The organism is Cedecea neteri, from assembly GCF_000758305.1.
Lineage (GTDB): Bacteria > Pseudomonadota > Gammaproteobacteria > Enterobacterales > Enterobacteriaceae > Cedecea > Cedecea neteri_C.
In genome coordinates, this window is the sequence record NZ_CP009458.1 from 1,775,667 (window position 1) to 1,833,337 (window position 57,671).

At 54.8% G+C, this 57,671-nt stretch carries 52 protein-coding genes and 1 other annotated feature (2 of these 53 cut by a window edge); of the genes, 41 read left to right on the plus strand and 11 right to left on the minus strand.

From position 1 onward, the window contains the following. The 6 genes from LH23_RS08375 to deoD all read left to right on the plus strand — a co-directional run. Nucleotides 1-507: the 3' portion of a TatD family hydrolase gene (locus LH23_RS08375; protein WP_039290063.1), read on the plus strand. The gene continues 270 nt to the left of window position 1, outside the view; the window shows 507 of its 777 coding nt (coding positions 271-777); its start codon lies beyond the left edge, outside the window; its stop codon occupies nucleotides 505-507. Between the two features lie 171 nt (nucleotides 508-678). After that, on the plus strand, nucleotides 679-1,956 hold the full coding sequence (locus LH23_RS08380; RefSeq protein ID WP_039290077.1) for a NupC/NupG family nucleoside CNT transporter: 1,278 nt from the start codon (nucleotides 679-681) through the stop codon (nucleotides 1,954-1,956). 345 nt (nucleotides 1,957-2,301) lie between these two features. Further along, entirely contained in the window at nucleotides 2,302-3,081 is a 780-nt protein-coding gene (gene deoC, locus LH23_RS08385) for a deoxyribose-phosphate aldolase (protein WP_039290078.1), read from the plus strand. Between the two features lie 250 nt (nucleotides 3,082-3,331). Continuing rightward, on the plus strand, nucleotides 3,332-4,654 hold the full coding sequence (deoA, locus tag LH23_RS08390) for a thymidine phosphorylase (RefSeq protein ID WP_039290082.1): 1,323 nt from the start codon (nucleotides 3,332-3,334) through the stop codon (nucleotides 4,652-4,654). A gap of 52 nt (nucleotides 4,655-4,706) precedes the next feature. Further along, nucleotides 4,707-5,930 (plus strand): phosphopentomutase, encoded by a 1,224-nt coding sequence (gene deoB / locus LH23_RS08395; RefSeq protein ID WP_039290084.1) that lies wholly within the window; start codon nucleotides 4,707-4,709, stop codon nucleotides 5,928-5,930. 59 nt (nucleotides 5,931-5,989) lie between these two features. Continuing rightward, nucleotides 5,990-6,709: a purine-nucleoside phosphorylase gene (deoD, locus tag LH23_RS08400; RefSeq protein ID WP_008460099.1), complete on the plus strand. Its 720-nt coding sequence runs from the start codon at nucleotides 5,990-5,992 to the stop codon at nucleotides 6,707-6,709. Between the two features lie 87 nt (nucleotides 6,710-6,796). On the opposite strand, the gene lplA is transcribed toward deoD, so the two are convergent. Then, on the minus strand, nucleotides 6,797-7,813 hold the full coding sequence (gene lplA, locus LH23_RS08405) for a lipoate--protein ligase LplA (RefSeq protein WP_039290086.1): 1,017 nt from the start codon (nucleotides 7,811-7,813) through the stop codon (nucleotides 6,797-6,799). Nucleotides 7,814-7,887: 74 nt separating this feature from the next. Further along, nucleotides 7,888-8,523, minus strand: coding sequence for a YtjB family periplasmic protein (locus LH23_RS08410; protein ID WP_039290089.1), 636 nt, complete (start codon nucleotides 8,521-8,523; stop codon nucleotides 7,888-7,890). A 149-nt stretch (nucleotides 8,524-8,672) separates the two neighbouring features. Between LH23_RS08410 and serB the strand changes: the two genes are divergently transcribed. Genes serB through nadR form a run of 3 tightly spaced genes read left to right on the plus strand, consistent with a single transcriptional unit; the run spans nucleotide 8,673 to nucleotide 12,326 of the window. Beyond that, nucleotides 8,673-9,650, plus strand: coding sequence for a phosphoserine phosphatase (gene serB / locus LH23_RS08415; RefSeq protein WP_039290090.1), 978 nt, complete (start codon nucleotides 8,673-8,675; stop codon nucleotides 9,648-9,650). Between the two features lie 14 nt (nucleotides 9,651-9,664). Then, a complete protein-coding gene (radA, locus tag LH23_RS08420) occupies nucleotides 9,665-11,047 on the plus strand; it encodes a DNA repair protein RadA (protein ID WP_039290093.1) in 1,383 nt (460 codons plus the stop codon). A gap of 46 nt (nucleotides 11,048-11,093) precedes the next feature. Next, complete coding sequence (gene nadR, locus LH23_RS08425; RefSeq protein ID WP_039290095.1) at nucleotides 11,094-12,326, plus strand: multifunctional transcriptional regulator/nicotinamide-nucleotide adenylyltransferase/ribosylnicotinamide kinase NadR; 1,233 nt, start codon at nucleotides 11,094-11,096, stop codon at nucleotides 12,324-12,326. A gap of 156 nt (nucleotides 12,327-12,482) precedes the next feature. On the opposite strand, the gene ettA is transcribed toward nadR, so the two are convergent. Further along, nucleotides 12,483-14,150 carry an energy-dependent translational throttle protein EttA gene (gene ettA / locus LH23_RS08430; RefSeq protein ID WP_008460109.1) on the minus strand — a complete coding sequence of 556 codons (1,668 nt, stop codon included), beginning with the start codon at nucleotides 14,148-14,150 and terminating at the stop codon, nucleotides 12,483-12,485. A 242-nt stretch (nucleotides 14,151-14,392) separates the two neighbouring features. Here ettA and sltY point away from each other — a divergent pair, with 242 nt between their 5' ends. After that, the gene (sltY, locus tag LH23_RS08435) at nucleotides 14,393-16,327 is read left to right on the plus strand and encodes a murein transglycosylase (protein WP_039290099.1); all 1,935 of its coding nucleotides are present in this window, start codon (nucleotides 14,393-14,395) and stop codon (nucleotides 16,325-16,327) included. A gap of 55 nt (nucleotides 16,328-16,382) precedes the next feature. Then, on the plus strand, nucleotides 16,383-16,721 hold the full coding sequence (gene trpR / locus LH23_RS08440) for a trp operon repressor (RefSeq protein WP_008460111.1): 339 nt from the start codon (nucleotides 16,383-16,385) through the stop codon (nucleotides 16,719-16,721). Here the strand turns inward: trpR and yjjX are convergent. Continuing rightward, nucleotides 16,718-17,245, minus strand: a complete 528-nt coding sequence (gene yjjX, locus LH23_RS08445) for an inosine/xanthosine triphosphatase (protein WP_039290103.1) — start codon at nucleotides 17,243-17,245, stop codon at nucleotides 16,718-16,720. The genes trpR and yjjX overlap by 4 nt on opposite strands. A gap of 52 nt (nucleotides 17,246-17,297) precedes the next feature. Between yjjX and gpmB the strand changes: the two genes are divergently transcribed. Continuing rightward, on the plus strand, nucleotides 17,298-17,945 hold the full coding sequence (gene gpmB, locus LH23_RS08450; protein WP_039290109.1) for a 2,3-diphosphoglycerate-dependent phosphoglycerate mutase GpmB: 648 nt from the start codon (nucleotides 17,298-17,300) through the stop codon (nucleotides 17,943-17,945). Here the strand turns inward: gpmB and robA are convergent. Continuing rightward, nucleotides 17,942-18,811, minus strand: coding sequence for an MDR efflux pump AcrAB transcriptional activator RobA (gene robA, locus LH23_RS08455; RefSeq protein WP_039290112.1), 870 nt, complete (start codon nucleotides 18,809-18,811; stop codon nucleotides 17,942-17,944). The two genes, gpmB and robA, sit on opposite strands and share 4 nt — an antisense overlap. Nucleotides 18,812-19,022: 211 nt before the next feature. Between robA and creA the strand changes: the two genes are divergently transcribed. Continuing rightward, a complete protein-coding gene (creA, locus tag LH23_RS08460; protein ID WP_008460116.1) occupies nucleotides 19,023-19,496 on the plus strand; it encodes a protein CreA in 474 nt (157 codons plus the stop codon). 142 nt (nucleotides 19,497-19,638) lie between these two features. Then, a complete protein-coding gene (locus tag LH23_RS08465) occupies nucleotides 19,639-20,541 on the plus strand; it encodes a LysR substrate-binding domain-containing protein (protein ID WP_039296467.1) in 903 nt (300 codons plus the stop codon). A 129-nt stretch (nucleotides 20,542-20,670) separates the two neighbouring features. Here LH23_RS08465 and LH23_RS23375 read toward each other — a convergent pair whose 3' ends face one another. Beyond that, nucleotides 20,671-20,970, minus strand: a complete 300-nt coding sequence (locus tag LH23_RS23375) for a CBU_0592 family membrane protein (protein WP_071842770.1) — start codon at nucleotides 20,968-20,970, stop codon at nucleotides 20,671-20,673. A gap of 192 nt (nucleotides 20,971-21,162) precedes the next feature. Between LH23_RS23375 and LH23_RS08470 the strand changes: the two genes are divergently transcribed. Genes LH23_RS08470 through LH23_RS08490 form a run of 5 tightly spaced genes read left to right on the plus strand, consistent with a single transcriptional unit; the run spans nucleotide 21,163 to nucleotide 28,170 of the window. Continuing rightward, the gene (locus LH23_RS08470) at nucleotides 21,163-22,752 is read left to right on the plus strand and encodes an ABC transporter substrate-binding protein (protein WP_039290117.1); all 1,590 of its coding nucleotides are present in this window, start codon (nucleotides 21,163-21,165) and stop codon (nucleotides 22,750-22,752) included. Next, entirely contained in the window at nucleotides 22,752-23,699 is a 948-nt protein-coding gene (locus LH23_RS08475; protein ID WP_039290121.1) for an ABC transporter permease, read from the plus strand. The genes LH23_RS08470 and LH23_RS08475 overlap by 1 nt, the downstream gene beginning before the upstream one ends. Before the next feature lie 3 nt (nucleotides 23,700-23,702). After that, nucleotides 23,703-24,533 carry an ABC transporter permease gene (locus LH23_RS08480; RefSeq protein ID WP_039290124.1) on the plus strand — a complete coding sequence of 277 codons (831 nt, stop codon included), beginning with the start codon at nucleotides 23,703-23,705 and terminating at the stop codon, nucleotides 24,531-24,533. Continuing rightward, nucleotides 24,530-26,152, plus strand: a complete 1,623-nt coding sequence (locus LH23_RS08485) for an ABC transporter ATP-binding protein (protein ID WP_039290127.1) — start codon at nucleotides 24,530-24,532, stop codon at nucleotides 26,150-26,152. Before LH23_RS08480 ends, LH23_RS08485 begins: the two co-directional genes overlap by 4 nt. Beyond that, nucleotides 26,149-28,170 carry a CocE/NonD family hydrolase gene (locus tag LH23_RS08490; protein ID WP_039290131.1) on the plus strand — a complete coding sequence of 674 codons (2,022 nt, stop codon included), beginning with the start codon at nucleotides 26,149-26,151 and terminating at the stop codon, nucleotides 28,168-28,170. The genes LH23_RS08485 and LH23_RS08490 overlap by 4 nt, the downstream gene beginning before the upstream one ends. Nucleotides 28,171-28,228: 58 nt before the next feature. On the opposite strand, the gene arcA is transcribed toward LH23_RS08490, so the two are convergent. Beyond that, nucleotides 28,229-28,945 carry a two-component system response regulator ArcA gene (gene arcA, locus LH23_RS08495; RefSeq protein ID WP_008461663.1) on the minus strand — a complete coding sequence of 239 codons (717 nt, stop codon included), beginning with the start codon at nucleotides 28,943-28,945 and terminating at the stop codon, nucleotides 28,229-28,231. 96 nt (nucleotides 28,946-29,041) lie between these two features. Here arcA and yjjY point away from each other — a divergent pair, with 96 nt between their 5' ends. The 7 genes from yjjY to LH23_RS08520 all read left to right on the plus strand — a co-directional run bounded on the left by yjjY (nucleotide 29,042) and on the right by LH23_RS08520 (nucleotide 35,773). Continuing rightward, on the plus strand, nucleotides 29,042-29,182 hold the full coding sequence (gene yjjY / locus LH23_RS23930) for a protein YjjY (protein ID WP_001541509.1): 141 nt from the start codon (nucleotides 29,042-29,044) through the stop codon (nucleotides 29,180-29,182). Nucleotides 29,183-29,582: 400 nt separating this feature from the next. Continuing rightward, complete coding sequence (locus LH23_RS08500) at nucleotides 29,583-30,269, plus strand: tRNA/rRNA methyltransferase (protein ID WP_039290136.1); 687 nt, start codon at nucleotides 29,583-29,585, stop codon at nucleotides 30,267-30,269. A 197-nt stretch (nucleotides 30,270-30,466) separates the two neighbouring features. Next, entirely contained in the window at nucleotides 30,467-30,535 is a 69-nt protein-coding gene (gene thrL, locus LH23_RS23380; RefSeq protein WP_071530522.1) for a thr operon leader peptide, read from the plus strand. Further along, nucleotides 30,474-30,591 (plus strand) — a sequence feature (Thr leader region). (Overlaps the previous gene by 62 nt.) Nucleotides 30,592-30,616: 25 nt before the next feature. Beyond that, nucleotides 30,617-33,079 carry a bifunctional aspartate kinase/homoserine dehydrogenase I gene (thrA, locus tag LH23_RS08505; protein WP_039290138.1) on the plus strand — a complete coding sequence of 821 codons (2,463 nt, stop codon included), beginning with the start codon at nucleotides 30,617-30,619 and terminating at the stop codon, nucleotides 33,077-33,079. Nucleotide 33,080: 1 nt separating this feature from the next. Beyond that, nucleotides 33,081-34,010 carry a homoserine kinase gene (thrB, locus tag LH23_RS08510; RefSeq protein ID WP_008461668.1) on the plus strand — a complete coding sequence of 310 codons (930 nt, stop codon included), beginning with the start codon at nucleotides 33,081-33,083 and terminating at the stop codon, nucleotides 34,008-34,010. Nucleotides 34,011-34,013: 3 nt separating this feature from the next. Further along, nucleotides 34,014-35,300 carry a threonine synthase gene (thrC, locus tag LH23_RS08515; protein ID WP_008461670.1) on the plus strand — a complete coding sequence of 429 codons (1,287 nt, stop codon included), beginning with the start codon at nucleotides 34,014-34,016 and terminating at the stop codon, nucleotides 35,298-35,300. Between the two features lie 212 nt (nucleotides 35,301-35,512). Continuing rightward, nucleotides 35,513-35,773: a DUF2502 domain-containing protein gene (locus LH23_RS08520; protein WP_039290140.1), complete on the plus strand. Its 261-nt coding sequence runs from the start codon at nucleotides 35,513-35,515 to the stop codon at nucleotides 35,771-35,773. A 46-nt stretch (nucleotides 35,774-35,819) separates the two neighbouring features. On the opposite strand, the gene yaaA is transcribed toward LH23_RS08520, so the two are convergent. Next, on the minus strand, nucleotides 35,820-36,593 hold the full coding sequence (yaaA, locus tag LH23_RS08525; RefSeq protein WP_039290144.1) for a peroxide stress protein YaaA: 774 nt from the start codon (nucleotides 36,591-36,593) through the stop codon (nucleotides 35,820-35,822). Nucleotides 36,594-36,665: 72 nt separating this feature from the next. Beyond that, nucleotides 36,666-38,105, minus strand: coding sequence for an alanine/glycine:cation symporter family protein (locus LH23_RS08530; RefSeq protein WP_039290151.1), 1,440 nt, complete (start codon nucleotides 38,103-38,105; stop codon nucleotides 36,666-36,668). A gap of 217 nt (nucleotides 38,106-38,322) precedes the next feature. Between LH23_RS08530 and tal the strand changes: the two genes are divergently transcribed. The 3 genes from tal (at nucleotide 38,323) to LH23_RS08545 (ending at nucleotide 41,409) form a co-directional block, all read left to right on the plus strand. Then, nucleotides 38,323-39,276: a transaldolase gene (tal, locus tag LH23_RS08535; RefSeq protein ID WP_039290154.1), complete on the plus strand. Its 954-nt coding sequence runs from the start codon at nucleotides 38,323-38,325 to the stop codon at nucleotides 39,274-39,276. Between the two features lie 109 nt (nucleotides 39,277-39,385). After that, entirely contained in the window at nucleotides 39,386-39,973 is a 588-nt protein-coding gene (mog, locus tag LH23_RS08540; RefSeq protein ID WP_039290163.1) for a molybdopterin adenylyltransferase, read from the plus strand. Between the two features lie 125 nt (nucleotides 39,974-40,098). Beyond that, complete coding sequence (locus LH23_RS08545) at nucleotides 40,099-41,409, plus strand: MFS transporter (protein WP_039290166.1); 1,311 nt, start codon at nucleotides 40,099-40,101, stop codon at nucleotides 41,407-41,409. Between the two features lie 51 nt (nucleotides 41,410-41,460). On the opposite strand, the gene satP is transcribed toward LH23_RS08545, so the two are convergent. Next, on the minus strand, nucleotides 41,461-42,027 hold the full coding sequence (satP, locus tag LH23_RS08550) for an acetate uptake transporter (RefSeq protein WP_039290168.1): 567 nt from the start codon (nucleotides 42,025-42,027) through the stop codon (nucleotides 41,461-41,463). A 297-nt stretch (nucleotides 42,028-42,324) separates the two neighbouring features. Between satP and dnaK the strand changes: the two genes are divergently transcribed. The 4 genes from dnaK (at nucleotide 42,325) to nhaR (ending at nucleotide 47,796) form a co-directional block, all read left to right on the plus strand. Then, complete coding sequence (gene dnaK, locus LH23_RS08555; protein WP_039290171.1) at nucleotides 42,325-44,247, plus strand: molecular chaperone DnaK; 1,923 nt, start codon at nucleotides 42,325-42,327, stop codon at nucleotides 44,245-44,247. A gap of 84 nt (nucleotides 44,248-44,331) precedes the next feature. Then, nucleotides 44,332-45,465 carry a molecular chaperone DnaJ gene (gene dnaJ, locus LH23_RS08560; protein ID WP_039290173.1) on the plus strand — a complete coding sequence of 378 codons (1,134 nt, stop codon included), beginning with the start codon at nucleotides 44,332-44,334 and terminating at the stop codon, nucleotides 45,463-45,465. 198 nt (nucleotides 45,466-45,663) lie between these two features. After that, nucleotides 45,664-46,836, plus strand: coding sequence for a Na+/H+ antiporter NhaA (nhaA, locus tag LH23_RS08565; protein WP_039290175.1), 1,173 nt, complete (start codon nucleotides 45,664-45,666; stop codon nucleotides 46,834-46,836). Nucleotides 46,837-46,902: 66 nt separating this feature from the next. After that, nucleotides 46,903-47,796, plus strand: coding sequence for a transcriptional activator NhaR (gene nhaR / locus LH23_RS08570; protein ID WP_039290176.1), 894 nt, complete (start codon nucleotides 46,903-46,905; stop codon nucleotides 47,794-47,796). Between the two features lie 64 nt (nucleotides 47,797-47,860). On the opposite strand, the gene rpsT is transcribed toward nhaR, so the two are convergent. Beyond that, on the minus strand, nucleotides 47,861-48,124 hold the full coding sequence (gene rpsT / locus LH23_RS08575) for a 30S ribosomal protein S20 (protein ID WP_008461694.1): 264 nt from the start codon (nucleotides 48,122-48,124) through the stop codon (nucleotides 47,861-47,863). Nucleotides 48,125-48,450: 326 nt separating this feature from the next. On the opposite strand from rpsT, the gene ribF reads away from it, so the two are divergent. The 8 genes from ribF to carA form a co-directional block, all read left to right on the plus strand. Then, nucleotides 48,451-49,383, plus strand: coding sequence for a bifunctional riboflavin kinase/FAD synthetase (gene ribF, locus LH23_RS08580; RefSeq protein WP_039290180.1), 933 nt, complete (start codon nucleotides 48,451-48,453; stop codon nucleotides 49,381-49,383). Nucleotides 49,384-49,415: 32 nt separating this feature from the next. Next, nucleotides 49,416-52,232: an isoleucine--tRNA ligase gene (gene ileS, locus LH23_RS08585; protein ID WP_039290183.1), complete on the plus strand. Its 2,817-nt coding sequence runs from the start codon at nucleotides 49,416-49,418 to the stop codon at nucleotides 52,230-52,232. After that, nucleotides 52,229-52,735: a signal peptidase II gene (gene lspA / locus LH23_RS08590; protein ID WP_039290186.1), complete on the plus strand. Its 507-nt coding sequence runs from the start codon at nucleotides 52,229-52,231 to the stop codon at nucleotides 52,733-52,735. The genes ileS and lspA overlap by 4 nt, the downstream gene beginning before the upstream one ends. Nucleotides 52,736-52,738: 3 nt before the next feature. Beyond that, the gene (gene fkpB / locus LH23_RS08595) at nucleotides 52,739-53,209 is read left to right on the plus strand and encodes an FKBP-type peptidyl-prolyl cis-trans isomerase (protein WP_038475687.1); all 471 of its coding nucleotides are present in this window, start codon (nucleotides 52,739-52,741) and stop codon (nucleotides 53,207-53,209) included. Next, entirely contained in the window at nucleotides 53,190-54,140 is a 951-nt protein-coding gene (ispH, locus tag LH23_RS08600; protein ID WP_039290194.1) for a 4-hydroxy-3-methylbut-2-enyl diphosphate reductase, read from the plus strand. Before fkpB ends, ispH begins: the two co-directional genes overlap by 20 nt. A 71-nt stretch (nucleotides 54,141-54,211) precedes the next feature. Continuing rightward, nucleotides 54,212-55,129, plus strand: a complete 918-nt coding sequence (gene rihC, locus LH23_RS08605; protein ID WP_039296470.1) for a ribonucleoside hydrolase RihC — start codon at nucleotides 54,212-54,214, stop codon at nucleotides 55,127-55,129. Between the two features lie 159 nt (nucleotides 55,130-55,288). Next, entirely contained in the window at nucleotides 55,289-56,110 is an 822-nt protein-coding gene (dapB, locus tag LH23_RS08610; RefSeq protein ID WP_039290197.1) for a 4-hydroxy-tetrahydrodipicolinate reductase, read from the plus strand. Between the two features lie 457 nt (nucleotides 56,111-56,567). After that, nucleotides 56,568-57,671, plus strand: the 5' portion of a protein-coding gene (gene carA / locus LH23_RS08615; RefSeq protein ID WP_039290200.1) for a glutamine-hydrolyzing carbamoyl-phosphate synthase small subunit. 45 nt of this gene lie beyond the right edge of the window; the window shows 1,104 of its 1,149 coding nt (coding positions 1-1,104); the start codon lies at nucleotides 56,568-56,570; its stop codon lies beyond the right edge, outside the window.

Genomic DNA, 57,671 nt, shown 5'->3' on the forward strand with positions numbered 1-57,671 from the left:
AAGCTGATCGCGATCGGTGAGATTGGGCTGGATCTTTATCGTGAAGATCCGCAGCTCGACAGGCAGGAGTTTATCCTAGGTGAGCAGTTGAAGCTGGCAAAGCGTTACGACCTGCCGGTGCTGCTTCACTCCCGCCGTACTCACGACAAGCTGGCGCTGCACCTGAAGCGCCACAATTTGCCCAGAACCGGCGTGGTGCACGGTTTTGCCGGGAGCTTGCAGCAGGCGGAACGGTTTATTGCGATGGGCTATCGCATTGGTGTCGGCGGTACCATCACCTATCCGCGTGCCAGCAAAACCCGGGATGTGATGGCCCGGCTACCGCTTTCATCGCTGTTACTGGAAACCGATGCACCGGATATGCCGCTGAACGGCTGGCAGGGGCAGCCCAACCGCCCGGAACGTGCCGCAAAGGTCTTCGATACGCTGTGTGAATTACGCCCGGAGCCCGCAGAAATCATTGCTAATGCCTTGAAAAACAACGCAGACGAATTATTCGCCTTTTAATGAGTCACGCTTAAAGTGTGACGCTCATCACCATGCTATGTAAATGTTTCTATACATTTCGTCCTACACGTGATTGCTCCGGCACTTTTCTCGTCCCTGTGGTTATAATCCGCGCGCTAAAAAGGGGCTGCTAAAGCCCGAATCTTTCCAGTTGATACACAGGGATACTGTATGCAAATACTCATGGGATTGGTCGGCATGGTGGCATTGCTGCTGATCGCCGTTTTACTGTCCAGCAACCGCAAGGCGATCAACCTGCGCACCGTCATTGGCGCGTGGCTTATCCAGATCGGTATCGGGGCGTTGATCCTTTACGTTCCGGTCGGGCGTAAGGTGCTGCTCGCGATGTCTGAAGGGGTGGCTAACGTCATCGCCTACGGCAACTCAGGGATTTCCTTCCTGTTTGGCGGGCTGGTTTCTGACAAAATGTTTGAGGTTTTTGGCGGCGGCGGCTTTATTTTCGCGCTGCGCGTTCTGCCGATTATCGTCTTCTTCTCCTCGCTTATCGCCGTGCTTTACTACCTCGGCGTGATGCAGTTAGTGATCCGGATTCTTGGCGGTGGCCTGCGTAAGGTACTGAAAACCTCGCGCACTGAATCCTTGTCGGCGACGGCGAATATTTTCGTTGGCCAAACCGAAGCGCCGCTGGTTGTGCGCCCTTATATCGCCACGATGACCCGATCTGAGCTGTTTGCCGTCATGTGCGGCGGTCTTGCTTCCGTGGCGGGTTCCGTGCTGGCGGGCTATGCGCAGATGGGCGTGCCGCTGGAATACCTGATTGCCGCGTCCTTTATGGCCGCGCCGGGCGGGCTACTGTTTGCCAAGATCATGCTGCCTGAAACGGAAACCCCGAACGACACGCCGGAACTGGAGTCGATGAAAAACGACCCGGACCGCCCGGCTAACGTGCTGGATGCGGCGGCCTCTGGTGCAGCTTCGGGGATGCAGCTGGCGCTGAACGTCGGGGCGATGCTGCTGGCGTTTGTGGCGCTGATTGCGCTGCTGAACGGAATGCTGTCCGGTATCGGCGGCTGGTTCAACTATCCGCAGCTTTCGCTGGAGCTGATGCTCGGCTGGGTGTTTTCCCCGGTCGCCTGGCTGATAGGCGTGCCGTGGAGCGAGGCGACTGTCGCGGGCTCGTTTATCGGCCAGAAGCTGATCATCAACGAGTTCGTCGCTTACCTGAACTTTGGCGCTTACCTGAAGGATGATGCTGAAGTGGCTGCGGCGGGTCTGCAGGTGCTGTCCGGCCATACCAAAGCAATTATCTCCTTCGCGCTGTGCGGATTTGCTAACCTTTCTTCTATCGCCATTCTGATCGGTGGCCTGGGCAGCATGGCGCCAAACCGTCGGCATGATGTGGCTCAGCTGGGCATGAAGGCAGTGGCGGCGGGGACGCTGTCTAACCTGATGAGTGCCACCATCGCCGGGCTTTTCCTGGCGCTGTAGCCTGCAATAAAAATGTTATAATAATAACATTCAGCGGTAACTGATGGCTGGCGCTCTGTCAGCCATTTTCTTGCTTCCTGGCGCAATTTAGCGCGTTATTTTGTTCCTTTAATCACATATACTCTATGAAAACTTGCAATTCATGCTTTGGCTTTTGTGAGGCGAGACACAAAATTGCATCGGTGGTGGGTGTTAGAATTCTAACATTGCAACCGGCAATGTGCGGTGAGAAGGATCTCAACGTGAGGGTGACCCAGGTGACCACTCTTCTTCAAGGAACCAAGTCCGCTCCAACGTGTTGAGTTTCCAGGCCGGAGACTTATTTCCCTTTTGTTGGAGAGCGTTATGACCGATTTAACCCAAAGCAGCCTGCGTGCGCTGAAACTGATGGATCTGACTACCCTGAACGACGATGACACTAACGAGAAAGTCATCGCTCTGTGCCATCAGGCGAAAACCCCAGTCGGTAACACCGCTGCGATTTGTATCTACCCGCGTTTTATCCCAATTGCCCGTAAAACCCTGAAAGAGCAGGGCACCCCGGACATCCGTATTGCGACCGTGACCAACTTCCCACATGGTAACGACGATATCGACATCGCGCTGGCAGAAACTCGTGCCGCTATCGCTTACGGCGCGGACGAAGTGGACGTGGTATTCCCATACCGGGCGCTGATTGCCGGTAACGAGCAGGTAGGCTTCGATCTGGTGAAAGCGTGTAAAGACGCCTGTGCCAGCGCTAACGTCCTGCTGAAAGTGATCATCGAAACCGGCGAGCTGAAGACCGAAGAACTGATCCGCAAAGCGTCTGCTATTGCGATTAAAGCCGGGGCCGATTTTATCAAAACCTCGACTGGTAAAGTGCCGGTTAACGCTACTCCAGAAAGCGCTCGCATCATGATGGAAGTGATCCGCGATATGGGCGTGGAAAAAACCGTAGGCTTCAAACCAGCCGGTGGTGTTCGCTCTGCTGAAGATGCTGCGCAGTTCCTGGCTATCGCAGACGATCTGTTCGGTGCCGATTGGGCCGACTCCCGTCATTACCGCTTCGGGGCATCCAGCCTGTTAGCCAGCCTGCTGAAAGCGCTGGGCCATGGGGACGGTAAAAGCGCCAGCAGCTATTAATTACTCGTCATACTTCAAGCCGCAGGTGCGTTAGCTGCACTCCCTCACCCCAGTCACTTACTTCAGTAAGCTCCTGGGGATGAGCTCTTTTGCCGTGTGATTCGGTCCATTTGGACCTCACCCCAGGGGGCCAGTGCAAGCACTGTTCAAAACGCTAATCGTTTTGTCCTGCGACTCGAATTATCCAGAGTAATCTTTAATTGCGGCGGGTTTTCCGCCGCCTTTCACCCGCATTTCCCAGGGGGTTGCCGTGTTTCTCGCACAAGAAATTATTCGTAAAAAACGTGATGGCCTGGTACTGAGTGACGAAGAGATTCGCTTCTTTATCAATGGTATTCGCGACAACACCGTCTCTGAAGGGCAAATTGCTGCTCTGGCGATGACCATTTTCTTCCACGACATGACTATGCCGGAAAGGGTGTCGCTGACGATGGCGATGCGGGATTCCGGCACCGTACTGGACTGGAAAAGCCTTAACCTTAACGGCCCGATTGTAGATAAACATTCCACCGGCGGTGTGGGCGACGTGACATCGCTGATGCTTGGCCCTATGGTGGCGGCCTGCGGTGGCTATGTGCCGATGATTTCAGGCCGTGGCCTGGGGCACACCGGCGGGACGCTGGACAAGCTGGAGGCGATTCCGGGCTTCGATATCTTCCCGGACGATAACCGCTTCCGCGACATTATTAAGGACGTCGGCGTGGCCATCATCGGCCAGACCAGCTCGCTGGCACCGGCAGACAAACGTTTTTATGCCACCCGCGACATTACCGCGACGGTGGATTCCATCCCGCTTATCACCGCTTCCATTCTGGCAAAAAAACTGGCCGAAGGATTGGACGCGCTGGTGATGGACGTGAAAGTTGGCAGCGGTGCATTTATGCCGACTTATGAGCTGTCAGCCCAACTGGCAGAGGCTATTGTTGGCGTTTCTAACGGCGCAGGCGTGAAGACCACCGCACTGCTGACGGACATGAACCAGGTGCTGGCTTCCAGCGCGGGTAATGCCGTAGAAGTCCGTGAAGCGGTACAGTTCCTGACGGGTGAATATCGTAACCCGCGTCTGTTCGACGTCACGATGGCGCTGTGCGTGGAAATGCTGATTTCCGGCAAGCTCGCCAAAGACGATACGGAAGCTCGTGCGAAACTGCAGGCAGTGCTGGACAACGGCAAAGCGGCCGAAGTGTTTGGCCGAATGGTTGCCGCGCAGAAAGGCCCGAGCGACTTCGTTGAAAATTATGCGAAGTACTTGCCAACGGCGATGCTGAGCAAGGCGGTGTATGCCGAAACGTCCGGATTTGTCTCGGCGATGGACACTCGCGCGCTGGGCATGGCGGTAGTGTCGATGGGCGGCGGTCGTCGCCAGGCTTCCGACACCATTGATTACAGCGTCGGCTTTACCGACATGGCGCGTCTGGGAGAATCTATCGACGGTGAACGTCCGCTGGCGGTGATCCACGCGAAAGACGAAGCCAGCTGGCAGGAAGCTGCGAAGGCAGTGAAAGCGGCAATCAGCATTGACGAAAAAGCACCGCAGGAAACACCAACGGTCTATCGCCGAATCACTGAATAACGGTATACTGATCTGATCCCTATTTTATAGAGCACAAGGTACGGAGAATAATATGAAACGTGCGTTTATTATGGTGCTGGACTCGTTCGGCATCGGTGCTACCGAAGACGCAGAGCGCTTCGGAGATGTCGGCTCTGATACCCTCGGTCACATCGCGGAGGCTTGCGCCAAAGGCGAAGCTGACAAAGGCCGTAAAGGCCCCCTGAACCTGCCTAACCTGACTAGTCTTGGGCTGGTCAAAGCTCATGAAGGCTCCACCGGCAAAGTGGCCGCAGGCATGGACGGTAACGCAGAAGTTATCGGCGCTTACGGCTGGGCACACGAGCTTTCTTCCGGCAAAGACACCCCGTCTGGCCACTGGGAAATCGCTGGCGTGCCGGTTCTGTTTGACTGGGGCTATTTCAGCGATCACGAAAACAGCTTCCCGCAGGAGCTGCTGGACAAACTGGTCAAGCGTGCCAATCTGCCGGGCTACCTCGGCAACTGCCACTCTTCCGGGACCGTGATCCTGGACCAGCTGGGCGAAGAGCACATGAAAACCGGGAAACCGATTTTCTACACCTCTGCTGACTCCGTGTTCCAGATTGCCTGCCACGAAGAAACCTACGGTCTGGATAAGCTTTATGAGCTGTGCGAAATCGCGCGTGAAGAGCTGACCGAAGGCGGCTACAACATTGGCCGCGTTATCGCGCGTCCGTTTGTTGGCGATAAAGCTGGCAACTTCCAGCGTACCGGTAACCGTCACGACTTAGCGGTCGAGCCACCTGCCGCCACCGTGCTGCAGAAGCTGGTTGATGAGAAAAACGGCCAGGTGGTTTCCGTGGGTAAAATTGCGGACATCTACGCCAACTGCGGTATCACTAAAAAAGTGAAGGCAACCGGTCTGGATGCGCTGTTCGACGCGACCATCAAAGAGATGAAAGAAGCCGGCGACGACACCATTGTGTTCACCAACTTCGTAGACTTTGACTCTTCCTGGGGCCACCGTCGCGACGTCGCTGGCTACGCGGGCGGCCTTGAGCTGTTCGACCGTCGCCTGCCGGAGCTGATGGCGCTGCTGAAAGAGGACGATATTCTGATCCTCACCGCGGATCACGGCTGTGACCCGACCTGGCAAGGCACCGACCATACTCGCGAGCACATTCCGGTGCTGATCTACGGCCCGAAAGTGAAAGCCGGTTCCCTCGGCCACCGCGAAACCTTCGCGGATATCGGCCAGACGGTAGCGAAGTACTTCGGTCTTTCCGACATGGACTACGGCAAAAACATGCTGTGATCCCTTTGGGCGGGCGGTTGCCCGCCTGATTGCTAACTTTTTAAATCAAGGAATACACAATGGCTACGCCACACATTAACGCAGAAATGGGCGATTTCGCTGACGTAGTACTGATGCCGGGTGACCCGCTGCGCGCCAAGCACATCGCGGAAACTTTCCTGGAAGACGTGCGTGAAGTGAACAACGTGCGCGGCATGCTCGGTTTCACCGGAACTTACAAAGGCCGTAAGATCTCCGTTATGGGTCACGGCATGGGTATCCCATCCTGCTCCATCTACGCGAAAGAGCTGATCACCGACTTCGGCGTGAAGAAAATCATTCGCGTGGGTTCCTGCGGTGCGGTTCGTGCGGACGTTAAGCTGCGCGACGTGGTTATCGGTATGGGCGCGTGTACTGACTCTAAAGTTAACCGCCTGCGCTTCAAGGATCACGACTTCGCGGCTATCGCGGACTTCGATATGGTTCGCAACGCGGTTGATGCGGCAAAAGCGCTGGGCGTTGACGCTCGCGTGGGCAACATCTTCTCTGCAGACCTGTTCTATACGCCAGATCCGTCCATGTTCGACGTGATGGAAAAATACGGCATTCTGGGTGTGGAAATGGAAGCTGCCGGGATCTACGGCGTAGCGGCTGAGTTCGGTGCGAAAGCGCTGACCATCTGCACCGTGTCTGACCACATCCGTACTCACGAGCAGACCACCGCCGCTGAGCGTCAGACCACCTTCAACGACATGATCAAAATTGCTCTGGAATCCGTCCTGCTGGGCGACAAAGAGTAAATTTTTGTTCTCGTTTAAAAGGCGCCTTAGGGCGCCTTTTTTATGCCAGATATCTATTCATATGAGCGAGAGACTTCGGTGGCTCGCTTAACGAACGGCCTGAGCAATCCAGGCGGAAAGTTCCCGGAGTTCGGCTTCCTGTTCAGGGAAGCTGTAAATCAGCGTTTCACACTCCTGCTGCAGCAGAATGCTGCGGTACAGGCAGCCTTTTAGTCGTGTAGCCAACGCTTCAAGCGGTGCCGGATTCAGGCTATCGGTGAAGACCTGCGCCCGGGTGATATGGCCTTTCTCGACGTCAAAATGCAGCTCAACGCCACCCCAGCTAAAGCGGTTGTCCAGCAGATGCGTAAAAGCTGGCGCCTGGCCAAAATTCCACTCCCAGCTGCTCTGGCGGGCAAAGGTTTCGGTAAAGCCTGGTAGATCGGGGAGCGCTTCCGGGGAGATATGCTCGGCTTCTACACGCTCGCCGTAGTGAGTGAAAAACGCTGCCGTAATCGCGTCGGCTATCTGCTCGTGGGTCAGTCCTGGCTTGATGTCGCTGAGGTTGGCGACCCGGCTTCTTACGGAGGTAATGCCTTTGGCCTGGAGCTTTTTCGGATCGGGATTAAGGTAGTTTGCCAGGCGGCTCAGATCGGCATTCAGCAGCAGGGTGCCGTGATGAAACCCGCGATCCAGGGTTTCCCGGTAGGCGGAACCGGAAATCTTGCGCGTACCTTCGGCGGTCTCGACCTCAAGATCGTTGCGCCCCGATGCGGTGGCTTTCAGGCCAAGGCTCGCCAGCGCGTTCAGTACGATAGCCGTGGAAATACTCTTGTCATATTCCGGCTTGCCGGCCATAAACGTGAAGCAGGTGTTACCGAGGTCGTGGAACACTGCGCCACCGCCGCTGCTACGCCTTGCCAGCCGAACGTTGTCCTGCTCCATGCGCCCGGTATTGCACTCTTTCCACGGGTTCTGGGCGCGGCCAATGACTACCGTGTCCGCATTACGCCATAGAAACAGAACCCGCTGGGTGGCGGGCATCTGCCGAAAAATAGTCTCTTCAACGGCGAGGTTAAACCACGGGTCGTAAGAGTCAGAGATAAGCAAACGCAAAGTCGACATAACAAAGATCCTTGTCCCAGAATAAAGGCGTTATCTTACCATGCAGATGGCGCGGCAAATTTACCGCGGGAGCTTTACTTCGTTTCGTCTTCTTCCGTGACCTTGGTATTGGCGGTCAGCAGGAACGGCGATTGCTGCCAGCGGGTACGTTTGCCGTGCAGCAGCGTGCGGGTCAGCACAATACCGATCGCGACTGCAAGCAGCAGCATCAGGCGCAGAATATTGGTGGTGTTGTCCACCTGCTTGGCTTCGGTGGCAAGGGTATGGGTGTCCAGGGTAATGCGCAGGTAGCCGATAGGCCCGCTTTTATCGGAGATAGGTTCGACAATTTGCTGGTTGAAGTAGCTGCCGGCTTTTTGGCCATCCAGCGCCAAACGGTCGCGAACCTCAATGTTTTCCCCCGCTCGCGCAATCTGGTCACCTTCGCTGTCGTACACGGCTGCGTCCAGAATACGGCTATCCTTAGTCAAAAGGTTAAGCACGGTGGAAATGCGCTTTTCATCCGGGTTCTCAGTTCTCATTACCGGTACCAGATTAAACGCGACCTGGCGGGAGAGGGTACGGGCCAGCTCCTCCAGTTGAACGTTTCGCGCCTGCTGGCTGCCCCGGCTGAACCAGGATGCGCCCTGCATTAGCGCTACCAAAAGTGCGAGGCAGAACAGCACAATCACTGCGCGGTGGAGCCGAAATTTAAATTTTACCCGAACCATGATGCACCTTTGGAAAATTGCGTACTTTAATGTTGCCAGAAGCAAGGCGGACAAGGTAGCCTCATGCGTTGTTTTTACCCGGATACCTTTCTGCCATTTCCCCTAATTTCGACAGCAAAAGGGTATGTTTACTTGATTCTGGAGCCGCAATGCCAAACAGTTTGACCTGGTGCGATTTGCCTAACGATGTTTCACTTTGGCCTGGGTTGCCGCTTTCCCTGAGCGGTGACGAAGTGATGCCGCTGGACTACCGCGCTGGCCGCAGTGGCTGGCTCCTGTACGGGCGTAATCTGGACAAACAATGCCTGACCAAATACCAGCGTAAGCTGGGTGCAGCGATGGTGATTGTGACCGCCTGGTGTGTGGAAGATTATCAGGTCATCCGTCTGGCTGGCTCTTTAACGCCGCGAGCCACCAAGCTTGCGCATGACGCCGGGCTGGACGTGGCACCTCTGGGTAAAATCCCACATTTAAAAACGCCGGGCCTGCTGGTCATGGACATGGACTCCACTGCTATTCAGATCGAGTGCATCGACGAGATTGCCAAGCTGGCGGGAACGGGGGAAATGGTGGCTGAAGTCACCGAGCGCGCAATGCGTGGCGAACTGGACTTTACCGCCAGTCTGCGCCAGCGCGTGGCAACCCTGAAGGGCGCGGACGCCAATATTTTGCGCCAGGTACGCGACGAGCTGCCGCTGATGCCGGGGCTAAAGTCTCTGGTACACAATCTCGATACGCTGGGCTGGAAAGTTGCAATTGCCTCTGGCGGATTTACCTTCTTTGCTGAATACCTGCGCGACACATTAAATCTGACGGCGGTCGTCGCCAATGAACTCGAGATTTGCGACGGCAAGCTGACCGGCGAAGTGCTGGGGCAGATTGTGGACGCAAAGTTCAAAGCGACCACCCTGAAGCGTTTGGCCGAAAAATATGAAATCCCCGCCGCGCAGACTGTTGCGATTGGCGACGGGGCCAATGATTTACCCATGATCCACGCCGCAGGCCTGGGAATTGCCTATCATGCTAAACCGAAGGTGATTGAGAAGAGCGAAGTCAGTATCCGCCATGCGGATCTGATGGGCGTGTTCTGCATCCTTTCCGGCAGCCTGATTCAGGAAGAACGTTAACAAGAGGTATAAAGGTGGCGAAAGCTCCAAAACGCGCATTTGTTTGTAACGAGTGTGGTGCGGATTACCCGCGCTGGCAGGGGCAGTGCAGCGCTTGCCACGCGTGGAATACCATTACCGAAGTGCGCATCGCCGCTTCTCCACAAGTTGCCCGCAACGAACGCCTTTCTGGCTATGCCGGAAGCGCGGGCGTCAGCCGGGTGCAAAAGCTTTCGGACATCAGCCTGGAAGAACTGCCGCGCTTCTCCACCGGTTTTAAAGAGTTCGACCGGGTGCTGGGCGGCGGCGTAGTGCCGGGCAGCGCCATTCTGATCGGTGGTAACCCAGGTGCAGGGAAATCAACGCTGCTGCTGCAAACGCTCTGTAAGCTGAGCGAGCAGATGAAAACCCTGTACGTCACCGGCGAAGAGTCGCTTCAGCAGGTGGCGATGCGCGCCCACCGTTTAGGCCTGCGGACGCAAAACCTCAATATGCTGTCGGAAACCAGCATCGAACAGATCTGTATGATCGCCGAGGATGAACAGCCGAAGCTGATGGTGATCGACTCGATCCAGGTCATGCACATGGCGGATGTGCAGTCTTCGCCGGGCAGCGTGGCCCAGGTGCGTGAAACTGCAGCCTACCTGACGCGCTTTGCAAAGACGAAAGGTGTGGCGATCGTGATGGTCGGGCATGTCACGAAAGACGGTTCTCTGGCGGGGCCAAAAGTCCTCGAACACTGTATCGACTGTTCAGTCATGCTAGACGGCGACGCCGATTCCCGCTTCCGTACTCTGCGCAGCCATAAAAACCGCTTTGGGGCTGTAAATGAGCTTGGCGTGTTCGCGATGACCGAGCAGGGTCTGCGTGAAGTCAGCAACCCGTCGGCCATTTTCCTTAGCCGGGGCGATGAAGTGACGCCGGGCAGTTCGGTGATGGTGGTTTGGGAAGGGACGCGCCCGCTACTGGTTGAGATCCAGGCGCTGGTGGATCAGTCGATGATGTCCAACCCTCGCCGCGTGGCCGTTGGCCTGGAGCAAAACCGCCTGGCGATTTTGCTGGCCGTGCTGCACCGTCACGGCGGCCTGCAAATGGCCGATCAGGACGTGTTTGTGAACGTGGTGGGTGGCGTAAAAGTGACTGAAACCAGCGCCGATCTGGCATTGCTGCTGGCGATGGTCTCCAGCTTGCGCGACAGAGCCTTGCCGCAGGATTTAGTGGTCTTTGGTGAAGTCGGGCTGGCGGGTGAAATCCGCCCGGTACCTAGCGGGCAGGAGCGTATTTCCGAAGCCGCCAAACACGGCTTTAAGCGCGCGATTGTGCCGCAGGCCAACGTACCGAAAAAAATTCCTGAAGGGATGCAGGTCTTCGGCGTGAAAAAACTTGCTGATGCGCTTTCTGTATTCGACGACTTATAATTGAGTAATTTGCGGGAACCGTTCCCGCTCCGGCAGGAGGCAGCGCGTGTCGTCATTCGACTATATTAAAACGGCTATTCGTCAGCAGGGCTGTACCTTACAGCAGGTTGCGGATGCCAGCGGCATGACTAAAGGCTACCTGAGCCAGTTACTGAACGCGAAAATCAAAAGCCCCAGCGCGCAAAAACTGGAGGCGCTGCACCGCTTCCTTGGGCTGGAATTCCCGCGTCGTGAAAAGAAAGTCGGCGTGGTGTTCGGAAAGTTTTATCCGCTGCATACCGGGCATATCTATTTGATCCAGCGAGCCTGTAGCCAGGTGGACGAGCTGCATATCATCATGGGCTACGATGAGCCCCGCGACCGCGCGCTGTTTGACGATAGCGCGATGTCCCAGCAGCCAACCACCGGCGACCGCCTGCGCTGGCTGCTGCAAACCTTTAAATACCAGAAGAATATCCGCATTCACTCCTTTAACGAGGAGGGGATGGAGCCTTATCCCCACGGCTGGGACGTCTGGAGCCGCGGAATTAAAGCGTTTATGGACAGCAAAGGTATTTCGCCAGACCGGATCTACACCTCCGAAGAAGGGGATGCTGCGAAGTTTACCGAACATCTCGGGATCGAAACGGTGGTGGTCGATCCTAAGCGTACCTTTATGAATATCAGCGGTACGCAAATCCGTGAAAACCCGTTCCGCTACTGGGAATACATTCCTACCGAGGTAAAGCCGTTCTTCGTGCGCACGGTGGCGATCCTCGGCGGTGAGTCGAGCGGGAAATCGTGGATGGTGAACAAGCTCGCCAACATCTTCAATACCACCAGTGCCTGGGAATACGGGCGGGATTACGTCTTCTCGCACCTTGGCGGTGACGAAATGGCGCTGCAATATTCGGACTACGATAAAATTGCCATCGGCCACGCACAGTACGTCGACTTTGCGGTGAAGTACGCCAATAAAGTGGCATTTATCGACACCGACTTTGTGACCACGCAGGCCTTCTGCAAGAAGTATGAAGGCCGCGAGCACCCGTTTGTACAGGCGCTGATCGACGAATACCGCTTTGACCTGGTTATTCTGCTGGAAAACAATACGCCGTGGGTGGCCGACGGTTTACGCAGTCTCGGCAGCGATGTGGACAGAAAATCGTTCCAGAACCTGCTGGTGGAGATGCTCAAAGAGAACAACATCGAGTTTGTTCACGTCGAAGAGTCTGACTATGACTCGCGCTTCCTGCGCTGCGTAGATCTGGTGAAAGAGATGATGGGCGAGCAGCGGTAAAGTTTCCGCTGGCCCTCACCCTAACCCTCTCCCGGAGGGAGAGGGAAGAAACAAAATTACCTGTCGTTTTTTCTCCCTCGCCCCTTTGGGGAGAGGGCCGGGGTGAGGGGAAAAGAACTCGCCATAAAAAAGGCACCGTGAAGGTGCCTTTTGCATTTACTTGGTTACGCGCTTGTACTTGATGCGTTTTGGCTCCAGGGCATCGGAGCCGAGGGTACGCTTCTTGTACTCTTCGTATTCGGTGAAGTTACCTTCGAAGAATTCGACTTTACCTTCATCCTGGTAATCCAGAATGTGGGTCGCGATACGGTCCAGGAACCAGCGGTCGTGCGAGATAACCATCGCGCAGCCCGGGAATTCCAGCAGGGCGTTTTCCAGCGCGCGCAGGGTTTCGATATCCAGGTCGTTGGTTGGTTCATCGAGCAGCAGAACGTTACCGCCAACCTGCAGCAGTTTCGCCAGATGCAGACGACCACGCTCACCGCCAGACAGCTCGCCCACGCGTTTGCCCTGGTCGACGCCTTTGAAGTTAAAGCGGCCGACGTAGGCGCGGCTTGGCATCTCGGTGTTACCGATACGCATAATGTCCTGGCCGCCGGAGACTTCTTCCCACACGGTTTTGCTGTTGTCCATGGCGTCACGGAACTGGTCAACGGAAGCCAGTTTCACGGTCTCACCGAGGGTGATAGAGCCGCTGTCAGGCTGTTCCTGACCGGACATCATGCGGAACAGGGTGGATTTACCCGCGCCGTTCGGGCCGATGATGCCGACGATGGCGCCTTTCGGTACGGAGAAGCTCAGATCGTCAATCAGCAGGCGGTCGCCGTAAGATTTACGCAGGTTGTTAACTTCCACCACTTTATCCCCCAGGCGTGCGCCAGGTGGAATAAACAGTTCGTTGGTTTCGTTACGTTTCTGGTATTCGGTGTTGTTCAGCTCTTCGAAGCGTGCCAGACGGGCTTTGCCCTTAGACTGACGGCCTTTAGCGCCCTGACGAACCCACTCCAGCTCTTTCTCAATGGATTTACGGCGAGCCGCTTCCGTTGAGGCTTCCTGCGCCAGGCGTTGATCTTTCTGCTCCAGCCAGGAGGAGTAGTTGCCTTCCCATGGAATACCTTCCCCACGGTCAAGTTCGAGGATCCAACCGGCGACGTTATCGAGGAAGTAACGGTCGTGGGTGATCGCCACCACGGTGCCTTCGAAGTCGTGCAGGAAGCGCTCCAGCCATGCCACGGATTCTGCATCCAGGTGGTTAGTTGGTTCGTCGAGCAGCAGCATGTCTGGTTTTTCCAGCAGCAGGCGGCACAGCGCAACGCGGCGGCGTTCCCCCCCGGACAGCTTCTCGATTTTTGCATCCCAGTCCGGCAGACGCAGGGCATCAGCGGCACGCTCCAGCTGCACGTTCAGGTTATGACCGTCGTGCGCCTGAATGATTTCTTCATACTTGCCTTGCTGTGCGGCCAGCTTATCGAAGTCCGCGTCCGGCTCGGCGTATTTGGCGTAGACTTCGTCCAGGCCTTTCAGCGCGTTAACCACTTCGGAAACCGCTTCTTCTACGGACTCACGTACGGTGTGTTCCGGGTTCAGCTTAGGTTCCTGCGGCAGATAGCCGATCTTGATGCCAGGCTGAGGACGGGCTTCACCTTCGATATCGGTATCGATGCCGGCCATGATGCGCAGCAGGGTGGATTTACCGGCACCGTTCAGACCCAGTACGCCGATTTTGGCGCCAGGGAAGAAGCTGAGCGAAATATTTTTCAGAATATGTCGTTTCGGCGGGACAACTTTGCCGACACGATGCATGGTATAAACGAATTGAGCCACAGTGCGACTTTGCCTCTTTTATCGTGATGTAAGATGGTACTTAACAAAGGCGAAGTGTAGCGGTTTTCACGGTCTAATCCCAGCGGGGTATCGTGCTTCTGCCGGGCAGGGCGTCTTTATACGTTTCATGACCAAAATATCCCTTCCGGACGTGGCGTATTGCGTCTCCCCTGGTTAGCATGAATGCATTCGCTTATTGCAGCGCAGGCATGATGCCGTCAGGAAAATAATGAGGAGAAGGTGTGGTAAAAGCCAAACAAGTCGTATGGCAGTTGCTTGCCGCGGGCGTTAGCCTGGTGATGTTAAACGGCGCGGTACGTGCAGATTCTCTCGATGAGCAGCGCAACCGCTACGCGCAAATTAAACAGGCCTGGGATAACAAGCAAATGGACGTGGTGCAGCAGCTTATGCCCACGCTGCAAACCTATCCCCTTTATCCTTATCTTGAATACCGTCAGCTCACCGATGACCTGATGAACGAGCCGACCGTGGCTGTGGCACAGTTTATCCAGGCGAACCCAACCCTGCCTCCGGCACGTACCTTAAGCTCCCGGTTTGTTAACGAGCTGGCCAGACGTCAGGACTGGCGAGGCTTGCTGGCCTTTAGCCCCGAGCCGCCAGCTACAAACGAAGCAAAATGTAATTACTACTTTGCCAAGTGGAATACCGGGCAAGCGGATGCAGCCTGGGCCGGAGCGAAAGAACTTTGGCTGACGGGAAAAAGCCAGCCATCGAGCTGTGATGCGCTGTTTTCGGCGTGGCGAGCTTCCGGTACGCAAGATCCGCTGGCTTACCTCGAGCGCATCCGCCTGGCGATGAAAGAGGGGAATACCTCGCTGGTGAACGCGCTGGCGAACCAGATGCCTGCGGAATATCAGACCATCTCCAGCGCCCTGGTCAGCCTGCAAAATAATCCCAGCACGGTGCTGACCTTCGCCAATACGGTGGGGGCGACGGACTTCACTCGTCAGGCGGCCGCTATCGCCTTTGCAAGCGTTGCCCGCCAGGATGTAGAGAATGCTCGCCTGATGATCCCGTCGCTGGCCCAGGCGCAGAAACTGACCGAGGAGCAGGTGCAGGAATTGCGTGACGTTGTGGCCTGGCGATTGATGGGCACCGACGTGACGGATGAACAGGCCCGCTGGCGGGATGACGCCATTATGCGCTCCCAGTCTACCTCGTTGATTGAGCGGCGCGTGCGCATGGCGCTGGGTGCGGGCGATCGCACAGGACTGAACACCTGGCTGGCGCGTTTGCCGATGGAAGCCAAAGAGAAAGACGAGTGGCGCTACTGGCAGGCTGATTTACTGCTGGAGCGGGGACGTGAAGATGAAGCGAAAGGCATTCTTCGTGCCCTGGTGCAGCAGCGCGGCTTCTACCCGATGGTCGCCGCGCAAAGGCTCGGAGAAGAATACCCACTGCGCGTGGATAAAGCTGAACCTGTGAACCCGGCGCTGGTGCAGGGGCCTGAAATGGCCCGCGTCCGCGAGCTAATGTACTGGAATATGGATAACACCGCGCGTAGCGAATGGGCAAACCTGGTCACCAGCCGCAGCAAGCAGGAGCAGGCCGGGCTGGCGCGCTATGCTTTTGAGCAGGACTGGTGGGATCTCAGCGTGCAGGCAACCATTGCCGGCAAGCTGTGGGATAACCTCGAAGAGCGCTTCCCGCTGGCTTATAAAGGCACCTTTGCCCGCTATGTTAGCGGCAAAACTGTGCCACAAAGTTATGCGATGGCGATTGCCCGCCAGGAAAGTGCCTGGAACCCGAAAGTGCGTTCCCCGGTGGGGGCAAGCGGCCTGATGCAGATTATGCCAGGCACGGCGACCCATACGGTGAAGATGTTCAGTATTCCAGGCTACAGCAGCCCGGTGCAGCTTTTGGATCCTGACACTAACATCAATATCGGCACCAGCTACCTGCAGTACGTGTTCCAGCAGTTTGAGAACAACCGTATCTTTGCTTCCGCCGCCTACAACGCCGGGCCGGGGCGTGTGCGCACCTGGCTGGGTAACAGCGCAGGGCGGATTGACGCCATCGCATTCGTGGAAAGTATTCCGTTTTCTGAGACGCGTGGCTATGTGAAGAACGTGCTGGCCTACGATGCCTATTACCGCTATTTCATGGGGCAGCCGGACAAGATTCTGTCGGACAGCGAGTGGCAGCGGCGTTACTGATTGCGCGGAGAGTATGTTATGCTGCCGTACTAGTTAAAGAGTATGGTGGCCTGACATGACTCAGCTCTCTCAGTATTCGGCGGAACAGGCCGAGCAAAGTAATAAAGAGTGGCTCCGCTTTGTGGGGCTGTTGCAGCAAGCTTTTGGGCAGGAGCTTCACATGCCTCTGCTGACGCTGCTGTTGACGCCGGATGAGCGTACAGCGTTAGGCACGCGAGTACGCATCATTGAAGAGTTGTTGCGCGGTGAGCTTAGCCAGCGTGAGCTGAAGAATGAACTGGGCGCGGGTATCGCAACCATCACCCGCGGCTCTAACAGCCTGAAAGCTGCGCCGACGGAGCTACGGGCATGGCTGGAAAAAGAGCTGCTGCAGGGTGGCAGCTCAAACCGCTAAAGAAATTCTCGGCGGTAAATCTCGTTATGAAACGGACTTAGCGCCAAAATCACCGCTTGATGGTAAACGCTGCTACGCGTGAGCTTTCCGGCGGTGAACACCCCAATCGCTCCCTCTTTACGCCCAATCTTATCGATACCCGTATAGTCCGACATCACCGGCCCCAGAGCGCGGCCTGCGCTGACTTGCTGCAGAATGATTTCTGGCAGCGGCAGGGTAGCCGAACGGGCTTCGCCGCGCTGCTGGCGGTTCTCGATCACCACCCAACTGAAGGTGCTACCTTCGTCGATACCGGCCTCAATGGCGACCCAAAAGTCGGCATCTGGTCTGATCTCCCGGGCATTCGCTACTCTGCATCGTGCGCCAGTTCGCGTTTCCTGACTACCGAAGGGCTGCTCCGGCACGCCACTCTCGACGACCACTGGCTCAATATGGCAGGATCCTTCGCCATAAATCTCGCTAAACGCCTGCAGAATCGCCTGAATTTTGGCGGGATTGGTTGTTGCAGCTACGACATGGTTCATAATAAGTCAGAACTCTCGATATTTCGTGACCGGAGTATAACGGAAAAAACGCATGTTACAGGTATACCTTGTTCGTCATGGCGAAACGCAGTGGAATGCTGAGCGCCGCATTCAGGGGCAGTCAGACAGCGCGCTGACTGAAAATGGAGAACGTCAGGCCTGGCAAGTGGCCGAACGAGCCAGAGCCCTTGGCATCACCCACATCATCAGCAGCGATTTAGGCCGTACTCGCCGCACCGCAGAGATCATCGCCGAAGCCTGCGGGTGCGAGATTATCCTGGATGCCCGCCTGCGCGAGCTCAACATGGGCGTGCTTGAACGCCGCAAAATGGACTCGCTGACCGAAGAGGAAGAGGGCTGGCGTCGTCGTCTGGTGGACGGTACGCCGGACGGTCGTATTCCTGAAGGCGAAAGCATGCTGGAACTGAGCAATCGCATGCACGAAGCCCTGAATGCCTGTCGGGAGTTGCCGGCCGGAAGCCGACCATTGCTGGTGAGTCACGGTATGGCGCTGGGTGGGCTGGTGAGTACGATTCTTGGCTTACCGGCGTGGGCTGAACGCCGCCTGCGTCTGCGCAACTGTTCAATTTCCCGCGTGGATTATCAGCACAGCCCGTGGCTGGCGTCTGGATGGGTGGTTGAAACAGCAGGAGACATCTCGCATCTTGATGCTCCTGCTCTGGATGAGATCCAGCGTTAACGGCGAACCGGGATCAGGTATTCACAGCGGATATGCATCGGCACATCCTGATCCCGCGTTTCATCCTGAGGATAGAAACGCTCGATGTCCTGACCTTTACGGCGCGTCAGGTTGAGTGACGGCATGCAGGTACCATAAACCGTCAGGATGAAGTCCTGCAGCCCGGTGCCCAGCCCTTCATAGTTAAACTGCACATAATCTCCCCCTTCCAGCACCACCGGATGCGAGTCCGGCAGGAAACCATTCGCCAGCTCCGGCGTCAGCGCCGTAGTGTAGAAGACTTCCTGCTCGTCGTCTTTTTCCGAACTTGGGCGAGGCTCATGCAGGCCGTAAAGCACCCGTGGGATGGTCGGAGAGTTGCCGAGGAACTGTGTCCAGAACTGGATGCGCATCTCGTTACGGAAGTCGGAGATTTGCTCCAGCGTGCAGCTGTAGCTTTGCGTCACCCCAACCAGATGCGTTTCCGGCATCGTGATGAAGTAGGCCTGCGGCGGCGTAAACTCGCCGAGACGCAGCGGCGGTCGCATACCGAAAGCGCTCCAGTCAGGAGAACGACGGTAGAGCGCCGGCGTTTGAGCAAACTGCTTTTTAAACGCACGGGTAAACGTCTGCTGCGAGTCAAAGCGGTACTGAAGCGCAATGTCGAGAATAGGGCGCGCCGTCAGGCGCAGAGCAACGGCGGATTTGGAGAGTCGGCGGGCGCGAATATAGGCACCAATAGCGTGCCCGGTAACCTCTTTAAACATCCGTTGTAAATGCCACTTGGAATAACCTGCCTTTGCCGCCACATTATCAAGGGCGAGAGGCTGGTCGAGGTGGCCCTCCAGCCAGCTAAGAAGATCGCGAATGATCCCAGCCTGATCCATAAAATATCCTCATCCATACAAGCGAATGCCTGTTTACTAAGGTAGCGGATGATAGCATTTTTGTACTTTATGCATTCACCGTTTTTATTTAACAAGTTGTGCCAAATTTGCCGACTATGGAGGCAGGTTTTGCTAATAATGTGATATTCAACGGTTTTTTGTCCGATTGTTGAATAGTCCCGTAGGGTAATTTTTAAACAATGGTAACAATATGAAATATAAAGCTTTAGCACTTTGCAGTGCGCTTCTGGCCGTGAGCTACGGCGCGAGCGCGGAGCAGATCGGATCGGTGGATACCGTGTTTAAAGTCTTTGGCCCCGACCACAAGATTGTAGTCGAAGCGTTTGACGACCCTGATGTGAAGAACGTGACCTGTTATATCAGCCGCGCAAAAACCGGAGGCATTAAGGGTGGCCTCGGATTAGCGGAAGATACGTCTGATGCAGCAATATCCTGCCAGCAAGTAGGCCCGGTTGAGCTCAGCGATAAGATAAAAGCGGGTAAAGCACAGGGCGATGTCGTCTTCCAGAAGCGAACTTCGCTGGTGTTTAAAAAGCTGCAAGTGGTGCGTTTCTATGATGCGAAGCGTAATGCACTGGCCTACCTTGCCTACTCTGATCGCGTTGTAGAAGGCTCGCCGAAGAACGCCATCAGCGCGGTACCAATTATTCCGTGGAGTAAATAATCGGAGCTGGTGTCGCTGAGGGATACGCCCGCGCGCGACCGACATGAGAAGCCTGATGTATTTCTGATGCGTCAGGCTTGTCAGTTCTTACCTTCCTTATTAGTGTGTTATGACCGTGCCGTTGCCTTTTAAGGCTTCTTTGATGCAGATCGAGCCCTTACCGCCCCTGAATACTCTTATTGCTTTCGAATGTGTGGCCCGCTACGGCAACATTTCTCGTGCGGCGGAAGAGCTCAACCTGACGCAAAGCGCCACCAGCCGGCAAATTCTGCAGTTGGAAGAGATGCTCGGCTGCAAACTTTTTACCCGTACCCAGCGGCGAGTGCTGCTTACGCCACGCGGTGAAGCTTATGCCGAGCGGGTCAGGCAGCAGCTGGCGGCATTGTCACATGCCACAGCGGAAGTGATGGGCTGGACCGGGTTGCCTCAGGTCACTATCGCCTGTACCAGCGCCATGAGTTCGCTGTGGCTGTCATCCCGACTTTCTGCCCTGCATCGTGAACTGCCGGATTTGCAGATTCGCATGAAAATTACTGACAACTTCTCAGAGCTGCGCTCATCGGAATTTGATCTGGCTATTTTTTACCTTCGGGATGTTCCCATCGGCTTTCACGCCACGCCGCTCTTCGATGAAGTCTGCTACCCCATGTGCTCCCCGGCTTTTCTGTCGCGCATTGGTTCGGACGCACCAGCGGAAGCGTTGCTGCAGCACACGCTGCTGATTCAGGACGATCCTCAGCGGGAGTGGACCGGGTGGAGTGACTGGTTTGCCTCGCAAAATGTTTTGAGCTTTGTGCCCCGGCAAACCTGGCGAGCCAATAACTATCCGTTTTTGGTGGAGACGGCGGTCCGAGGCGACGGGATATTACTCGGCTGGGAAGGGCTGGTGCAGGATTATCTTAACCGGGGAGAACTTGTCGCGGCTCACTCCGGAAAGCTGGCCGCCGCCAGTAAATGTTTCCTGCTTATCCCACAGGATCGCTACATGAAGCCGGTTGTTCGCCATGTGATGAGCTGGCTGCAGCGACAGCCGTCGGTGGAATAAGCAGAAAATAGATGTAAATCACAAAAGACGATTATTTTATTATTTTGGTCATCAATAAATTATTTGCTCATTCCATTAGCCATAACATTTTCTTATGTAATTTTGTGGGAAATAAGTGACGGGCCACTTTTAATCCTTTGGTTTATTTATTGTCTCTAAATCCAGAGGCGGTATTTTATTTTTCATAGCACCACGACGGCGATAAGAAGTATGCATACCTATAAGCGTGAAAACCAGCCACATTGACTGCGATATTACCGACGCTAAATTAAAATCATGGCTGAGGGAATACAGCCCGCCCACGCAGCCTGCGATGTTAAGGCAGGCATAACCATTTGAATCTATTGATAGCCTTCGCATTTGAACCAGCGCGTATGCCAGCAGGTAACAAAACACGCCAATTAAACCTACAAGGGTATGAAGTTCCACTTTTTCTTTCCTGATGTGACTCCGTGAACGGGAAATTATCTTTTTTGCCGTGGTTCTGCCGTGCATTTTTTTCATAGTCTGATACGAAAAACTCATGCCTCAGCGTTTAGCTGTTTTGATATAAATCATAAATAGATGTGCTATGGCATCTGGCCGATGGTCAGACAAACAAATAATAACGGAGAAAAATAAATGAAAGACGATCGTTCAGACGAAAAAAAATACCTGCAAGGCGTGAGCATGAGCCGCCGTTCATTTATCAATACGGCGGCGCTGATTGGTATGGGCAGTGCGTTATCGCTGTCGCCGCTGGCGGGCTTTGCTGCCGAAGCAACGCCTAAGAAGGGCGGTGTGCTGAAGCTGGGCATGTCGGGCGGCAATACCAGTGATTCTCTGGATCCTACGCTCTTTAGCGACTGGGTGCCGCTGAACCAGGCGTACATGCTGATGAACGGCCTGGTGGAAATTGATGAGAATAACCAGGCCACGCCGGAGCTGCTGGAAAGCTGGGAAGCGAAGCCGGGTGCGCAGGAGTGGACCTTTAAAGTGCGCCAGGGCGTGACCTTCCACAACGGCAAGGCGCTTACCGTAGAAGACATTCTTTATTCGATTAATCTTCACCGTGGCGACCAGTCGCGTAGCGCGATTAAAACGCAGCTGGCGGCCATCAAAGATCTGAAGAAGAGCGGTGAGAACGAAATTACCCTGACGCTGGATAGCGGCAACGCTGACTTGCCTTTCCTGCTGGCGGACTACCACCTCGTCGTGGTGCCGGATGGATTTACCGACTGGAAACACCCGATTGGTACCGGTGGCTTCGTCTTTGACCAGTATCAGCCGGGCGTGCGTTCCTACTTCAAACGCAATCCTAATTACTGGAAGCCAAACCGCGCGTTTGTGGATGCCGTAGAAGTGCTGGTCATCAATGATGCGACTGCGCGTACCAACGCCCTTATCTCAGGTCAGGTACACGCCATCAACCGAGTGGACTTTAAAACCGTCGATTTCCTGAAGCGCAGCCCGGCACTGAACATTGTGCGCGCGGCGGGCGGGCAGCATTTCACCTTCCTGATGGACTGCCGCGTAGCGCCGTTTAACAACAATGACGTTCGGACGGCGATTAAATACGGTATCGATCGCGAGAAATTACTGGCCACCGTGCTGCGGGGCTACGGCACGCTGGGCAACGACCATCCGATCCCGAAAACCGATCGCTTCTTCAATAAAAGCCTGGAGCAGCGCGCCTACGATCCTGACAAGGCGAAGTTCTTCCTGAAAAAAGCCGGCCTAAGCGCGCTGCCGCTTGAGCTGTCGTCCTCTGATGCTGCCTTTGCCGGGGCACTGGATGCCGCCGCCTTGTTCCAGGGCGAAGCCGCTGCGGCAGGGATTCAGGTCAGCATCAAACGCCAGCCGGCGGACAGCTACTGGGATGACGTCTGGATGAAAGCGCCGTTTAGCATGGGCTACTGGGGCGGCCGCCCGACCGCGGATCAGATGTTCTCCACCGCCTGGCAGTCCACCGCCAAATGGAATGACACTCACTGGAAGAACGACAAGTTCGACAGCCTGCTGATTCAGGCGCGATCGCTGCTTGATGACCAAAAGCGCGCAGAGATCTACGGCGAGCTGCAAAGTATTGCCCGGGATGACGGCGGCGCGATGATCCCGCTGTTTGGCGACTATCTGGATGCTGCCAGCAAAAAAGTTGGCGGCGTGAAACCTCATCCACTCTTCAACTTTATGGGCGGTCGCCTGGCTGAACGCGTCTGGCTGGAGTCGTAATGAAAAAACAGATCCTTCATCGTTTATTGCTGGGCGTGCTGACGCTGTGGCTGGTTTCGGTCCTGATTTTCGTCGGCACTGAGCTGTTACCTGGCGACGTGGCGAGCGCCATCCTGGGCCAGAACGGCACGCCGGAGACTATCGCCGCGCTGCGTCTGCAGCTTGGCCTGGACCAGCCGGCGGTTTATCGCTATCTGCACTGGCTGTCCGGTGTCTTGCACGGTGATTTAGGCACTTCGCTTGCCAATAATCAGCCCATTGGTGCCGAGCTGCTGCCTCGCCTGGCGAACACGCTATTCCTCGCGGTGTATGCCGCGCTGATTGCGATTCCGCTTGCGGTGGTATTGGGCATTGCTTCGGCAGTATGGCGAGGCTCCTGGTTTGACCGCCTGGCAAATACGCTGACGCTGATGAGCATTTCGGTGCCGGAGTTTTTTGTCGGCTACGTGCTGGTGATCTTCTTCGCCATCCGCCTGGCCTGGTTCCCCAGCCTCGCGCTGGTCGACCCGGATGCCAGCTTGCTCGACAGGCTCTATGCCTGCACGTTGCCGATGCTGACGCTGGTGTTGGTGGTGCTGGCACATATGCTGCGCATGACGCGTGCTTCCGTCGGCGCGGTGATGTCCAGCAGCTACATCGAAACGGCGCTGCTAAAAGGGCTTTCGCGCTGGCGCATTGTGCTGAGCCACGCCTTGCCCAACGCGCTCGCGCCAATCATCAACGTGATTGCTTTTAACCTGGCGTACCTGGTGGTGGGTGTCATCCTGGTTGAAGTGGTCTTTGTTTATCCGGGCATCGGGCAACTGATGGTGGATGCGGTGACAAAACGCGACTTACCGGTCGTGCAGGCCTGCGGACTGCTGTTTGGCGGGACCTACATCCTGCTGAATACGGCGGCAGATCTGCTGGCTATCTGGTGTAACCCACGACTGCGGCATGCGAGGTAGGCCATGAAAAATATCAAAATTCGCACGGTACCGCTGTCGGCAATATTGGGTTTGACCATCATTGCCGTCAATTTGATTGCTGCGCTTTTTGCACCCTGGCTGGCGCCGCACAGCGAAACGGCTCAGGTGGGTGACATCTGGATGCTGCCGTCCACTTCAATGCCGTTCGGTACCGACAGTCTGGGACGTGACATGCTGTCGCGCATTCTGTTCGGCGCCAGAACCACTATTGCGATTGCGCTGGCGATCACCGCTATTTCGTTTGTGGTGGGCATTATTACCGGTTTTACCGCCGCGATTTACGGGCGTTGGGTAGATGTCGTGCTGACCCGCATTGTGGATACGCTGATGTCAATTCCGGTGCTGATCCTGGCCCTGATCGTCCTGTCCGTGCTGGGGACCTCTATTCCGGTGCTGGTCGGCACGATTGCGTTATTAGACGCGACTCGCGTTTTCCGTCTTGCTCGCCTGGTCGCGCAGGGGATCGTCTGCCTTGAATATGTTGAGGCGGCACGCCTGCGTGGGGAAGGGTTGTGGTGGATCGTTCGTAAAGAGTTTCTGCCTAATGCAATGCCGCCGCTGCTGGCGGAATTCGGCATGCGCTTCTGCTTTACCTTCTTGTTTATTGCCGGGCTTAGCTTCCTTGGGCTGGGCATTCAGCCGCCGTGGGCGGACTGGGGCAGCATGGTGCGCGACAACGCGCAGGCCATCAACTTTGGCCAGTTTGCTCCGCTGTACCCCGCTGCGGCGATTGCTCTGCTGACGATCGGCGTCAACCTGGTGGTCGACTGGCTGCTGGTACGTAACAACCTTTCGCTGGGAGAAGAGGGATGACACAACCGATTTTACAGATGCGTGATTTACGCATTGAAACCGAGCAAGGCCTGCCGCTGGTCAAAGGTGTCTCTCTCAGCCTGATGCCAGGTGAAGTATTGGGGCTGATTGGTGAGTCCGGCGCGGGGAAATCAACTATCGGTCTTGCGGCCCTGGGCTATGCCCGACCTGGCTGCCGGATTGCGGGTGGCGAAGTTCTTGTGGCCGGGCAAAACATCGTGGCGCTGTCCAGCAAAGAGAAACGCGAGTTTCGCGGTAAGCGTGTGGCATATGTAGCACAGAGTGCGGCGGCGGCGTTCAACCCGGCGCTGACCATCGGCAAGCAGGTATGCGAAGGGCCGCTTCGTCATGGCCTGATGAACCCGGAAGAAGCTCAGGCCTGGGCCGTAACGCTGTTTAAAGCGCTGGATCTTCCGGAGCCTGAAACTATCGGCCAGCGCTATCCGCACCAGCTTTCGGGCGGGCAACTGCAGCGGGCTATGGCGGCGATGGCGATGTCCTGCAAGCCGGACGTTCTCGTGCTGGATGAACCGACCACCGCGTTAGATGTGACGACGCAAATCGAAGTGCTGGTGATGCTGCGCAAACTGGTCCGCGAGTTTAATACTGCTGCGCTGTATATCACTCACGATCTGGCGGTTGTCGCACAGATTGCCGACCGCATTATGGTGCTGCGTCAGGGGAGTGAAGTGGAATGCGGCAGCACCGCCGATATTCTGCAAAACCCAGCTGAAGGCTACACGCAGCGGCTGGTGTCCGAACGCGCCCACGCTTTAACGCCGGTGCATGCCGAGAGCAAACCTGAAGGGCAGCTTCTGGCGCTGAATAATCTCTCGACGGGCTACAACGGCAAAACGGTCGTCCACAACGTTTCCCTCAGCATTGCCAAAGGGGAAACGATGGCCATTATCGGTGAGTCAGGGAGCGGGAAGAGTACGCTGGCCCGGGCGCTCTGCGGCCTGCTGACTGACACTAAAGGCAGCGTCACCTTCGCTGACAAGGTGCTGGCCAACCGCTATCAGCAGCGTGATAAAGAGACGTTGCGCCGTATCCAGATGATCTATCAGCTGCCTGATGTGGCGCTTAATCCGAGGCAAACCGTACTGGAGGCGATTGGCCGCCCGGTAGCGTTCTATTTTGGCCTTGATAAGCAGCAGGTTCGCGCGCGGGTTCTCGAACTCCTCAAACTGACTGAACTCCCTGATTATCTGATTGATCGCTATCCAGGCTCGCTTTCCGGGGGCCAGAAGCAACGCGTGTGTATTGCGCGAGCGCTGGCCGCGAAGCCCGATCTGATCATCTGCGATGAGGCAACCTCCGCCCTTGACCCGCTGGTGGCGGAAGAAGTGCTGAAATTGCTGAGAAATCTTCAGGAGCAACTGGGGCTGTCTTACCTGTTTATCACTCACGACCTGAGCACGGTGAAACGTATTGCCCAGCAGGTTGCCGTGATGTATCAGGGCAATGTCGTCGCACAGGGCCCAACCGCGCAGGTATTCAGCGCGCCAATGCACAGCTACACCGAAAAACTGCTGACTTCCGTGCCGGAAATGCGCCCTTCCTGGCTGGATGAGGTGCTGGGTCAGCGTCAGTTAAATGCGATGGCAGGAGCTTCATGAAAACTCTTATTACGCAATTCCCCCACAGCGTGAGCGTGACGGAACATTTGTGGATTGTTTTAAAAGACGGGACTCGGCTGGCCGCGCGGATGTGGCTGCCTTTGTCGGCTTCACAGCAGCCAGTGCCCGCTATTCTGGAGTACATTCCCTACCGCAAGCGCGACGGAACGCGTACCCGGGATGAGCCGATGCACGGCTATTTTGCCGGGAATGGCTATGCGGTGCTGCGGGTAGACATGCGCGGCAGCGGCGACTCCGACGGGCTGATGGCCGATGAATATCTTCTGCAGGAGCAGGAGGATGCGCTGGAGGTGATCGACTGGATCAGCCGTCAGGGCTGGTGTAACGGCGCCGTGGGCATGATGGGAAAATCCTGGGGCGGGTTTAACTGCCTGCAGCTGGCGGCTCGCCGCCCTCCGGCACTGAAAGCCATTATCACCGTTTGTTCGACGGACGATCGTTACAACGACGATATCCACTATAAAGGCGGCTGCCTGCTGAACGACAATTTGTGGTGGGGCGGCATTATGCTGGCCTACCAAAGTCGCCCGCAGGACCCGGAGCTGGTCGGGGAGGGCTGGTACCAGGCCTGGCTGAATCGCCTTGAAAATATGCCTTTCTTCCCGGCGCTGTGGATGGAACATCCGCTGAAAGATGATTACTGGAAGCACGGCTCGGTGGGGGAGGACTGGCAGGCGATCACCTGCCCGGTGATGGCCGTGGGCGGCTGGGCGGATTCCTATAGCAACGCGGTTTTCCGCCTGATGGATAACCTTAACGTCCCGCGTAAGGCGATCCTCGGCCCGTGGGCGCATATTTATCCTCAGGATGGCTCACCTACACCGGCCATCGGTTTTCTGCAGGAGGCCGTGAGCTGGTGGGATCGCTGGTTGAAACAGGTCGATAACGATGTACTGGATGGCCCGCGCGTTCAGGCCTGGCTCAACGACAGCCAGCGACCTGATTCGCAGCGGCCGCAGGCCTATGGGGAGTGGATTGCCATTGAGAATGATACCGACGCTGAAACCTTCCCTCAGCGCTGGCATTTGCAGCCTGGTCGGCTGGCGACATCGCCTTTAGCCGATGAATACCGGCAGGATATCCGTAGCGTGCAGAACCACGGGTTGTTCGCCGGAGAGTGGATGGGCGCGGGTGTGCTGGGAGAAAGTCCGAGCGATCAGCGAATGGACGACGGTCTGGCAGAAAGTTTCGACAGTGCCCCGCTGAGCGAAAGCCTGGCGATTTACGGCTTCCCACAGTTTGATGTCACGCTTTCCAGCGATAAACCTGCGGCAATGCTGTATGTCCGCCTGTCAGACGTTGCGCCCGATGGGGCTTCGACCCGCGTCAGTCACGGCTGGGTGAATCTGAGCCATCTGCAGGGGCAGGAGCAGAACGTCGCGCTGGTACCGGGTGAGAAAGTGAATGTTACCGTGCAACTGGACGGGATCGCCTGGCGCTTTGCTGCCGGGCACCGGCTGCGGGTTTCTCTCGCGACCACCTTCTGGCCGATGATCTGGCCGATGGCCGAGAATGCGACCCTTAGCGTTGATCTGGCCAGCGCTCAACTGCAATTGCCGGTTTGTCGGGAAGTGAAGCCGATTGCTGGCCCGAACCCTCATCCTGAAACAGCAGCCAATACGCCGCTGACAATCCTCTCTCCGGGGCGGGTCGATCGTGAACTGCGCTATGACGTGGTGAAGGACAGCTGGCAGAGCATCACTCAGGGCGTGGGCGGTGTTTTTGGCGAGGGTGTGTACCGCTTTGATGATATCAATACCACCGTCGATCATAGCCTCAGACGTCAGCTAACCGTGCAGAACAGCGATCCGCTCTCGGCGCATTATCTGCTGACTCAGAACATGAAAATCGGCCGGGAAGGTTGGTGGACGGACACAGACATTGTGCTGGAGATGCGCAGTGACCTGACGCATTTTATCGTCAGTGGGAAGATGACTGTTCAGCACAATGGGGAAGTGGTCTTTACCCGCGACTGGAACGAACGTATTGTCCGTTGAAAGACAGGCATAAAAAAAGGGCTGACAGATGTCAGCCCTTTTCGTTATTTCTAACCGCTTATTCCTGCAGATCGCCGCAGAAACGGTAGCCTTCGCCGTGGATGGTGGCGATAATTTCAGGCGTGTCCGGCGTGGATTCGAAATGTTTACGAATGCGACGGATGGTCACATCGACGGTGCGGTCATGCGGCTTCAGCTCGCGACCGGTCATTTTCTTCAACAACTCAGCACGAGACTGAATTTTGCCCGGGTTTTCACAGAAGTGCAGCATCGCGCGGAATTCACTGCGCGGCAGCTTATACTGTTCACCGTTTGGGCTAACCAGAGAGCGGCTGTTGATGTCCAGCTCCCAGCCGTTGAATTTGTAGCTTTCAACGGAACGACGTTCTTCGCTGATGGCCCCTAAGTTCATGGTACGGGACAGCAGGTTACGTGCACGAATAGTCAGCTCACGCGGATTGAAAGGTTTGGTGATGTAGTCATCCGCGCCGATTTCAAGACCGAGGATTTTGTCCACTTCGTTGTCACGGCCCGTCAGGAACATCAGCGCCACGTTAGCCTGTTCGCGCAATTCACGCGCCAGCAGCAGGCCGTTTTTACCCGGCAGGTTGATGTCCATAATGACGAGGTTGATGTCATTATCGGCAAGGATTTGATGCATCTCTGCGCCATCGGTCGCTTCAAAAACATCATAGCCTTCCGCTTCAAAAATGCTTTTAAGCGTGTTGCGTGTTACTAATTCGTCTTCGACGATAAGAATGTGCGGGGTCTGCATGTTTGCTACCTAAAATTGCCAACTAAATCGAAACAGGAAGTACAAAAGTCCCTGACCTGCCTGTTACATGCCATAAATTAACATGCCGGGCTTAACATGACTAAAGTACGTAATTGCGTTCTTGATGCACTTTCCATCAACGTCAACAACATCATTAGCTTGGTCGTGGGTACGTTCCCTTTGGACCCGACGGTGTCAAAAACGGCTGTTATCCTAACCATTTTAACAGCAACATAACAGGCTGGAGCTGCTTAGACACCTGATAAAACTACGCTTCGTTGACATATATCAATTTCAATTGTAGCACGTTAACAGTTTCATTAAATCATCGTAGCTCAATGCTAGCTTTTGTCACAACTTTTTAATAATCAAGATCGTAAAGCGTTAAAAAAGTAAGCTGAATCTGGCCTGCAACGGTAATGAGCTTACGGAAAATAAACCATGCTAAACAAGTGGATATAACCGGCATTTACCCCACTATCATGGTATATAATCACGTAAAAGCATAAGCTTAAGTTATAAGTCCATCGGAAGCCGCTGTCACAATATATGTTGCAACAAAGTAAATTTGCGATGCGTATTATCCAAATTTGTGCATCACTTCGCACGTTTTAACGAATTTTAGAAGAGAGTTCCAATGCGTTTGCCAATTATCCTGGTTTCACCGGCCAGAGCAGAGAACGTCGGGGCCGCGGCCCGGGCGATGAAGACCATGGGGTTTACGGAGATGAGGATCGTTGCCAGTGATGCGCATCTCCAACCCGCCGCGCGCTGGGTGGCGCATGGCGCGGGCGATATCCTTGATGGGATTCACCACTTTGACACGCTCGCGGATGCCTTGAGTGACGTGGATTTTTCTATCGCCACAACGGCCCGCAGCCGGGCGAAGTTTCATTACTACGCGACGCCGCAACAGCTGGTGCCAATGCTTGAAGAAAAGCGCCAGTGGGTAGGATGTGCGGCGTTGGTTTTTGGCCGTGAAGATTCCGGGCTGACTAACGAAGAGCTGGAGCTGGCGGATGTTTTAACCGGCGTGCCGATGGTTGCGGATTACCCGTCGCTTAACTTGGGGCAGGCCGTGATGGTTTATTGCTACCAGCTTTCCGCCTTGATGCAGCAACCGCCTGTGGAAAACGTGGCCGTTGACGGGCAACAGTTGAATGCGCTGCGTTTGCGAATGGCGGCGCTTTTGCATCGCCTTGAGGTTGCTGACGACCAAAAAATGGTCGATTGGGTTCAGCAACGTTTGGGCCTGCTGGAGCACAGAGACACGGCAATGCTTCACCGTTTGCTTCATGACATCGAAAAAAAATTGCCAGAATGAAATGTTTTTGAATTTCTCTTTTTTGAGACGTTCATCTAACTTATTGCGCTATTTCTGCTCTTTTACTGTCATTTTTAGTGGTTTTTTCAGCGCGACCGGGCAAGGCGATTTTTTGTGACAGAACTAAAAAAAATTGACTTGGTAAAGGGATTGCTTTAACCAATAGAGCTATTACAAATTTAGAGCACACAACATCCATGTTTCGCTTCAGCCTGATTACCACAATTATCACAACCACCATTACCACAGGTAACGGTGCGGGCTGACGCATACAGGTAAAAATGAAAAAAGCCCGCACCTAAACAGTGCGGGCTTTTTTTTCGGGAAAAAATCAAGGGGTCACAACAATGCGAGTGTTGAAATTCGGCGGTACTTCGGTGGCAAATGCGGAGCGTTTCCTTCGCGTTGCCGATATCCTGGAAAGTAATGCCAAACAGGGGCAGGTGGCGACCGTGCTGTCTGCTCCGGCAAAAATTACTAACCACCTTGTGGCGATGATTGAGAAAACCATCGGTGGCCAGGACGCTGTGCCGAATATCAGCGACGCAGAACGTATTTTTGCTGAACTGCTGAATGGTCTGGCAGAGGCACAGCCGGGCTTTCCGCTGGCTGAACTGAAAGGGTTAGTGAATCAGGAGTTTGCCCAGCTTAAGCATGTTCTGCATGGCATCAGCCTGCTGGGACAGTGCCCGGACAGCATCAATGCGGCGATCATTTGCCGGGGCGAGAAGCTGTCTATCGCTATCATGTCTGGAGTGCTGCAGGCTCGCGGCTACCAGGTGACCGTTATCGATCCGGTTGAAAAATTGCTGGCGGTGGGGCATTACCTGGATTCCAGCGTGGATATCGCAGAGTCAACCCGCCGTATTGCCGCCAGCCGCATTCCTGAAGATCACATGATCCTGATGGCCGGGTTTACCGCCGGGAACGACAAAGGCGAGCTGGTTGTTCTGGGCCGAAACGGTTCCGACTATTCTGCCGCCGTACTGGCTGCCTGTCTGCGAGCCGATTGTTGTGAGATCTGGACTGACGTCGACGGCGTTTATACCTGCGACCCGCGCCAGGTCCCTGACGCCCGACTGCTGAAGTCGATGTCTTACCAGGAAGCGATGGAGCTTTCCTACTTCGGCGCCAAAGTGCTTCACCCGCGCACCATCACCCCGATTGCTCAGTTCCAGATCCCTTGCCTGATTAAAAATACCGGAAATCCGCAGGCGCCAGGTACGCTCATTGGTGACAAGAGCGATGACGAAGGGCTGCCGGTGAAAGGCATCACTAACCTGAACAACATGGCAATGTTCAGTGTTTCAGGCCCAGGCATGAAAGGCATGGTCGGCATGGCCGCTCGAGTGTTTGCCGCCATGTCCCGTGCCGGAATTTCCGTGGTGTTGATCACCCAGTCCTCCTCCGAGTACAGCATCAGCTTCTGCGTTCCGCAAGCTGATTGCGGCCGCGCTCGCAAGGCGATGGAAGACGAATTCTATCTCGAACTGAAAGAAGAGCTGCTGGAGCCGCTGGCGGTGACCGAACGCCTGGCTGTTATCTCCGTCGTGGGCGACGGCATGAAAACGCTGCGAGGTATCTCCGCCAAGTTCTTTGCAGCCCTGGCCCGCGCGAATATCAATATTATCGCTATCGCACAGGGCTCTTCCGAGCGTTCTATCTCCGTTGTGGTCAATAACGACGATGCCGTGACCGGCGTACGTGTGACTCACCAGATGCTGTTTAACACCGATCAGGTTATTGAGCTGTTCCTGGTAGGTGTTGGCGGCGTGGGCGCGGCTCTGCTGGAGCAGGTTAAACGCCAACAGGCGTGGCTGAAGGAGAAGCATATCGATTTGCGCGTTTGCGGCGTGGCGAATTCTAAAGCCCTGCTGACTAACGTGCATGGCCTGGATCTCGAAAACTGGCAGCAGGCGCTGGAGCAGGCCAAAGAGCCGTTCAACCTTGGCCGTTTGATCCGCCTGGTGAAAGAGTATCATCTGCTGAACCCGGTGATTGTGGACTGTACTTCCAGCCAGGCTGTGGCGGATCAGTACGCTGATTTCCTGAGCGAAGGTTTCCACGTGGTGACGCCAAACAAAAAGGCCAACACCTCGAGCATGAATTATTACCACCAGTTGCGTAATGCCGCGGAGAGTTCGCGCCGCAAATTCCTCTACGACACCAACGTGGGGGCGGGGCTGCCGGTGATCGAAAACCTGCAAAACCTGCTGAATGCGGGCGATGAACTGCAGCGTTTCTCCGGCATTCTTTCCGGGTCGCTTTCTTACATCTTCGGTAAGCTGGATGAGGGAATGAGCTTCTCGCTGGCGACCAGCACTGCGCGCGAAATGGGATATACCGAACCGGATCCGCGTGACGATCTTTCCGGTATGGACGTGGCGCGTAAGCTGTTGATCCTGGCTCGTGAGACCGGGAGCGATTTGGAACTTTCGGATATCGAAATCGAATCCGTACTTCCGGAAAATTTTGATGCGAGCGGAGACGTCGAGTCTTTTATGGCACGCCTTCCTCAGTTGGATGATGAGTTTACGGCTCGTGTGAGGAAGGCGCGTGACGATGGGAAAGTACTACGTTACGTCGGCATTATTGAAGAAGACGGCAGCTGCAAAGTGAAGATCGACGCCGTAGACGGCAACGATCCGCTGTATAAGGTGAAGAACGGCGAAAATGCCCTGGCCTTCTACAGCCACTATTATCAACCGCTGCCGCTGGTTCTGCGCGGCTATGGGGCGGGTAACGACGTTACCGCCGCCGGTGTCTTCGCGGATCTGCTTCGCACCCTGTCATGGAAGTTAGGAGTTTAAGATGGTTAAAGTATATGCCCCGGCTTCCAGCGCCAATATGAGCGTCGGCTTTGATGTGCTGGGTGCGGCGGTGTCGCCGGTTGATGGCTCACATTTGGGTGATTACGTGACGGTTGAAGCGGCAGACAGTTTCAGCCTGACCAACCTTGGACGGTTCGCCAGTAAGCTGCCGGATGAACCACGCGAGAACATTGTTTATCAGTGCTGGGAGCGTTTCTGCCAGGAGATTGGCAAGACTATTCCTGTGGCGATGACGCTTGAGAAAAATATGCCCATCGGCTCCGGGCTGGGGTCCAGTGCCTGTTCGGTGGTGGCTGGCCTGATGGCGATGAATGAATTTTGCGGTAAGCCGTTGAGCGACACACGCCTGCTGGCGCTAATGGGCGAGCTGGAAGGGCGTATTTCCGGCAGCATTCATTACGATAACGTTGCGCCTTGTTTCCTGGGCGGCATGCAGTTGATGATCGAAGAAAACGGCATCATCAGCCAGCAGGTGCCAGGCTTTGATGAGTGGCTTTGGGTGCTGGCGTATCCAGGCATTAAGGTTTCAACCGCCGAAGCGCGTGCGATTTTACCTGCCCAATACCGCCGCCAGGACTGTATTAGCCACGGTCGCCATCTGGCCGGTTTTATTCATGCCTGTCATACCCGCCAGCCTGCGCTCGCGGCGAAGCTGATGAAGGATGTGATTGCTGAACCTTACCGCGCCAAACTGCTGCCGAAGTTTGATGAGTCCCGTAAAGCCGTGGCGGATATCGGCGCTCTGGCTAGCGGGATTTCGGGTTCCGGCCCGACCTTATTTGCACTGTGCGATAACACCGATACCGCGCAGCGCGTGGCTGACTGGCTCAGCCAACATTATTTGCAGAACCAGGAAGGTTTTGTACATATTTGCCGTCTGGATACGGCTGGCGCACGAGTTTTGGGATAAGACATGAAACTGTACAACCTTAAAGATCACAACGAGCAGGTCTCCTTTGCACAGGCGGTTACCCAGGGGCTGGGCAAACAGCAGGGCCTGTTTTTCCCGCATGACCTGCCTGAGTTTGAACTGACTGAAATCGACGCCATGCTGGAGATGGACTTTGTCAGCCGTAGCAGCAAAATTTTGTCCGCATTTATCGGGGATGAGATCCCGCAGGAGATTCTGGAAGAGCGCGTGCGTGCGGCCTTCGCGTTCCCTGCGCCGGTGAACATGGTTGAACCGGACGTGGGTTGCCTGGAACTGTTCCACGGCCCAACGCTGGCGTTTAAAGACTTTGGCGGGCGCTTTATGGCGCAGATGCTGACCCACATCAGCGGCGACAAGCCTGTGACCATTCTGACGGCAACATCCGGCGATACCGGTGCGGCGGTGGCTCATGCGTTTTACGGCCTTAAGAATGTGCGCGTCGTTATTCTTTATCCGCGTGGCAAAATCAGTCCGCTGCAGGAAAAACTGTTCTGTACCCTCGGTGGGAATATCGAAACCGTTGCAATTGACGGTGATTTTGATGCCTGCCAGGCGCTGGTGAAACAGGCATTTGATGATGAAGAGCTGAAGGTGGCGCTGGGGTTAAACTCGGCAAACTCCATTAACATCAGCCGCCTGCTGGCGCAGATCTGCTACTACTTCGAAGCGGTAGCTCAATTGCCGCAGGAAGCCCGTAATCAGCTGGTGGTTTCCGTACCAAGCGGTAACTTTGGTGACCTGACGGCTGGCCTACTGGCAAAATCCCTGGGCTTGCCGATTAAGCGTTTTATTGCGGCGACCAATGCCAACGACACCGTTCCGCGTTTCCTGGCTGAAGGCCAGTGGGCGCCTAAAGCGACCGTGGCCACGCTGTCCAACGCCATGGATGTTAGCCAGCCGAACAACTGGCCGCGCGTGGAAGAGCTTTTCCGCCGCAAAATTTGGCGCCTGACCGACCTTGGCTATGCTGCCGTGACCGACGAAACCACCAAAGATACGATGCGTGAGCTGAAGGCAATTGGCTACGTTTCTGAACCGCACGCGGCGATTGCTTACCGCGCTCTGCGCGACCAGCTGCAGCCAGGTGAGTTTGGGCTGTTCCTGGGCACCGCGCATCCGGCGAAGTTTAAAGAGAGCGTGGAAGAGATTCTGGGTGAAGCGCTGCCTCTGCCGGAAGAACTGGCGTCCCGCGCAGATCTGCCGCTGCTGTCCCACAATCTCCCGGCTGATTTTGCCGAACTGCGTAAGTTCATGATGGTTAAAGCGTAATTCTGAAGCCCCATTTTGCTTGTCGAACTGGGGCGTTTTTTCCTGTAAATCAGGGAGAAAATAAGCAGGCATTTAGCAGGAAAAAAGGAGAAATTCCCATAAAATGCGGATGCTTAGAGATTAGGATTGCGGAGAATAACGCGGGCGTGATTTCCGACATAAGCTCATCTTAACGGGCCCAATGGGCCGGCTTAAGAAGTAAGGAGCAAGCTATGTTGAAATCCATTTTTCTGGCGTTGTCCCTGCTGGTGGTGACGCCGCTGGCGGTACAGGCGGGAGAAATCACGCTGGTGCCTGCCGTGACGCTGCACTTTGGCGATCAGGACAACCACGGGCGCTATTGGGACGGCCATTACTGGCGAGACCACGACTGGTGGGCAAGGCACTATGAGTGGCGTGAACATCGCTGGCAGCGGCATGCAAGATTCGATGGCCCGCCACGGGATCATCATGATAATCGCTGGGATAGATAACTCACGCTAGTTCACAGTAAAACGCCAGCTTAATGCTGGCGTTTTTTTATTGCTCGTGGCGCTTAAACACCAGTTCGTTTTTCTGTGATGCTTCTTCATCAAAGAAATAGCCGTCTGTATTAAACGCTTTCAGCTGTTCTGGCTTCGTCAGGCGATTCTCAATGATGTAGCGGCTCATTAGCCCACGCGCTTTTTTCGCATAGAAGCTGATGACTTTAAATTTGCCGTTCTTTTCATCGAGGAAAACGGGCTTGATGATCTCCGCGTTCAGCTTTTTCGGCTTCACCGCTTTAAAGTATTCATCAGACGCCAGGTTGACCACGATATTGTCGCCCTGGGTGGCCAGCACCTGATTCAGCTTGTCGGTAATTGTCTCGCCCCAGAAGTGATACAGATCTTTGCCCTTCGGGTTTTCCAAGCGAATTCCCATTTCCAGCCGGTAAGGTTGCATTAAATCCAGCGGACGCAGCACGCCGTACAACCCGGAAAGCATACGCAGGTGCTGCTGGGCAAAATCAAAGTCTGCTTCGCTAAACTCTTCGGCCTGCAGGCCGGTATAAACATCACCTTTAAAGGCGAGAATAGCCGGGCGCGCGTTTTGTGGCGTAAATGCCGGGTGCCACTCGTGGAAACGGGTTTCGTTCAGAGAGGCCAGCTTATCGCTGATGCTCATCAGGGAAGCAATTTGCGGGGCGCTTAGCTTGCGGGCAACGCTGATTAACTGCTGTGAATATTCCAACAGTTCCGGCTGTGTATAGCGGTCCGTCGGCAGCTCGCTTTGGTAATCCAGCGTTTTGGCAGGTGAGATAAGAATTAGCATGTCCACTCCTTGCATAGTTTGGCCGTTACTTTAGCAAATTTCCCGCCTGTCGCGGCCTATGGCTGCAATCAGCTAAGGTTTTTTTTCAACGTCTCTGTCCCAAACGCCGGGTGCCAGCTGGTTCTTAATCTCCGGGAAGCGGTTGGGATTGAAAATAGGCGATATGCCCAGCTTTTGCTGGCGAAGATAATCTGCTGCTATCGCTTTCACCACCGGTGAAAGCAGCAAGATCGCCGTGATATTGGTTATCGCCATAATCGCCATCGCCACGTCTGCCAACTGCCAGACCAGCGGCAGCGCAGCCTGAGTTCCGAACATCACCATTGCGAGTACCATAAAGCGCAGTAGAAATTTCAGTGCGCGGCTGTCCTGGTTCAGAAAGAGCAAATTGTTCTCGGCGTAGGTGTAATTTGCCATGATAGACGTGAAGGCGAACAGGAAAACGATCACCACGATAAAACCGCTGCCCCAGCCGCCCACGGCTGAGCTGAGCGCCTGTTGAACCAGGATAATGCCGCTACGTGACGTTTCAATGCCGTCCATCATGCCGGACATCAGCACAATGGCGGCTGTCGCGGTGCAGATAATCACCGTATCAATTAACACGCCAAACATTTGCACCACGCCCTGAGTGGCCGGGTGTGGAGGCCATGCGGCAGCGGCTGCGGCGGCATTCGGCGTGGAGCCCATGCCCGCTTCGTTAGAAAACATCCCGCGCTGGAAGCCATTGGTGATGGCCTGGCTGACGGTATAACCCAGCGCGCCCGAAGCGGCTTCGTGCCAGCCAAAGGCGTGGCTGAAAATCAGCCTGATGACTTCGGGGAAACGTTCAATATGCAGCCCCACAACATACAGGCTCATGCATACCCAGAGTAAGGCCATCAGCGGCACCAGCCACTGGGAGAGGCGAGCAATGGTCCGCATTCCTCGCCAGATGACTAGCGCGGTAACAGTCACCAGGAAAAGGCCCACCCAGATTTTTGGCACGTCAAACGCGTAGTGAGTGGCAATCGCGATAGAGTTGGCCTGTACGGCGTTGAACACCATGCCGAAGGCAACGATCAAAAAGACGGAAAACAGCACGCCCATCCAGCGCATACCAAGCCCGCGCTCCATATACCAGGCCGGGCCGCCGCGATAGTTTCCTTCTTTGTCGCGGGTTTTATAGAGCTGGGCGAGGGAGCATTCTGCGAAGGCGGTGGCCATGCTGAGTACGGCGGCAACCCACATCCAGAACACCGATCCGGGGCCACCAGCTGAGATGGCCAGCGCAATGCCCGCAAGGTTACCGCTGCCGACGCGCGCGGCAAGGCTGGTGCAAAGAGCCTGGAATGAGGATATTCCGGAAGGATCCGGCGAGTCGCTGTTGCGCAGGAAAAGGCGCAGCCGGGTAAAGTAACGGAACTGGACGAAGCCGCTGCGGAAGGTGAACCAGATGCCCGCGCCAATCAGCAGCCAAAGCAGGACCGAGCCCCAAAGCACCTCGTTGATAAATAATAAAAAATCTGTCATTAACGTCCCTCTTGTTAATGCGTGATGGCGGCGAGGTTGACGGGCCCGGGCCATGCAATCCATTACGTTACAGATAAATTGGCGGTCGAGTTTAGCATATTCTCGCCCACTGGACGGACAGCACTTGTCGCGGTTGCACCTGATGGGCGGCGTGATATCATCAAGCCAGACCGGTTACATCTCCCTAACAAGCTACACCTGAAGAGAAACACTCATTATGACGGATAAATTGACTTCTTTGCGTCAACTGACCACCGTGGTTGCTGACACCGGAGATATCGCGGCGATGAAGCTGTACCAGCCGCAAGATGCTACTACCAACCCTTCTCTGATCCTTAACGCTGCGCAGATCCCTGAGTACCGTAAACTGATTGACGAAGCGATTACCTGGGCTCGTAGCCAGAGCAACGATCGCGCTCAGCAGGTGGTTGACGCTTCCGATAAGCTGGCTGTAAATATCGGCCTGGAAATTCTGAAGCTGATCCCTGGCCGTATTTCTACCGAAGTGGATGCTCGCCTGTCCTATGACACCGAAGCCAGCATCGCGAAAGCCAAACACCTGATCAAGCTCTACAACGACGCGGGCATCAGCAACGATCGCATCCTGATTAAACTGGCTTCTACCTGGCAGGGCATCCGCGCTGCAGAGCAGCTGGAAAAAGAAGGCATCAACTGTAACCTGACCCTGCTGTTCTCCTTCGCTCAGGCTCGTGCCTGTGCTGAAGCTGGCGTATTCCTGATTTCTCCGTTTGTTGGCCGTATCCTTGACTGGTACAAAGCTAACACCGACAAGAAAGAGTACGCACCGCAGGAAGATCCAGGCGTGGTTTCCGTGACCGAAATCTACCAGTACTACAAGCAGCACGGTTATGAAACCGTGGTGATGGGCGCAAGCTTCCGTAACGTCGGTGAAATCATCGAGCTGGCTGGTTGCGACCGCCTGACCATTGCTCCTGCGCTGCTAAAAGAGCTGGCAGAAAGCGAAGGTACCATCGAGCGTAAGCTGAGCTACACCGGCGAAGTGAAAGCGCGTCCTGAGCGCATCACCGAGTCTCAGTTCCTGTGGCAGCACAACCAGGATCCAATGGCCGTAGACAAACTGGCGGACGGTATCCGTAAGTTTGCAATCGACCAGGAAAAACTGGAAAAAATGATCGGCGATCTGCTGTAATCATTCTCGTGGCCGGCTTGCGTCGGCCACGCTTTTCACCGCTTTCCCTGTCTGCAACGCCTTTCCCCGTGTATCATTCCTCTCAGACTTGCTGATTTCCAGGATTGATATGAATACCTTACGCATTGGACTCGTGTCCATTTCAGACCGCGCTTCCAGCGGCGTTTATCAGGATAAAGGCATTCCTGCGCTGCAAGAGTGGCTCGAACAGACGCTGACAATACCTTTTAAGATAGAAACCCGTCTGATCCCTGACGAACAATCCATCATTGAACAAGCGCTCTGCGAGCTAGTGGATGAAATGGCCTGCCATTTGGTGCTGACAACCGGTGGGACCGGACCGGCGCGTCGTGACGTAACGCCGGATGCTACGCTTGCCGTTGCCGATCGTTTAATGCCCGGCTTTGGCGAACAGATGCGTCAGATCAGCCTGCATTTTGTCCCGACGGCGATCCTCTCTCGTCAGGTAGGCGTCATTCGTAAACAGGCCTTGATCCTCAACCTTCCGGGGCAGCCAAAATCTATTCAGGAAACGCTGGAAGGCGTGAAAGATGAAAACGGCAAGGTTGTGGTGCCAGGGATTTTTGCAAGTGTACCGTATTGTATACAGTTGCTGGATGGGCCTTATGTTGAAACGCATGACCATGTGGTAGCAGCTTTCCGTCCTAAAAGTGCTCGTCGCGAGATAAAACCCTGAATAATTAGCTTTTGTGACATAAGATCGAATTGGTATGGAGTGTGAACATTTTACCGTTATAGTAACTCTGGCTTTACAGCTAAACGGAAAAAATAATTAACACTCCTCTTTACAAGCGGTCCCCTATGTCAAAACAGCACGTCAGACCTCTTAACCGGCAGGATTATAAAACCCTGACCCTTGCTGCCCTCGGCGGCGCCCTCGAATTCTACGACTTCATTATCTTCGTCTTCTTTGCGGCAGTGCTGGGAGAGCTCTTCTTCCCGGCTGATATCCCGGAGTGGCTGCGCCAGGTGCAGACATTCGCTATTTTCGCGGCCGGTTATCTTGTGCGCCCACTGGGCGGGGTTGTGATGGCGCACTTTGGCGATCTGGTCGGCCGCAAAAAGATGTTTACCCTCAGCATTCTGCTGATGGCGGTACCGACGCTGGCCATTGGTTTGCTGCCGACGTATGCCTCGTTAGGCATTGCGGCTCCGTTGTTGCTGTTGCTGATGCGTATTCTGCAGGGGGCGGCAATCGGCGGCGAAGTGCCGGGCGCCTGGGTGTTTGTCTCTGAGCATGTGCCGGATAAGCGGATTGGTATTGCCTGCGGCATTTTGACGATGGGTCTGACCGTCGGGATTCTGTTGGGCTCCGTAGTGGCAACCATTATTAATACTTCCATGACCCAGCAGGCGATTCATGATGGCGGTTGGCGCATTCCTTTCTTCCTTGGCGGGATTTTTGGCCTGGTGGCGATGTATCTTCGCCGCTGGTTGCGTGAAACGCCAATCTTCCTCGAAATGCAGCAGCGTAAAGCGTTGGCTGAGGAGCTGCCGCTTAAGTCAGTAGTGGTTGGGCATAAAAAAGCAGTGGTTGTTTCTATGCTGCTGACCTGGCTGCTCTCCGCCTGCATCGTAGTAGTGATTTTGATGTCACCGATTTGGCTGCAAAAACAGCATGGGATCGCGCCTGCCTTAACGCTACAGGCAAACAGTATTGCCACGATTATGCTGTGCGTGGGTTGTCTGCTGGCAGGGCTGGCGGCTGACCGCTTTGGCTCAGGGAAAACCTTTACCGTCGGCAGCGTCTTGCTCGCCATCTGTAGCTGGATGTTTTATCACCTGAGTGGGACGCATCCGGAACATCTCTTCTTGCTCTATGGCCTGGTTGGGTTGAGCGTGGGGGTGGTTGGCGCGGTGCCATTTGTTATGGTGCGAGCCTTCCCGGCGCAGGTGCGATTCACCGGAATTTCGTTTTCTTACAACCTGTCCTATGCCATTTTTGGCGGCCTGACGCCGATTGCGGTCACTATGCTAATGGGCGTTTCGCCGATGGCCCCGGCCTGGTATGTGTTGGCGCTTGCTATCGTGGGTTTGGTGATGGGGATTTGGCTGAGAAAGGATATTCATCATCAGGATAAGATAGAAGAAGGGGCTCTGACGCCTTCCTGAATAAAAAAACGCGGAGCAAGGCTCCGCGTTTTGCTTTCCGCTAAAGGAAGATTAGTGCTTTTCGCCGATCGGCAGCACGGTGCGGCCAAACTGCTCGTTCAGCACTTCACCCATCGCCAGGTAGATAGCGCTTGCGCCACACACCAGGCCAATCCAGCCCGCGACTTTCACAATACCTTCGTTATCTGCCAGGTGGCCAAACGCCAGCAGGGCGAACAGCACGGTCAGGCTGGCAAAGACGAACTGCAGCATACGTGGTGCTTTCAGAGTACCGAAGAACATGAACAGGGTGAAGACACCCCACAGGCCCAGGTACGCGCCAAGGAAGTGGCCATTGGCCGCATCGCTAAGGCCCATTTTAGGCATCAGCAGAATCGCCACCAGCGTCAGCCAGAAAGAGCCGTATGAGGTGAAGGCGGTTAAACCGAAAGTGTTCCCTTTTTTAAACTCCAGCAGGCCCGCGAAGATTTGCGCGATACCGCCGTAGAAAATCCCCATCGCGAGGATAGTAACGTCAAAACCAAAAATACCTGCGTTATGCAGGTTGAGCAAAATGGTGGTCATGCCGAAGCCCATTAAGCCCAGGGGAGCTGGATTAGCCAACTTAGTGTTGCCCATAGTTCCTCTGAAAAATTCATCTGAAATGTAGTGTTAATTAACGCCCTGCCGCCGGGAGTCCGGTTGCGGGCGCGGCATAATAATCAGGCAGCACGTCGCCGTCTATGATCTGAGCGGGGGGAAAGCTGAAAATTTTTTTTCACCTGCCCCTTGATGGCAAGCGTTGCGACCCCATCTTGTATGCAACCGCAGTTGGCGGACCTGAAAAAAAACGCTTCGGGCAGTTGAAACAGACGCTTTTGCCCGCATAACAGGTTCACAACCACATGATGACGAATTTTTAGTGGAGACGTTTAGATGGGTAAAATTATTGGTATCGACCTGGGGACTACTAACTCTTGTGTCGCGATTATGGATGGTACAACTGCTCGTGTGCTGGAGAACGCCGAGGGCGACCGCACCACGCCTTCTATCATTGCTTACACGCAGGACGGCGAAATCCTGGTAGGTCAGCCGGCTAAACGTCAGGCAGTGACTAACCCGCAAAACACTCTGTTTGCGATTAAACGCCTGATTGGCCGTCGCTTCCAGGACGAAGAAGTGCAGCGTGATGAAGCCATCATGCCTTACAAAATCATCGGCGCTGACAACGGCGACGCATGGATTGACGTAAAAGGTCAGAAAATGGCACCGCCGCAGATCTCTGCTGAAGTGCTGAAGAAAATGAAGAAAACCGCTGAAGATTACCTGGGTGAGCCGGTAACCGAAGCTGTTATCACCGTTCCAGCATACTTTAACGATGCTCAGCGTCAGGCAACCAAAGACGCCGGCCGCATCGCAGGTCTGGAAGTGAAACGTATCATCAACGAACCAACCGCTGCCGCACTGGCTTACGGTCTGGATAAAGAAGTTGGCAACCGTACTATCGCGGTTTACGACCTTGGTGGTGGTACTTTCGATATCTCTATTATCGAAATCGACGAAGTTGACGGCGAGAAAACCTTCGAAGTTCTGGCAACCAACGGTGATACCCACCTGGGTGGTGAAGACTTCGACAGCCGCATGATCAACTACCTCGTTGACGAGTTTAAGAAAGATCAGGGCATTGACCTGCGTAACGATCCGCTGGCAATGCAGCGCCTGAAAGAAGCGGCAGAAAAAGCAAAAATCGAGCTTTCTTCTGCACAGCAGACCGACGTGAACCTGCCGTACATCACTGCAGACGCGACCGGTCCAAAACACATGAACATCAAAGTGACTCGTGCGAAACTGGAATCCCTGGTCGAAGACCTGGTGAACCGTTCTATCGAGCCACTGAAAGTTGCCCTGCAGGATGCTGGCCTGTCCGTTTCCGATATCCAGGACGTTATCCTGGTCGGCGGTCAGACTCGTATGCCAATGGTGCAGAAAAAAGTTGCTGAGTTCTTCGGTAAAGAGCCGCGTAAAGACGTTAACCCGGATGAAGCTGTTGCTATCGGTGCAGCGGTTCAGGGCGGCGTGCTGACCGGTGATGTAAAAGACGTACTGCTGCTGGACGTTACCCCGCTGTCTCTGGGTATCGAAACCATGGGTGGCGTGATGACTGCGCTTATCAGCAAAAACACCACCATCCCGACCAAGCACAGCCAGGTGTTCTCTACCGCTGAAGACAACCAGTCTGCGGTAACCATCCATGTGATTCAGGGTGAACGTAAACGTGCATCCGATAACAAATCACTGGGTCAGTTCAACCTGGACGGGATCAGCGCGGCACCGCGCGGTATGCCACAGATCGAAGTCACCTTTGACATTGATGCTGACGGTATCCTGCACGTTTCTGCAAAAGACAAAAACAGCGGTAAAGAGCAGAAGATCACCATCAAGGCATCTTCCGGTCTGAACGAAGACGAAATCCAGAAAATGGTTCGTGATGCAGAAGCTAACGCCGAAGCTGACCGTAAGTTCGAAGAGCTGGTTCAGACCCGTAACCAGGGCGACCATCTGCTGCACAGCACCCGTAAGCAGGTTGAAGAAGCAGGCGACAAACTGCCAGCTGACGACAAAACTGCTATTGAGTCTGCGCTGACTGCGCTGGAAGCGTCGCTGAAAGGCGAAGATAAAGCGGACATCGAAGCTAAAATTCAGGCTCTGGCTGAAGTTTCCCAGAAGCTGATGGAACTGGCTCAGCAGCAGCACGCTGAGCAGCAGGCTGGCAATGCTGCTGATGCAGGCAACGCTAACGCCGGTAAAGACGACGATGTTGTCGATGCCGAGTTCGAAGAAGTTAAAGATAAAAAATAATCGCCCTGATGCAGGGTAATTAACCGGCACGGGCGCGGAGTTTACTCCACGCCCGTGCTCGTATGTTAAGGGCAGAAAAAAGAGATGGCGAAGAAAGACTATTACGAGGTTTTAGGCGTTCCGAAGTCAGCGGAAGAGCGTGAAATCAAAAAGGCTTATAAGCGCCTGGCGATGAAGTTCCATCCGGACCGTAACCAGGGCGATAAAGAGGCCGAGGCGAAGTTCAAAGAGATCAAAGAAGCCTACGAAATCCTTACCGACGCTCAAAAACGTGCGGCGTACGATCAGTACGGCCATGCTGCGTTTGAACAAGGCGGTATGGGCGGTGGTGGCGGCTTTGGCGGCGGCGGTGCGGACTTCAGCGATATCTTTGGCGACGTATTTGGCGACATTTTTGGCGGCGGACGCCGTCAGCGTGCGTCTCGTGGTGCAGACTTGCGCTACAACATGGACTTAACGCTTGAGGAAGCGGTTCGTGGCGTCACCAAAGAGATCCGTATCCCGACGCTCGAAGAGTGCGAAGTTTGCCACGGCAGCGGCGCGAAAAAAGGCTCTTCTCCGCAGACCTGTCCAACCTGCCACGGGCAGGGCCAGGTGCAAATGCGTCAGGGCTTCTTCACCGTGCAGCAAAGCTGTCCGCACTGTCAGGGCCGCGGTACCATCATTAAAGATCCGTGCAATAGCTGCCACGGCCACGGCCGAGTAGAGAAAACCAAAACGCTGTCGGTGAAAATCCCGGCGGGCGTGGATACCGGTGACCGTATTCGTCTGTCTGGCGAAGGCGAAGCGGGTGAACACGGTGCGCCATCAGGCGATCTGTACGTTCAGGTTCAGGTGAAACAGCACCCAATCTTCGAACGTGAAGGTAATAACCTGTACTGCGAAGTGCCGATCAACTTCGCAATGGCTGCGCTGGGTGGGGAAATTGAAGTCCCAACCCTGGACGGGCGGGTTAACCTCAAGGTTCCGGGCGAAACGCAAACCGGCAAGCTGTTCAGAATGCGCGGTAAAGGCGTGAAGTCCGTGCGAGGTGGTGCGCAGGGTGATCTGCTGTGCCGCGTTGTTGTAGAGACGCCGGTTAGTCTTAACGAAAAGCAGAAAAAGCTACTGCGTGACCTGGAAGAGAGCTTCGGCGGCCCTACCGGGGCGAACAACAGCCCGCGCTCGAAGAGCTTCTTCGACGGCGTGAAGAAATTCTTTGATGATTTAACTCGGTAATTTCTTCCTGTTGTTATGCTTCAAAAAACCTGAACTGCTTCATTCGGTTCAGGTTTTTTTTATGCCTTTTTATATCGATCGGTTTTTTCGATCGTTACTTGCAATATAAGCTGTTTTTAACGATGTGTCATTATCGCTATGCTGGCTACCCTATTAGTGTTCAGGATGAATACGCTACTTAGAGAGTTGGGTGAAATAATGACTAAAAATCTGCAACGTTTTTTTCAGAATGATGCCGCCGGCGGTATTTTTTTGATTGTTGCCGCCGCGCTGGCAATGCTGCTGGCGAATATGAATGCGACCAGCGCCGGCTACGAGGCGTTCCTTGCCACGCCTGTTGAAGTGAGAATTGGGCCGCTGGATATCAGTAAAAATCTGCTGCTGTGGGTGAATGATGCCCTGATGGCGATTTTCTTCCTGATGATTGGCCTTGAGGTGAAGCGGGAAATGGTTATTGGCTCACTGGCCGATCGCCGTCAGGCTTCATTCCCGGTCATTGCTGCCCTTGGCGGGATGGTCGTGCCGGCTCTGCTTTATCTGGTTTTCAACTATGCTGATCCTGTAACGCGTGAAGGGTGGGCGATACCTGCGGCAACGGATATCGCGTTTGCTTTGGGGATCCTGGCGCTTCTGGGCAACCGTGTTCCTCTGGCGTTGAAAGTCTTCCTGATGGCGTTGGCGATCATTGACGACCTTGGGGCGATTGTAATTATTGCGCTGTTTTATACCCACGATCTCTCGATGATGTCGCTGGGCGTTGCGGCGGCAGCTATTGTCGTACTGGCATTGCTGAACCTGTTCAACGTGCGCCGTACCGGAGTTTACATTCTGGTGGGCGTCATATTGTGGACGGCAGTACTGAAGTCGGGCGTGCATGCCACGCTTGCGGGCGTGATTATTGGGTTCTTTATTCCGCTGAAAGAAGAGAAAGGACGCTCGCCAGCTCAGGATCTGGAGCATGTGCTGCATCCATGGGTGGCTTTCTTGATTCTGCCGCTGTTTGCTTTTGCCAATGCCGGCGTTTCTCTCAGCGGAGTGACGGTGCAGGGGCTAACGTCGCTTCTGCCGCTGGGGATTATGGCCGGTTTGTTTATCGGTAAGCCGCTGGGCATTAGCCTGTTCTGCTGGCTGGCGCTCAAGTTTAAACTTGCCTCGCTGCCAGAGGGAACCAGTTTCAGGGATATCATGGCGGTAGGCGTGCTGTGTGGCATAGGGTTTACGATGTCTATCTTTATCGCTTCGCTGGCCTTTGGCGACGTTGACGCGGAGCTGATTACCTGGGCGAAGCTGGGGATACTCCTGGGATCGTTGCTCTCTGCTGTCGTCGGTTTCATGATGCTAAAAGCACGATTGCCTAAGGCGACTTCATGACGTTACTGGCTGCCGGGTCATCGTCAGATGACCCGATAATGGATTAATTCTCAGGGAGTGAAGGGCATGTCCCATATCAATTACAATCATCTTTATTATTTCTGGCACGTTTGCAAAGAGGGGTCGGTTGTCGGTGCCGCTGAGGCGTTGTTCCTGACCCCACAAACAATCACCGGGCAAATAAAAGCGCTTGAAGAACGCCTGCAAGGGAAGCTTTTCCGCCGTCAGGGAAGGGGGCTTGTCCCTTCGGAGCTGGGGCAACTGGTCTTCCGCTACGCCGACAGGATGTTTACCCTGAGCCAGGAAATGCTGGATATCGTTAACTATCGCAAAGAGGCTAACATCCTGTTTGATGTTGGCGTCGCGGATGCGCTGTCCAAACGTCTGGTTAGCGGCGTGCTGGATGCAGCAGTCGTTGGGGATGAGCAAATTCATCTGCGCTGTTTTGAATCCACCCATGAAATGCTGCTCGAACAGTTGAGCCAGCATAAACTGGACATGATCATTTCGGACTGCCCAATTGACTCGACTCAGCAAGAAGGGCTGTTTTCGGTGAAGCTTGGCGAGTGCGGGATCAGCTTCTGGTGTAAAGGTCCGGCGCCGGAGCTACCTTTCCCCGCCTGCCTTGAAACTCGACGCCTTCTTATTCCTGGGCGCCGTTCTATGCTGGGGCGCAAGCTTCTCAACTGGATTAACATCCAGGGGCTGAAGATTGAGATTCTGGGCGAGTTTGATGATGCCGCGCTGATGAAAGCGTTTGGTGCAGCGCACAATGCTATCTTTGTTGCTCCGACGTTGTATGCACGGGATATCTACAGTGATGACGACGTCGTTGAGATTGGCAGAATGGATAACGTGCTGGAGGAGTATCACGCCATCTTTGCTGAACGCATGATCCAGCATCCTGCGGTGCAGCGTATCTGCAGCAAAGATTACTCAGCGCTGTTTAAAGTTGACTGAATGACAGGCATAAAAAAACCGGCGTTAGCCGGTTTTTTTATCAAAGCTCACAGCAAAAAGGCGATTAAGCCAGTTTGTTGATTTGCGCAGTCAGGTTTGCTTTATGACGCGCAGCTTTGTTTTTGTGGATCAGACCTTTAGCAGCCTGACGGTCCACGATTGGTTGCATTTCGTTAAATGCTTTCTGTGCAGCAGCTTTATCGCCAGTTTCAATCGCTGCGTATACTTTCTTGATGAAAGTACGCATCATAGAGCGACGGCTTGCGTTGTGCTTACGAGCCTTTTCAGACTGTACGGCACGTTTCTTAGCTGATTTGATATTAGCCAAGGTCCAACTCCCAAATATGATCTATGTGGACAATTCAAAGGCCGAGGAATATGCCCCGTTAGCCTTCTTTTGTCAATGGATTTGTGCAAATAAGCGTCGTTAAATTTCCGACACCTCTTACGTGTGATGGCGCGGATTCTACCAGCATCAGGCTTCGGAATACAGTCTTTCGCATCAAAATTCGTCAAGACAAATGCGAAGTCTGCGCAAAGCCCTTCCCAGTACAATGAATTCATTCAAGCTTTACGTTAAAGGCGGTAATCGCCGGTTAACCTTAATCGCGGTAGTTGGTATAATCCGCCAATTTCCACTGTTTTGAGCCAGCCATGAAGCTGATACGCGGTATACATAATCTGCGCCGGGAGCACCACGGGTGTGTACTCACCATTGGTAATTTCGACGGCGTGCATCGTGGCCATCAGGCGCTGTTAAAGGGCCTGTGCGAAGAAGGGCGTGCGCGCAATCTTCCGGTAATGGTCATGATTTTTGAGCCTCAACCGCTCGAATTGTTTGCACCGGAAAAAGCGCCTGCCCGGCTGACTCGCCTGCGAGAGAAGCTGCGCTATTTGGCCGAGTGCGGCGTGGACTACGTCCTGTGCGTGCGCTTTGACCGTCGCTTTGCCGGACTGAGTGCACAAAACTTTGTCAGCGACCTTCTGGTTGACCGACTCGGGGTGAAATTCCTCGCGGTGGGGGATGATTTCCGCTTTGGCGCTGGCCGCCAGGGGGATTTCTTGTTATTACAGAAGGCTGGCCGCGAATACGGTTTTGATATCACCAGCACCCAAACGTTTTGCGACGATGGGGTGCGTATCAGCAGTACCGCAGTGCGCCAGGCGCTGGCCGATGATGACCTGCAGCAGGCCGAAAATCTGTTGGGGCATCCGTTTATGATCTCCGGCCGTGTCGTGCATGGGGATGAGCTGGGCCGTACTATTGGCTTCCCGACCGCAAACTTGCCGCTGCGTCGCCATGTTTCCCCGGTAAAAGGGGTTTATGCGGTGGAAGTCTCAGGCCTTGGTGAAACGCCAATTGCCGGCGTGGCAAACATCGGGACTCGCCCTACGGTGGCGGGAATACGCCAGCAGCTTGAAGTCCATTTACTGGACGTTGTAATGGACCTTTATGGTCGCCATATAGAAGTAGTGCTGCGTAAAAAGATACGTAATGAGCAGCGATTTGCTTCACTTGATGAGCTGAAGGCGCAAATCGCCAGAGATGTGGTGTCAGCCCGAGAATTTTTTGAGTCAAATGCCTGAAAGGCTAACCGAAATACGGAACCGAGAATCTAATGAGTGACTTTAAATCTACCCTAAATTTGCCTGAAACAGGGTTCCCGATGCGCGGCGACTTAGCCAAGCGCGAACCGGGCATGCTGGCGCGTTGGAATGATGACGATCTGTACGGCATCATCCGTAATGCGAAAAAAGGCAAAAAAACCTTTATTTTGCATGATGGCCCTCCTTATGCGAACGGTAGCATTCACATTGGTCACTCAGTTAACAAGATTCTGAAAGATATTATTATCAAGTCCAAAGGGCTCTCTGGCTTCGACTCGCCGTATGTGCCGGGCTGGGACTGTCACGGCCTGCCTATCGAGCTTAAGGTTGAGCAGGAATTTGGCAAACCGGGTGAGAAATTCACCGCAGCAGAATTCCGTGCAAAATGCCGCGAATACGCCGCTAATCAGGTTAACGGCCAGCGCGAAGACTTCATCCGTCTGGGCGTGCTGGGCGACTGGTCTCGCCCTTACCTGACCATGGACTTCAATACTGAAGCCAACATCATTCGTGCACTGGGCAAAATCATCGGCAATGGTCACCTGCACAAAGGTGCTAAGCCGGTTCACTGGTGCGTTGACTGCCGTTCTGCGTTGGCAGAAGCCGAAGTTGAGTATTACGACAAAACGTCCCCGTCCATCGACGTGACGTTCAATGCTGTTGATGCCGATGCGGTGAAAGCTAAGTTTGGTGCTTCTGCCGTTAATGGCCCGATTTCTCTGCTTATCTGGACCACAACGCCGTGGACCCTGCCAGCTAACCGCGCTATCTCTCTGGGCGCTGAGTTCGATTACGTGCTGGTGCAGATTGAAGGCCAGGCGCTGATCGTAGCGAAAGACCTGCTGGAAAGCGTGCTGAAGCGCGCTGGCGTAACTGATTACCAGGTTCTCGGTACCGTGAAAGGCGCTGAGCTTGAGCTGCTGCGCTTTAAGCACCCGTTCATGAGCTTTGACGTGCCGGCTATTCTGGGCGATCACGTCACTCTGGACGCGGGTACCGGTGCGGTACACACCGCCGGTGGCCACGGCCCGGACGACTACACCATCAGCCAGAAATACGGCCTGGAAATCGCTAACCCGGTTGGCCCGGACGGTAGCTATCTGCCGGGGACCTATGAAGGTCTGGACGGCGTTCAGGTGTTCAAAGCGAACGACCTGATCGTTAACATTCTGCGTGATAAAGGTGCTCTGCTACACGTTGAAAAACTGCTGCACAGCTACCCACACTGCTGGCGCCACAAAACGCCGATCATCTTCCGTGCAACGCCACAGTGGTTTATCAGCATGGATCAGAAAGGCCTGCGCGCGCAGTCCCTGAAAGAGATCAAAGGCGTGCAATGGATCCCTGACTGGGGCCAGGCGCGTATCGAATCTATGGTGGCAAACCGCCCTGACTGGTGTATCTCGCGTCAGCGTACCTGGGGCGTGCCGATGTCCCTGTTCGTGCACAAGGATACCGAAGAACTGCATCCACGCTCGCTCGAGCTGATGGAAGAAGTCGCTAAGCGCGTTGAGCAGGACGGTATCCAGGCGTGGTGGGATCTCGATCCGCGCGACATCATGGGCGACGACGCAGACAACTACGTTAAAGTGCCGGATACCCTGGACGTTTGGTTCGATTCAGGATCGACTCACTCTTCCGTTGTCGACGTACGTCCAGAATTCCATGGCCACGCAGCGGATATGTACCTGGAAGGTTCGGATCAGCATCGCGGCTGGTTCATGTCCTCCCTGATGATTTCCACGGCGATGAAAGGCAAAGCGCCTTACCGTCAGGTACTGACCCACGGCTTTACCGTGGATGGTCAGGGCCGCAAGATGTCCAAATCTATCGGTAACACCGTTAGCCCGCAGGATGTGATGAACAAACTCGGCGCGGACATTCTGCGTCTGTGGGTGGCCTCTACCGATTACACCGGCGAAATGGCCGTTTCCGACGAGATCCTGAAACGCTCCGCTGACGCTTACCGCCGTATCCGTAATACAGCTCGCTTCCTGCTGGCCAACCTGAACGGCTTCAATCCAGAAACCGACATGGTGAAACCGGAAGAAATGGTGGTGCTGGATCGCTGGGCCGTTGGCTGTGCGCAAGAAGCTCAGGCGGATATCATCGCCTCTTACGAAAACTACGATTTCCACGAAGTGGTGCAGCGCCTGATGCGCTTCTGCTCCGTGGAAATGGGGTCGTTCTACCTAGACATCATCAAAGACCGCCAGTACACCGCGAAAGCGGACAGCGTGGCGCGTCGCAGCTGCCAGACCGCGCTGTACCACATTGCTGAAGCCCTGGTTCGCTGGATGGCACCGATCATGTCCTTCACCGCCGATGAAATCTGGGGCTACCTGCCAGGCTCGCGCGAGAAGTACGTGTTCACCGGTGAATGGTACGAAGGTCTGTTTGGCCTGGCGGAAAGCGAAGCAATGAACGGTGAGTTCTGGGACACGCTGCTGACCGTTCGTGGCGAAGTGAACAAGGTCATCGAGCAGGCTCGTGCTGATAAGCGCATCGGTGGTTCTCTGGAAGCGGCAGTGACGCTGTACGCTGACGCAGAGCTGGCGGCGAAGTTGAACAGCCTGAGCGACGAATTACGATTTGTCCTGTTGACCTCCGGGGCTGCGGTTGCCGATTATGCGCAGGCGAGCGATGACGCTCAGCAGAGCGAAATCCTCAAGGGGCTGAAAGTAGCTCTGCGTAAAGCCGACGGTGAGAAGTGCCCGCGCTGCTGGCATTACACCACCGATATCGGTCAGGTAGCGGAGCACGCAGAAATCTGCGGCCGCTGTGTCAGCAACGTAGCCGGTGACGGCGAACAACGTAAGTTTGCTTGATGAAACCCATTTTCTCTACCGGATTGCGCTGGCTGTGGCTGGTGGTGGTAGTGCTGATTGTGGACCTGGGCAGTAAATATCTGATCCTCCAGCATTTCATGCTGGGGGATACGGTTTCGCTGTTCCCGTCCCTGAATTTGCACTATGCCCGTAACTACGGCGCGGCGTTTAGCTTCCTGGCCGATAAAGGCGGCTGGCAACGCTGGTTCTTCGCGGGTATCGCGATAGGTATCTGCGTGGCGTTGGTGTGGATGATGTATCGCGCTAAAGCTAGCCAGAAACTGAATAACATCGCCTATGCGTTAATCATTGGTGGTGCGCTCGGCAATCTGTTCGATCGCTTGTGGCACGGCTTTGTCGTCGACATGATCGATTTCTACGTTGGCGATTGGCACTTTGCCACCTTCAATCTGGCCGATACCGCAATCTGTATCGGCGCGGCGCTGATTGTGCTGGAGGGCTTCTTTGTCTCCTCTGACAAGCCCGCAAAGCAAAAAGGGTAATCCATGGCTGAGTCCGTACAAACCAACAGCGCGGTGCTGGTGCACTTTACGCTAAAGCTTGAAGATGGCTCCACCGCGGAGTCAACCCGTGCGAACGGTAAGCCTGCGCTGTTCCGCCTTGGGGATGAGACATTGTCCCCGGGTATGGAAGACCAGCTGGTTGGCCTGAAGGCTGGTGATAAAAAAGCTTTCTCGTTGGCGCCAGAATCGGCCTTTGGCATTCCAAGCCCGGACATGATTCAGTATTTTTCGCGTCGTGAGTTTGTTGAGGCGGGCGAGCCTGAGCCGGGTGCGATTATGCTGTTTACCGCAATGGATGGCAGCGAAATGCCGGGCGTGGTGCGTGAAGTTAACGGTGACTCTATCACCGTGGACTTTAACCATCCGCTGGCCGGGCAGACTATCCATTTTGATATTGAAGTGCTGGAAGTTAATCCGGTGCTGGAGGCGTTGAATGCAGATCCTGTTGGCTAATCCCAGAGGTTTTTGTGCTGGGGTCGACCGCGCTATCAGCATTGTCGAAAACGCGCTGCAAATTTACGGCGCGCCAATCTACGTTCGCCACGAAGTGGTGCATAACCGCTACGTGGTGGATAGCCTGCGAGCGCGCGGGGCGATTTTCATCGAGCAAATCAGCGAAGTGCCGGACGGCGCGATCCTGATTTTCTCGGCGCACGGCGTTTCTCAGGCGGTGCGTAACGAAGCCAAAAGCCGTGAGCTGACAGTGTTCGATGCCACCTGTCCGTTAGTGACTAAAGTGCATATGGAAGTGGCGCGTGCCAGCCGTCGTGGTGAAGAGTCCATTCTGATTGGCCATGCCGGCCATCCAGAAGTGGAAGGCACCATGGGCCAGTACAGCAACCCGAAAGGGGGCATGTACCTGGTTGAGTCACCGGACGATGTCTGGACGCTTGAGGTCAAAGACGAAAGCAATCTGTCGTTTATGACCCAAACTACGCTTTCCGTGGACGATACCTCGGATGTGATTGATGCCCTGCGTCAGCGCTTCCCGAAAATCATCGGCCCGCGCAAAGACGACATTTGTTACGCCACGACCAATCGTCAGGAAGCGGTTCGGGCGCTGGCCACGGAAGCTGATGTTGTGCTGGTGGTAGGCTCCAAAAACTCCTCGAACTCTAACCGTCTTGCCGAACTGGCGCAGCGGATGGGGAAAGCTGCCTGGCTTATTGATGATGCGTCTGATATTCAGGAGTCCTGGCTCAAAGACGTGAATTGCGTCGGCGTTACCGCCGGGGCTTCTGCACCGGACGTGTTGGTGCAGAATGTTATCACTCGCCTGCGTGAGCTGGGTGGGAGTGAAGCTCAGGAGCTGACCGGGCGCGAAGAGAACATCGTGTTTGAAGTACCTCGTGAACTGCGCGTGGACATCCGTGAAGTGGATTAGCGTCGCTGGTTTCCGTTTATGAGAAGATGCCAGCTGGTGTATGCCCGCTGGCATTTTTTATGGAGAAAAGCATGGCCAGAACCCCGATTATTCTTGATACCGATCCCGGTATCGACGATGCGGTTGCCCTTGCCGCGGCCTTATTTGCCCCCCAACTGGATTTGAAACTCATCACTACCGTGGCTGGAAATGTCTCGGTGGACAAAACTACGCGTAATGCCCTTCAACTGCTGGAGTTTTGGCAGAAAGAGACACCCGTGGCGAAAGGGGCTTCTGTCCCGCTGCTGCGTCCGCTGCGGGATGCCGCTTATGTGCACGGCGAGTCGGGGATGGAAGGGTATGTCTTCACCGAAACATCTCGTCGTGAACTGCCAATTCCCGCATTCCAGGCCATGCACGATTGTCTGAAAAGCAGCGACGAGCCGGTGACTCTGGTTACCATTGGTCCACTGACGAACGTCGCCATGCTGCTGACGCAGTACCCTGAATGTAAGACGCGTATTAAACGCGTGGTCATGATGGGCGGCTCTGCAGGGCGGGGCAACTTTACGCCGACGGCTGAATTTAATATGGCCATTGACCCTGAGGCGGCAGCCCGCGTCTTTGACAGCGGGCTGGATATCGTCATGTGCGGGCTGGATGTGACAAATCGTGCAATGCTTACGCCTGAATTTCTGGCTCAGTTGCCAGCATTGAATCGCACCGGGAAGATGCTGCACGCACTATTCACTCATTACCGCAGCGGAAGCATGGAAACCGGGCTGAGAATGCATGATTTGACCGCCATTGCGTGGCTGGTTAAGCCCGAACTGTTCCAGACATTCCCTTGCTTTGTCGCGGTAGAAACGCACGGCACCTATACCAGCGGAACCACAGTGGTGGATCTCGAACATCGTCTTGAACGTCCGGCAAACGCTCAGGTTGCGTTGGATATCGATGTTCCCGGTTTTCAGGCGTGGGTTTCTGACGTTCTGGCGCTGGCACCGTGAATAATTATCCCATTAAAAGCAGGGGAATTATCTGCGTAATTGATAACTGCCGGACCATGACAGTAAATTCTAATTATGGGTGTTTTCGGCTGGCGGCCTGCTAGAGGGCTGGTTAACCTGATAACGTTTTTACGAATTATTTAACCAAAGAGTAATGATATGCATGATGCACAGATTCGCGTAGCCATTGCGGGCGCGGGCGGCCGTATGGGGCGCCAGTTAATTCAGGCGGCTTTACAGCTGGATGGCGTTCAGCTTGGTGCAGCACTTGAGCGCCCGGGTTCTTCCCTGGTCGGTAGTGATGCGGGTGAGCTGGCCGGCGCGGCAAAAACAGGGGTGCTGGTCAGCGATAACCTGGATGCGGTCGCTAACGATTTCGACGTTTTTATTGATTTTACCCGTCCAGAAGGGACGCTGGCTCACCTGGCATTTTGCCTCAAGTATGGCAAAGGCATGGTCATCGGCACGACGGGTTTTGATGAAGCCGGCAAGCAGGCTATCAACGATGCGGCGCGTGAGATCCCGATTGTTTTCGCGGCAAACTTTAGCGTGGGCGTGAACGTCATGCTGAAGCTGCTGGAGAAAGCGGCAAAAGTCATGGGCGATTACACCGACATTGAAATCATCGAAGCCCACCACCGCTACAAGGTGGATGCCCCGTCAGGCACCGCGCTGGCGATGGGTGAAGCGATTGCTCAGGCGATGGACAAAGATCTTAAAGATTGTGCCGTTTATACCCGCGAAGGCCATACCGGTGAACGTGTGCCTGGCACCATTGGTTTTGCCACCGTGCGTGCGGGCGATATCGTCGGGGAGCATACCGCGATGTTTGCAGATATTGGCGAGCGGGTTGAGATTACCCACAAGGCTTCCAGCCGCATGACGTTTGCTAATGGGGCCGTTCGTTCAGCTTCATGGCTTAAAGGTAAAAAGAACGGTATTTTTGATATGCGAGATGTGCTAGATCTCAATAATTTGTAGTTAAACGCATCCTTATAAATGTGGTTGTTTGTTTTTAATTGATTGATTTTAGGGTGATTAATTTCACCCTTTTATTTTTTAAATGTTTGGTATTAATTTATGCATGTGAGACGTTAAAATAGTAGTTATTATCTGTTTTTGTGTTGTTGTAATGTTAATTTTGACCACTTGGTCCACTTTTTCACTACCCTCTCTCCACTTTTCCAGTATTCATGGTCGGCAACCGATTACTTTCCCCAGGTTAGCTGGTTATTTTGACCTTCAAATCAGATCTTTTTACTCTGAGCGGCAAAAGAGACATAAAAACTTCGTCTTAAGGTAGACTTTTACCCGGCTTGTCTCTAGAATGCCGCCGTTTGCCAAAAATCCGTAGGGCAGACGCTTTTTGCATTTGATTCAGGCGTTAGTTTTGAATTAATATGCGAATAAATTGAATGTTTATTCCCTGGAGGACGTTTTGATTAAGTCAGCGCTGTTGGTTCTGGAAGACGGAACCCAATTCCACGGTCGGGCCATTGGGGCATCGGGTACGGCAGTGGGTGAAGTCGTTTTCAATACCTCATTGACCGGTTATCAAGAAATCCTCACTGATCCTTCCTACTCCCGCCAGATCGTCACTCTTACTTATCCTCATATCGGTAATGTCGGCACCAATGAAGCCGACGAAGAATCCTCCCAGGTTCATGCGCAAGGCCTCGTCATTCGTGACCTGCCGCTGATTGCCAGCAACTTCCGCAGCACCGAAGACCTTTCTTCTTACCTTAAGCGCCATAACATCGTGGCGATTGCCGATATTGATACCCGTAAGCTGACCCGCCTGCTGCGTGAAAAAGGTGCCCAGAACGGCTGTATTATCGCGGGCGATAACGTAGATGCAGCCCTGGCGCTGGAAAAAGCGAAAGCGTTCCCTGGCCTGAACGGTATGGATCTCGCCAAAGAAGTCACCACGAAAGAAGCTTACACCTGGCAGCAGGGGAGCTGGACGCTGGAAGGCGACCTGCCAGAAGCGGCAAAAACCGAAGAGTTACCTTTCCACGTAGTGGCTTATGACTACGGCGCGAAACGCAATATTCTGCGTATGTTGGTGGACAGAGGCTGCCGCCTGACGGTAGTGCCTGCTCAAACGCCAGCGGAAGACGTGCTGAAGATGAACCCGGATGGCATCTTCCTTTCTAACGGCCCTGGCGACCCGGCACCTTGCGACTACGCCATCAGCGCAATCAAATCCTTCCTGGAGACAGACATTCCTGTCTTTGGTATCTGCCTTGGCCACCAGCTGTTGGCGCTGGCCAGCGGTGCCAACACCGTAAAAATGAAGTTTGGTCACCACGGCGGCAACCACCCGGTAAAAGACCTGGATAAAGACTGCGTGATGATCACCGCGCAGAACCACGGTTTCGCGGTTGATGAGGCCACATTGCCTGCTAACCTGCGCGTAACCCACAAATCACTGTTCGATGGCACCCTGCAGGGGATTCATCGTACCGATAAAGCCGCGTTCAGCTTCCAGGGGCACCCTGAGGCGAGCCCGGGGCCGCACGACGCCGCACCGCTGTTTGAC

Excerpts from the sequence above, each read along its gene's own strand:
- arcA (WP_008461663.1), bottom strand. The coding sequence starts at position 28,945 with ATGCAGACCCCGCACATTCTTATCGTCGAAGACGAATTAGTAACACGC.
- creA (WP_008460116.1), top strand. The coding sequence starts at position 19,023 with ATGAAATATAAAGCTTTAGCACTTTGCAGTGCGCTTCTGGCCGTGAGC.
- deoD (WP_008460099.1), top strand. The coding sequence starts at position 5,990 with ATGGCTACGCCACACATTAACGCAGAAATGGGCGATTTCGCTGACGTA.
- ispH (WP_039290194.1), top strand. The coding sequence starts at position 53,190 with ATGCAGATCCTGTTGGCTAATCCCAGAGGTTTTTGTGCTGGGGTCGAC.
- nhaR (WP_039290176.1), top strand. The coding sequence starts at position 46,903 with ATGTCCCATATCAATTACAATCATCTTTATTATTTCTGGCACGTTTGC.
- LH23_RS08410 (WP_039290089.1), bottom strand. The coding sequence starts at position 8,523 with ATGGTTCGGGTAAAATTTAAATTTCGGCTCCACCGCGCAGTGATTGTG.
- nhaA (WP_039290175.1), top strand. The coding sequence starts at position 45,664 with ATGACTAAAAATCTGCAACGTTTTTTTCAGAATGATGCCGCCGGCGGT.
- yjjY (WP_001541509.1), top strand. The coding sequence starts at position 29,042 with ATGACTAAAGTACGTAATTGCGTTCTTGATGCACTTTCCATCAACGTC.
- thrB (WP_008461668.1), top strand. The coding sequence starts at position 33,081 with ATGGTTAAAGTATATGCCCCGGCTTCCAGCGCCAATATGAGCGTCGGC.
- ileS (WP_039290183.1), top strand. The coding sequence starts at position 49,416 with ATGAGTGACTTTAAATCTACCCTAAATTTGCCTGAAACAGGGTTCCCG.
- thrA (WP_039290138.1), top strand. The coding sequence starts at position 30,617 with ATGCGAGTGTTGAAATTCGGCGGTACTTCGGTGGCAAATGCGGAGCGT.
- dnaJ (WP_039290173.1), top strand. The coding sequence starts at position 44,332 with ATGGCGAAGAAAGACTATTACGAGGTTTTAGGCGTTCCGAAGTCAGCG.
- deoC (WP_039290078.1), top strand. The coding sequence starts at position 2,302 with ATGACCGATTTAACCCAAAGCAGCCTGCGTGCGCTGAAACTGATGGAT.
- tal (WP_039290154.1), top strand. The coding sequence starts at position 38,323 with ATGACGGATAAATTGACTTCTTTGCGTCAACTGACCACCGTGGTTGCT.
- gpmB (WP_039290109.1), top strand. The coding sequence starts at position 17,298 with ATGTTACAGGTATACCTTGTTCGTCATGGCGAAACGCAGTGGAATGCT.
- serB (WP_039290090.1), top strand. The coding sequence starts at position 8,673 with ATGCCAAACAGTTTGACCTGGTGCGATTTGCCTAACGATGTTTCACTT.
- thrC (WP_008461670.1), top strand. The coding sequence starts at position 34,014 with ATGAAACTGTACAACCTTAAAGATCACAACGAGCAGGTCTCCTTTGCA.
- lplA (WP_039290086.1), bottom strand. The coding sequence starts at position 7,813 with ATGTCGACTTTGCGTTTGCTTATCTCTGACTCTTACGACCCGTGGTTT.
- rihC (WP_039296470.1), top strand. The coding sequence starts at position 54,212 with ATGGCCAGAACCCCGATTATTCTTGATACCGATCCCGGTATCGACGAT.
- trpR (WP_008460111.1), top strand. The coding sequence starts at position 16,383 with ATGACTCAGCTCTCTCAGTATTCGGCGGAACAGGCCGAGCAAAGTAAT.
- mog (WP_039290163.1), top strand. The coding sequence starts at position 39,386 with ATGAATACCTTACGCATTGGACTCGTGTCCATTTCAGACCGCGCTTCC.
- LH23_RS08470 (WP_039290117.1), top strand. The coding sequence starts at position 21,163 with ATGAAAGACGATCGTTCAGACGAAAAAAAATACCTGCAAGGCGTGAGC.
- LH23_RS08465 (WP_039296467.1), top strand. The coding sequence starts at position 19,639 with ATGCAGATCGAGCCCTTACCGCCCCTGAATACTCTTATTGCTTTCGAA.
- LH23_RS08500 (WP_039290136.1), top strand. The coding sequence starts at position 29,583 with ATGCGTTTGCCAATTATCCTGGTTTCACCGGCCAGAGCAGAGAACGTC.
- LH23_RS08480 (WP_039290124.1), top strand. The coding sequence starts at position 23,703 with ATGAAAAATATCAAAATTCGCACGGTACCGCTGTCGGCAATATTGGGT.
- yaaA (WP_039290144.1), bottom strand. The coding sequence starts at position 36,593 with ATGCTAATTCTTATCTCACCTGCCAAAACGCTGGATTACCAAAGCGAG.
- ribF (WP_039290180.1), top strand. The coding sequence starts at position 48,451 with ATGAAGCTGATACGCGGTATACATAATCTGCGCCGGGAGCACCACGGG.
- LH23_RS08530 (WP_039290151.1), bottom strand. The coding sequence starts at position 38,105 with ATGACAGATTTTTTATTATTTATCAACGAGGTGCTTTGGGGCTCGGTC.
- LH23_RS08475 (WP_039290121.1), top strand. The coding sequence starts at position 22,752 with ATGAAAAAACAGATCCTTCATCGTTTATTGCTGGGCGTGCTGACGCTG.
- LH23_RS08380 (WP_039290077.1), top strand. The coding sequence starts at position 679 with ATGCAAATACTCATGGGATTGGTCGGCATGGTGGCATTGCTGCTGATC.
- satP (WP_039290168.1), bottom strand. The coding sequence starts at position 42,027 with ATGGGCAACACTAAGTTGGCTAATCCAGCTCCCCTGGGCTTAATGGGC.
- LH23_RS08490 (WP_039290131.1), top strand. The coding sequence starts at position 26,149 with ATGAAAACTCTTATTACGCAATTCCCCCACAGCGTGAGCGTGACGGAA.
- LH23_RS08545 (WP_039290166.1), top strand. The coding sequence starts at position 40,099 with ATGTCAAAACAGCACGTCAGACCTCTTAACCGGCAGGATTATAAAACC.
- robA (WP_039290112.1), bottom strand. The coding sequence starts at position 18,811 with ATGGATCAGGCTGGGATCATTCGCGATCTTCTTAGCTGGCTGGAGGGC.
- fkpB (WP_038475687.1), top strand. The coding sequence starts at position 52,739 with ATGGCTGAGTCCGTACAAACCAACAGCGCGGTGCTGGTGCACTTTACG.
- dnaK (WP_039290171.1), top strand. The coding sequence starts at position 42,325 with ATGGGTAAAATTATTGGTATCGACCTGGGGACTACTAACTCTTGTGTC.
- yjjX (WP_039290103.1), bottom strand. The coding sequence starts at position 17,245 with ATGAACCATGTCGTAGCTGCAACAACCAATCCCGCCAAAATTCAGGCG.
- LH23_RS08485 (WP_039290127.1), top strand. The coding sequence starts at position 24,530 with ATGACACAACCGATTTTACAGATGCGTGATTTACGCATTGAAACCGAG.
- dapB (WP_039290197.1), top strand. The coding sequence starts at position 55,289 with ATGCATGATGCACAGATTCGCGTAGCCATTGCGGGCGCGGGCGGCCGT.
- LH23_RS08520 (WP_039290140.1), top strand. The coding sequence starts at position 35,513 with ATGTTGAAATCCATTTTTCTGGCGTTGTCCCTGCTGGTGGTGACGCCG.
- deoB (WP_039290084.1), top strand. The coding sequence starts at position 4,707 with ATGAAACGTGCGTTTATTATGGTGCTGGACTCGTTCGGCATCGGTGCT.